The organism is Syntrophothermus sp. (assembly GCF_013314835.1).
GTDB classification, from domain to species: Bacteria; Bacillota; Syntrophomonadia; order Syntrophomonadales; family Syntrophothermaceae; genus Syntrophothermus; species Syntrophothermus lipocalidus.
In genome coordinates this window covers 1-54,182 of sequence record NZ_JABUEX010000017.1, presented here as the reverse complement: position 1 = coordinate 54,182, position 54,182 = coordinate 1, and the positions used below count along the sequence as shown (strand labels likewise).

The window sequence follows — 54,182 nt, the reverse complement described above, 5'->3', positions numbered from 1 at the left end:
TTCCGGCTGAAACAGACTTTGAAAAGACGACGTGAGTCAAACCCTGAATAACTCGTATTATTTTTTTACCCCAGGTGGTCAACTTTTTCACGAGCACAGTGGTCAACTTTTTGATTGACAAGGACAGGTATTTTCTGCGCATTTTTGTTGGCCATTTCTTGTGTATTTTATTTTACCGGTTACAACAGGTCCATTGACAAAGACAATTATCACGTGCACAACGAATACATTCCAGAAACAACGAATACTCCCTTTATGATTCCAGGAAACTGGAGGTAGTGAAAAAATGAATGGGTTATCGGAGGGGGTAACGTTCCCTGTTCTCCAAGATTATCTTGAGCGGCAAAAGGTTCTCTACATTCCTGCCTGCGGTACATAATGGCAGGAATGTTTTTTTATGGGTGAAAAGCCTGTTTTATGCCTGCAGCAGGCTTGCCGGAGGTGGTGAGCATGAGCTCGCGCACCGTTAACAAGGCTCTAATTGCCGGCCTGATTCTGATTTTTATCCTGCTGGCCGGCTTTGTGCTGTTGCAGGTCGCCAAAGTGTCGGTAAATCTAAACCTGATGTCCGTCACGGTGGACAAAGTGGTCGTGGCAGGCCGACTGCACGACTACGTACTCAAGCAGTCGTATGCCATGAACTGCTACATGCTCTACCAAAAACCCGCCTACCTGGAAGAGTTCCGCCATTACGCCAGCCTCAGCCGGCAGGAAATAGAGGAACTGCAGCAGGTTGTCCGGCCGGCGCGAAAACCCCTGGTAGAGGAAATCCTGTCCCGGCAGCAAAAGTACACCGAATTTTGTGAGAAAGAAATCATTCCCCTGGTAGATCGGGGGGACATTGACGAAGCGGTCCGCGCCAGTCTGCAGAGCGGCGCAGTAGTCATGATTGATGAAATGCTTGAACGGATTGATAATTTACAGAGGATGCGGGTGGCGGACGCCTTCGCCATAAACAGCCAGGCCACCACCTATATCAGACAGGCCCTCTGGTGGGGATGCTGCGGCGGACTGCTCGCCCTTTCCACAGGCCTTGTACTCGGCTTCCTGGTAAACCGCAGGCTGGTCCTGGAAAACCTCATCTACCGGCTCATCCTTTTGAACTCCAGAAACGCCGTGATCGTGGTGCGCCGCAACGGCCGCATCTACCTTGTCAACCGGGTGGCCGAAGAGATCTTCGGTTGCAGGCGCGAAGCAGTGGTGGGGCTACCCTTTGAGGCCGTCTTCACCGGCCGGCAACAGCCGGGCGAGGTGGCCTTCAGCTACCCGGTGACTGCAGTTCTGGCGGCCGGTGAGGACGCCTGCAGTGTAGAGAAAAGCTACGTCACAACCGACGGCCGGCACTATAGCCTACTTACCGACTGCCTGCAGTTGCGCGATGAGGGCGGGAAGCCGCACGGCGTCATGCTGATCATCAGGGACATCACCGAGCAAAAGGCGTTAGAAGAAAAACTGCAGAGCCTGGCCGTGCGGGACAGCATGACCATGCTCTACAACCAATCTTACCTGAAACAGGCACTGGAACGCGAAGTAGCGCGGGCACTCGAACAGGGCGGCCGGGTAGCCTTCCTGATGATGGACGCGGACAACTTCAAAGACTACAACGACCTGTTCGGCCACCCCGCGGGTGACGAACTGCTCAAAAAACTGGCCCGCCTGCTGGAAAAACATGTGCGCCAGGTGGATATCGTTGGGCGCTACGGCGGGGACGAGTTTGCCGTAATCCTGCCCGGCGCGGACCAGGCGGTAGCGGTGGAAGTGGGAGAGCGTCTGCGTCGGGCGATCGCGGAATACCCCTTTCCCTATCAAGAGTTGATGCCCGGCGGCAGGATCACTGTCTCCGCCGGGGTGGCCTGTTTTCCAGATGATGCAGCCAGCGCTGCCGAACTGATCAGGCATGCCGACGAAGCGATGTACAACGCCAAGCGCAACATCAAAAACAGGGTGGAAGTCTGGTTTTCAGCTTTCAAGGGACTTGAGTCGGACTGGCCGGGCGAACGGGACTTGTTGTACAACATCGGCGGTCTCCTGGCCATGGTCAACAACAAGGACCGCTATACCTATGGCCACTCCGAAATGGTGGCCCATTACGCCACCGCTTTGGCTCAGGCGGCGGGACTGGCGCAGGAGGAGGTAAAAAAAATCAGATTGGCCGCCTTCCTCCACGATCTTGGCAAAGTGGATATCCCGGAAGAAATCCTGAACAAACCCGGGCCGCTGAGCGACGCGGAGAAGAAGGTGTGCCAGTGCCACCCGGTTACCGGCGCCGACATCGTACGGCAGATCAAATCCTTAAAGAGATAGTGCCCCTGATCCGGCACCACCACGAGCGCTACGACGGGCAAGGCTACCCCGACGGTCTGGCCGGCGATGAAATCCCTTTAGGCGCCCGCATTATTGCCCTTGCCGACAGTTTTGATGCCATGATCACCAACCGCCCCTACCGCCGGGCCAGGACGTACCAGGAAGCCATAGAGATAGTCAAAAAAGAAGCGGGTCGACAGTTCGACCCACATCTGGCCGAGCTTTTTGTTACCAAATGTGTTGACGTTAAATCAATCGGCACAGGGTGGGAGACGGAGTCCGTTCAAGAGGAGCCCGCGCCACCGGCCGGGCAGCAACCTTCATGACCATACCGCCTTTTCAATCCTGGCAGTTCGACTGCCCACAAAAGAGCCGCCTTTCCCGGAGTAAATCTACAGGCTGCGGTTTCTAAAAGGGTCGTGCTTCGAGCCCAGCGTGTTCTCCTGTGGGGAACAAACTCTGCGACAACTCCGGGTAGCGCAGGTACAGGCATAGATTAGCAAGGCAAGGCTCAAGAATAAAAACACAAATGCATCGAAGTCTGTGTCAAGATCTAGTAGGTATCTACATAAAAATTACACCTGGCTGCGTTATCATAATGCTTTCGAGCCGGCATCGCAATTCTTGGATATTTTAATTGGTGGACGCAATAGAGATTTTACTTTGCTGCTTCTGCTTTTACTCTAATTAGTTACCGCTTGCTCGCGTTCAAAATGGTCACACCAACCACTTCGCCTCCCCGGTAGCGCACCACGATGTCGTCCCCAACGAATTCACTGTCGTCGGCAGCAACGGGCTGCTCGGTGAAGTGCACATAGAGAACGTCTCCTACCGGGTCGTAGGATGCCCGCAGGATGGGGAGGCCGGACCTTACGACCGCTTGCGATACCGTCTCGGCCAGCTTAATATAGCTCATTGCTTCGGCCATACAATCGCCCTCTTTTCCAGTTGCCTAACCTTCCGGGTTAGGAACGCTGTTATGATGAAGCCGTCACCAGGACCTGTTTCCCTGTACACCACTACCAGGAACTTCCCGGCCGTTATTTCCCGGATGGCCAACAACTCACCGCGGCTCCCTAACAAAACTTTAAGGGGGCTCCTGACGGTGAGAAGCACTTCCCGGCGCAGTTCTTCGAGTTCCGGATGTTCCTCGACTATATGCTGCCACCGTTCCTCTGACAGTCTAATCCAGATACCGGAAACAGCATGTGTTCCCATCCTCCGCTCAGTCACTATTCTCCAGCTCCCGTTCTATAATTTCAGTCTAGCAGAAATTCGGCAGGTCAGCAATGCAAACGCATTAATATGTTGGTGCAGCGGCAGTTGCACCAACAAGACCACTTCGGAGTGTTTCGATACAGGAACAGCCACGTGTGGCGCGGTTCCGTCAATCAGAGCAACACCCAGGGCGGGAGCCACGACAGCATCCAGTGAGTCATTATCGGAGGAGCAACAGTGAAGCTCAATATCATAACCGCGGTTCCGCAGGTCCTCTCAAATCCGTCGCATGAAAGTGGACTTGCCAGTACCCGGCCCCCCTTGATCACGAAAATCCTGTTGGCATCCGGTTCAATAATGTTATCGTAGAAGGAGTAAAATCCAAGGCAGGTATTTCCTCCCGGAAAAACCATTTTGACTTTTCCCTTTTCCAAGCCGATTCCTCCCCTTATCAAAATCAACAAAGGCCCTTCAAAAACACAAAGGCGCCTGCGGAGACGCCTTTGCCTCTATTTCATCTTTTTTAATCATTGTCTTGATTATTCCGCCCAGGAGGGTCAGCCGTAAGGTATACTTGCAATCAAAAGGCAATTTAAAGCTGGCGCAGGGCCTCCGCCGGGCTCAAGGCCGCAGCGCGGCTTGCCGGGTAAAGGCCGAAAAAGAGCCCCACGCAGGTGGAAAAACCGAAGGCCAGCAGTATCGTCCAGAAGGAGATCAGCGGCGGCCAGTGGGCGAGGAGGGCGACAGCGACGGAGCCGCCGGCTCCAATAAGAACTCCCAGGGCTCCTCCTATTAAGCACAGGGCAACGGCCTCAAACAGGAACTGCTGCATGATGTCCCTCCTGCGGGCGCCGAGGGCCATCAGGAGGCCGATCTCACGGGTGCGCTCGGTTACTGCCACCAGCATGATATTCATCACCCCGACACCGCCCACCAGCAGGGCAATACCCGCAATCGCCCCGATGATCAGGGTCATCACCGACGTCACCTTGCTGACTCTAGAAAGCTGTTCTTCCATGGAATTCCCGACGTAATGCACACCGGAAGCGGGATGCCTTTTATTGAGGATCTTCAAGCTGTCTTCGATAGCCTGGGGCAATGCCTCTTTCGAAACCGCCACCCCGCACAGCTGAAAGATCACCCTGGAGTTGAGGATCTCCTGGGCGAAGGTAATCGGCAGATAAACCGTTTGGTTCATCATGCTCAAGATGGAGGATGGGGGTTTCTGCATGACCCCGATAACCGTGGCCGCAACGTCCTGGATAAAGATCTGCTTTCCGAGGGGGTCCGTGTCCGGGAAAAGCTCCTTCGCAAGATCTGCATCCAGCACCGCCACCCGGGCATGGGCGTCCACATCGATATTCGAGAGGAACCGTCCTTTCTCGACCTTCATGTTAAGGGCATAGATCAGGTCCGGAGTCGTCCCGTAGAGCTGAGACAGGAGCGGTTTTCCCCCGGAATGCGGCCGCCTGACATCGATCATGCTGGCGTAAGACAGAGGAGCCATTTTTTCCACTGCAGGCGAGAGTTCCTTGATCAGGGTTGCGTCCTGCAGCCGGAAGGTGTCGGAGGTAGGAGCCTCACCACGCATAACGTCCACCGTAACTTCAAAATAGCGGCTGCTTCCCAGGGACTCGAGCTGGGAAATGATAACCGCCTGCCCTCCCTGTCCGATGGCCACCACTGCGATCACCGCAGCAATGCCGATGGTTATCCCTATAATGGTCAGGGCCGCCCGCAGCCGGTGGGCAAGCAGGTTTTCGCCGACCACCTGGGCAAGGTCAGTGAACCTCATCTTCTACCGCTTCCTCCCTGATCAACGATCCGTCCCTGAAGTACAGGATGCGACCGGCATATCTGGCGATGTCCGGTTCGTGGGTAACCAGAACAATGGTCCTTCCCGACCTGTGCATTTCCTTAAAAATTCCCATGATCTCGTGGCTGGAACGGGTGTCCAGGTTGCCCGTGGGTTCGTCGGCAAAGATCACCTGGGGATCGTTGGCCAGTGCCCGGGCGATCGCCACCCGCTGCTGTTCCCCGCCGGACAGCTCCGGGGGTTTATGCCTGAGGCGGTGCTGCAGCCCCACCATCTCCAGGAGCTTTGCAGCCCGTTCCCGGCGCTCCCGGCGCGGCAGCCCGGCGTAGATCATGGGCAGTTCCACGTTGCGCAGGATGTTGTAGCGGGGGAGCAGATTGAAGCTCTGAAACACGAAACCGAACTTCCGGTTGCGCAAATCCGCCAGCTCCTCCTCACTGTAGGAAGCGACGTCCCTCCCGTCGAGATAATACTCTCCCCCGGTGGGGCGCTCCAGACATCCCAGCAGGCTCAGGAAGGTAGACTTTCCGGAGCCGGAGGGGCCCATCACAGCCACAAACTCCCCGGTTTGGATCTCCACCGTCACACTGGCCAGGGCCGTCACCGCCGCCGTTCCGCTGCCGTAGATCTTCTTCAGGTCGACGACCCTGATCACTTGGCTCCACCGCCGATTTCCCGCACCGGCTGCCCATCCCTGATCCCTTTAGGGTTCAGGATCAACCGCTGCCCGGGCTCGATGCCGGAACGGATCTCCGTGTAGAGTTCGTTGCTGTATCCGACCGTAACCGCCCGCCTGCGGGCGCGTCCGTCTTCAATGACAAATACCGTCCTGTTGGGGCCTTTACCGACAACAGCCTCATTGGGAACAAGAACGGTGTGGTGCGGCTTGACCCGATAGATGACCGCATCCACCGTCGCCCCCGGTTTGAGTTCCTGCCGGCCTTGAAGGATTTCGATATAAACCTTCACCACATTCTCCGATTCCCTGGCACCGCTCCTCACCACCGCCGGGGAAACCCGGGAGACTTTTCCCTTAAAGGTTTTACCCGGTGCGCCTGCCCAGTTCAGATCCACATCCTGTCCCGGGGCAATGCCGCCGATGTCCTGCTCGCTGACCTCGGCCACCACCTCCAGGGCGTCCGGGTTACCCACGGTCAATACCGGCACCCCCGGTTGCAGATAACTTCCCACATCGGAGCTTATCTGCAGCACTACCCCGTCGATGGGAGCCGGAAGCCGGCCTTTGTCCACCATCTGGCGGGCTTTCTCCAGGGCTATCTGCGCCTGTTGCAGCCGGGCCTGCTGGATTTCAATGCGATCTGCGCTGTCCTCCCGGAGGGCCTGCAGGCGGGCGGCGGCAGCTTCTTCTTCTGCCTGGGCACGGGTGTACGCCGCCTCTACCTCTTCATATTCCGCCTGGGACACTGCCCCCTGTTCCAGCAGGTATTTATAACGCTCCAGCTTCTTGCGGGCCGCCTCGGCCGCCACCCGGCTCGCCTGGAGGGCGCTCTCAGCCTCTGCCAGCCTCTCCGGTTTGGCCTCGTCATACGCCTGCTCCAGCTCCACCCGGGCGATGTTGTAGGCCGCCTCGGCGTCCTTCAGATTTTGTTCGCTATCGGTCAGGTCCAGCTCCCCCAGGGACTGCCCGGCAGTCACCCGGTCCCCCTCCTTCACCCGGAGGCTCACCAGCCGGGCGGCGTAAGGAGTCACCACCTCTGCGGGGTTCACCGTCTCCACCTTCCCCGTGGCCAACACCTTATCCTCGTAAACCCGCCGCACGGCCACACCGGTTTTTACTTCCACCGCAGAAGCTCCGTAACCTCTGTAAACGGCCGCCACCACCACGGCCACCATCAACAGAGCACCGGAACCTATCAGCAGCCATCTGGTCTTCGACAACACCGATTCTCCTTCCCTTAGATTAAAAGCCGATTCCGGCGGGAACCTTCGCCAGGGCGTAGAGGGCCGTCACCACCGTATAGACGAGCCAGGATCCGAAAAGCAACGCGAACACCCCGCCGTAACCCCTGCTCTTCATGGCGGCGGCACCGCCGATCCCCCACAGTAAAAGGCTCCACCAGACAAAGGGGTTGCACCCGGTAAGGAAGAAATAGAGAAAGCTCTTCTGATAGGGGAGAAAGGCGGCCAGGCTGAGGCTTATCTTGGCAAAGTTTTCGACCGGAGCGCCTATAACCACCGCGGTACGTATGAGATTGCCGATGAGAACGGGGAGATAACCGTAAACGGCCACTGCGAAGAGGGCGCCGAATCTCGTTCCCCGGGCTCCGAACAGGTCGTAGATCTTCAGCAGAACCGCCACAACCAGCCAGAGAAACCAGGGCCCCGCCAGGGCGGCCAGCACACTGGCCACCGTGGCGGCGATCACCGCCACATTCTGGCCCGCCGCCAGCTGCTCGGGCGGGAGCTGAACCACCCCACTTTTCAGGGTCCATAAGGTGAATTCCCGGATCTTGGGCAGCAGCACGAGGGTCAGCAGCACATTAATCCCGCAGGCCAACAGGGCCGGTTTGAAAAAAGCAGGCTGCTCCACCATCTGCTGGAATACTCCCCCGGGGTTCGTCAGCACGGCAAAAAACCACTTCATTACCCGCTGCCTTTTATCATCCATCTTTGACCCCCCGCTTTATTAAATGCTTGTTCTATTCGCCGAAAACACATTCATTCCCTCTTGGAAAAAAATAAAAGAATCGGTTATTATCACGGCAAGATGATGTCAGCTATTAAAGGATCTTTGTTCTAAAAACATAGTATACTGCTACTAAGCCACAGAGTAGCCATATCAATAAGTTCAGAGCTGTTTCACCAGCTTGACATAAGGAACCACAATGTCTACATTGGTATTGTAGTAATAGTAGTTCTTTACTCTTACCATGAGGAGTGAATAAGGTGGCAACCACCAGGATAGGCATCCGAGAAGCGAAGATGAATCTCAGCAGGCTTATAAAGGAGGTACAAAAAGGCAAGGACATAATCATCACCGATCGTGGGAAAGAAGTAGCCAGGCTGACTGGGATTCCCAAAGAAAATCTATCTCTGGATGCCCGGATACAAGAGATGGTGAAAAACGGGGTTTTGGAGAGCGAAAAGAGAAACCTCCGATCTCTTCCGCCACCGATTCCATTAGAAGGAGACGTGGCGCAGAGGCTTCTGGAGGAGGACAGAGAATAATGCCGCCGGATTCCGTACTGTACTGGGACAGTTCAGCGGTGCTTTCTGCACTGATAAAGGACAGACACAGCGATCAGGCTTGGGAGTCAGCGCGTAAAAAAGCTTATCACTTGATATCCTCGCTCGTGGTAGCTGAGGTCCACGCCGTTTTGAACCGCATGAACCGCGAGGGTTACCTGGCAGATATCCTCGTGAAGGCTGCATTGGAAGCTTTTTCCCAAGGTCCGTGGCGTTTGGTTCGCCTTGATCCTCTGCCTTCTGACATAGCTTCCTTGGCGCGGAAATGGCCTTTGCGGGGAGCCGACTTATGGCATCTGGCTTTGGCCGTGAGGTTGAAACAGGATCTGCCAGAACTAGGCCTTCTCGCTTTCGACAGACGCCTGAATGCAGCCGCATGGGGTGAAGGGCTTTGGTTATCGGTCGGTGACGGTTCAGTTGGACGGTGAATCGTAGAGCGATGCCAACCATATTTTGCACAGCCTGCTTTTTGCATAATTGTAATTCTCCAGGCAGGATTGTTGCGACCTTAGTCGAACGGTGTACGTATGTTTAAGTGTTCTATAAGCTACAAGACCGGTTCAGTTTATTGCTGGGGGAGTGGAGGGCCAGGATTTGAATGCTTTCTTAGGGAAGATTATTAAATTATCAACGGATGCGCTCAACGCTTTCAAGAAATTCCCGGCTGCGATGCTCAGCGCGCTGGCGTTTGCTGTCGTAACCATAATCAGGATTAATCTTGATTGGCCGTAGCAGGAACCGTACAATTTTCTCTTCAATTGTCTGCATTTGTCGCTAGCTTTGGGCGCGATTTTCAGTCTGGCGGCTATAACGGCGGCGCAGACTCTTTATAGTAAGAGGAAAGCATTTCTGCTCGCCAACTTACTGGGCATCTTGGCAGCAGTAGTGACTTTTCTCGCCTTGTATTACTTTGGTGGGACTGATCCCGTCTCGACCGGACACCGGTACAGGGTGGTTTCTAGTCTTGCTGCCGCCCGGGTCAGTGCGGCTATGCTGGTAAGTTTCTTGCTATTTGTAATGCTGGCCGGGTACCCAAAGGACCAGTCTGATTTTGCCCGGTCCTCATTTATGACTCTGAAGGCTATTTTTATCGCTTTGATCTACGGTGGAACCATCATGGCCGGGCTTTCTGGGGTGGCGGGAGCGGTTCAGGCCTTGCTATACAATGCTATGAGCGAAAAGGTCTACATGTATATAGGAACCCTGAGCGGTTTCCTGGCTTTTGCTATTTTCGTCGGTTACTTCCCTGACTTCCGAAGAGGCGTGGCAGATCCGCGCCGCGAGGAAGCTCAAGAGCAGCCTCGTTTCGTAGAGGTATTGTTCTCCTCCATTATGATCCCCATTATGATTGCCCTGAGTGTGGTTCTTTTAATCTGGACAGTCAAATCATTAGTAACCGGAGTGGCAGTTCCGTTCAGCCGGCTCTCGTCGATCGCGACTAGTTATGCGATCGGAGGTATTTGGCTACACATAATGGTAACCCATCATGAATCCAATCTGGCCCGATTTTACCGGCGGTTCTATCCATACGCGGCGTTGGTGATTTTAGCTTTCGAGGCCCGGGCCCTTTGGATACAACTCAGCGCTTCTGGTCTCAAAACTTCAGAATACTGGTTCATTATTATCTGGATAATGGCGGTAGCGGGAGCAGTGTGGCTGATAGTTAAAAAGGATAAAGCCCACCAACCGATAGTCGTCTTGGCTTGCGTCCTGGCGATTTTCTCGGTTTTTCCCGTCATCGGATATCATGCGCTGCCGGTGGCGTTTCAAGTCAACCGCCTGCAGAATCTGCTGGTGAGCCAGGGTATGCTTAAGGACGGCAAACTGGTGCCCGCGGCTACCGAACCTGAATTATCGGTCCGCGAATCGATAACCGACGCGGTAGTTTTTCTTGCTGCTTCCCAGGACGTAGACTTGCCGCCCTGGTTTGACAGGGATCTAACCTACAATGAGACATTCAAGGCCAAGCTGGGATTCGAGCAGGCATGGCCCAAACCAGAAACGCCGGACATTGGCGGGGATTACATGGCAACTATCCTTCACAGACCACCTGGAGCGGTTGATATCAGTGCTTATCGCTGGGCAGTGAGTTCCCAGGAGAACTACGGAATAGAGCAGAATCCGGTAACGATAAATGGCGACCGCGGTTCTTACCGAATCTACTGGAACATTGATCCTGCCTACGAAATTCCAACCCTGAGGATCACACTCAATGACAAAGAAATCCTGAACGAAGACATGAACTCGTACATTGACAGAATAGCTGAAAAATACCCGCCGGGCCGCGGTGTGCAACCGCAGGTGGGGAATGATGATGACATGATTCTGAAATTGGAGACCCCTGAAGTGAAGGTCATGTTGGTCTTCAATGACATCGAAATATCGGTCGATCCCCGGGACGATATTATTCGTCACAGCTTGAACCTGGACGCCCTATACTTGCAGGAAAAACCATCTTTACAACAATAAAAAGCGATTTAAGCCTTTCCTGGATCGACGGTTCGGCCTAAGAAGTGAACTGCTTTAGAGATGGTCTCTCAAGTACAAAACAAATAGAGCAAGGAAGGTAGCGCCATGAGTCTTCCTACAGTATTCTCGCTCGTTTACCTAGCTGCGTTCTTTACATACTTCTGTTTCGGTGCTTACGTACTGTTCCTGAACAGCAGGGCCCTCACCAACCGGTTGTTCGCTGCGGCGTGCTTAACGCTTTGTGTATGGACCTTTACATATTCCATCGTAATATCGGCGCCGGATTATCACACTGCGCTTTTTTGGAGACGCTTATCAGCTCTGGGTTGGGGCACTTTCCACAGCGTACTCGTCCATCTCTGCCTGAGTATGACCGGACGGTATAGACTACTTTCAAAACCGTGGGTTTATTTCTTGCTCTACGTGCCTGCGATAATAAACGTCTACGTTTTTGGAGCAAGCGAGGAATGGTCTTCCGTCCAGCATGTCCTAGTAAAAACAGGCACGGGCTGGACAAACGTCTTTGCGAACAACTTGTGGGATTTGTACTTCAACGTATACTTCGTAGGCTTTGATGTCGCAGCCATATGGCTCCTCTGGCGTTGGCGCTGCGAAACTGAGGACAAGAGGGAAAAAACCCAATCCCGCATATTGCTTTTTTCTTTCTTGCTTGCTTTTGTCTTGGGCGCTGCTTCCGACGTTTTCCTGAATGCTTATACCCCGCTTAAAGTCCCGCAATTAGCGTCTGTCTTCATAATCATCCCCATAGCTGCCTTTCTTTACTGTATCAAACGCTACGGTTTGATGTTGCCTGTAGAAAGTAGGATAGCAGAAACGGGGCGTATTCTGAGCGAGATCCAGAGGCGGCAGGTTTATTTCTTCATAGGAGTGGCGTCAGGGGCAGGGGGGGTGTTTAATCTCCTGCTCTATTTCGTATGGGGAGTAGACCTCCAAGTGATGTTGTGGATAAGCTTGGTGATGTTTGCCTGTTGCCTGCTAGTGTTGTTTCTCCCCTTCCTGCCGTTGCCCAGCGGCGTTCAAGACACGGTCATGGCGGCGGTGGTAGCTGGTTTCGTCTTTTCCATGACGTATTACACGAAAAACATCAACGCCGCCAACATTGTTTGGTCGTTCCCCCTGCTCCTCATGTTGACGGCTTGTGTCTTTTCGGCCAGACGCATCCTCATAACCATCGTAGCTGCTGCTGTAGTCACGGAGCTCTGGTTATGGTTAGAACTGCCCAGAAAAGAGCTGACCGTTGGGCCTTTCGAGCACATGTCAAGGATTATCGTCTACCTCTTCGGAGCGTTTTTTGCTTTTCTGGTAAACCGTATCTATATGCAGAGGCTGCAGGAAAACGAAGAACAAGTTGGCCTGCAGCAAGTTATTTCTAGTATGTCCGCGGATTTTGCCACGGTAAGCACCGAAAATTTTGATACCAAGGTGGGTAAAGCACTCGACACCATCGGGAAACTTTACCGAGCAGACCTGGCTCATCTCGTTATTTTTTCAGAGGATAACAAGTCGGCGGTCCGGGCCTACGAATGGCGCGCCGACAGCACTGACCCTTCTAGCACTCCGTTTGACCGGCGGGATTCCTATCATTCTTGGCTGACGGAGCAGCTTAAAGAGAAAAAGCGCTTGTTCATGCCGGATATCGAGAGGGTGCCCGAATTACCCCCTGAGAGCAAAAGGCTTCTTCTGGCATGTGGTACCAAGTCGATGCTGGCTGTTTATCTCGAAAGCAGCCACCGTCCGATAGGATATTTGGAAATTCAAGCTCTATCGCAAGATGCCCAATGGCGTGCAGACCATCTGGAAACCCTGCAAATTATTGCTAATATTTTGGCTCATGCCTTTGCCAGGATAAAGTCCGAACAAGAAGTTTATCGTTTGGCGTATTACGATTACCTTACCGGGCTTCCCAACCGGTTTCTTATGTGGGATCTGTTAGAACAAGCGGTATCGACGGCTGCGGCACAAGGCACATCAGTCGGCATAATACTCATCGATTTGCACTCCTTTAAGGAGATAAACGATACCATCGGCCATGAAGCTGGGGACATGCTGCTGAAGAAGATAGCTCAGAGTATAACCGACTGTGTCCGACCGGGTGACGTAGTGTGCCGGTTTGGAGGAGATGAGTTTGTTGTCGTTATGACCGGTGTGACTGCCTACAATGTCCTGTCTGACACTGCTGAACGGATTATAGAAGCCGTGCGAAAACCGGTAATGATCCATAACCAAGAGTTCTTTGTCAATTCGAACGCCGGTATCTCGGTATACCCTTTGGATGGGAAAAACCCGGAAGACCTTGTTAAGAATGCAGATCTGGCTATGAACGCCTCTAAGGAGCGAGGCACGAACCGGTATGCGTTTTACTCCCGCGAGATGAGGGGAGAAATACAGCAGAAGACGATACTTATCAACGGGCTTTATCGGGCTCTGGAAAAGCAAGAACTGCTCCTCTACTACCAGCCTCAAGTAGATATTTTGACTGGCAGGATTACGGGCGTAGAAGCCTTGATTCGGTGGAACCACCCGGATTTAGGGATGGTCCAGCCTTCGGTTTTCATTCCGCTCGCAGAGCAGTCGGGCCTTATCCACTCGATAGGCGAATGGGTACTGAGAACCGCCTGCGAGCAGAACAAGCGCTGGCAGGATATAGGACTGCTTCCGATCAGGGTTGCCGTTAACCTGTCGCCAGAACAATTTAAGAACCCGAAGTTGGTAGCGATAGTCAAGAACGTGTTGGAAGATACACGTTTACCCCCGCAATACCTCGAATTGGAAATCACTGAAAGCGTCGCGGTTAAGGAAGCAGAAACTGTTATTAGGTCCCTGCGCCAACTCAAAGAACTGGGAGTTTCAATTGCTATCGACGATTTTGGGAGTGAATACTCTTCGCTGGGTCGTTTACGCTCGATGCCGGTAGACAGGATCAAGATGGCGATGTGCTTGATACAGGACCTTCCCACTACTCCAAAGGATGAAGCCATTGCCAAGGCTATTTTATATCTTGCCAGGAACATAGGGGTGAGAGTAGTCGCCGAGGGCGTAGAGACAGAGCAACAGCTCGAGTTTTTGACCAGGTGGAGCTGCCGGGAGGTTCAAGGATTTTACTTTTATAGACCTATGCCAGCAGAAAAAGTCGAAGAGATACTGAGGCAGGGGCAGTAGGCGGTTCTTGTGGTTGATTCTGGTTGATCCAAAGGATTAGCAAGCTTGTCGGCTGTCAGACATATTTCGACGCAATCTTTCCACTGGAAGCGGGCGTATTGAATACGAAGCCGCCTTGATGGCTCAGAAAGGCCTTGAACCCTCCGAAATCCGCCGCAGGTCAGAGAAATTGATTCCCAGGGTTGACACCAGTACGAAGGCTTGATTTCAGTGCGAGAAGGGTGAACCGTATAGTATTAACCTAATATATTGTGGCTATTATTGGTGCTAGCGCTACATACAGGTAAGCAGAGAATTACCGGTAAACCATAAGGGGTTTTTGGCAGGGAAATCAAGATATCTAAACGAATTATGCAGGATTTGGGAAACCAAAGGAGAACTTCTTATTGAGCTAAGTCGAACTATTAACGAGGTGCAGACAATGCCGTCAATCAACAATGAAATAGAAAAGAAGCTGTGGAACGCGGCAGACCAATTAAGAGCTAACTCGAAATTAAAGGCTTCAGAATACTCGGTTCCCGTGCTTGGGCTGATATTCCTGCGCTTTGCCGATCACAAGTTCAGTATGGCCGAAAAGGAGCTGGCTAAAAAGGCTAAGGCAGGTTCAAGGCGTGTTATTGGCAAAGCTGACTATCAAGCCAGGGGGGTTATGTACCTTCCAGAACAGGCGAGATATTCTTACCTCCTGAAGCTGCCGGAAGGGGAGAATATCGGGAAGGCTGTGAACGAAGCCATGAAAGCCATCGAAGCCGAGAACGAAGACCTTAAGGATGTCCTTCCCAAAACCTATACCCGGCTGGACAACGATACACTGATAGCTCTACTAAAAACATTCTCCGAAATCCCGATGGACGTCGAAGGGGACGTTTTTGGCAACGTATATGAATACTTTCTCGGCGAGTTCGCACGTTCAGAAGGGCAGCGGGGCGGGGAATTTTACACGCCCACTTCGCTGGTAAAGCTAATTGTCGAGGTCATCGAGCCATACCGAGGACGCATCCTGGACCCGGCCTGCGGGTCAGGCGGCATGTTTGTCCAGTCGGCCCGGTTTGTCCAGAATCACAAGAAAAACCCCAGCAGTGAGATATCCATCTACGGGCAGGAGAAAGTGGCCGAAACAGTCAGACTGTGCAAGATGAACCTCGCGGTCCACGGGCTTTCGGGGGACATTCGTCAGGCCAACACCTATTACGAGAATGTACATAACTGCATAGGCCGGTTCGACTTTGTCATGGCTAATCCCCCCTTCAACGTGGACGGCGTGGACAAAGAGAAGATCAAAGACGACCCGCGTTATCCTTTTGGGCTTCCCACTGTCGATAACGCTAACTACATCTGGATCCAGGAGTTTTACAGCGCTTTAAACGATACTGGACGGGCGGGTTTCGTCATGGCCAACTCTGCCAGCGATGCCAGGGGTTCTGAACTCGAGATAAGAAAAAAGCTCATCCAGGACCGGGTTGTGGATGTGATGATCACCATCGGGTCTAACTTCTTCTATACCGTTACTCTGCCATGCACCCTCTGGTTCTTCGACAAGGGTAAACGGCAGACCGAGCGGGGTAATAAAGTGCTGTTCATCGACGCGAGGAACATCTATCGCCAGGTGGACCGGGCCCACCGCGAGTTTACCCCGGAACAGATCGAGTTTATCGCCAATATCGTACGCTTGTACCGGGGCGAGCCGGTGGAGACCGTAAATGGGTCGGATGAAATGCTCGAGGATAAGTTTCCGGAAGGCAAATATGTGGATGTGCCTGGCCTGTGCAAGGTAGCGACTATAGAGGAAATCGAAGCCCAGGGCTGGAGCCTCAACCCCGGCAGGTATGTTGGTGTGGCTCAGAAGGAAGAGGAAGACTATGATTTCACGGAAAGGCTGCAAGAGCTGAACGAAGAGTTGGAGCAGCTCAACGCCGAGGCAGCGGAGCTGGAGGAAAGGATAAGGGAGAATATGAGGGAACTGACGGGGGCATAGTGATGGCTTTGTTTTCTGATTACGTGACAATAGGAGAAATTGCTGATGTAAAGGGTGGCAAGAGGCTGCCTAAGGGCACTCATATACAAAATGAGCCAACAGCGCACCCTTACATACGAGTAGTTGATTTAACGGATTATGGTGTCGACAGGACTAATGTCAAATATATATCAAATTCTACTTATGAAAGGATAAAACAATATACAATTTCAAGTGAAGACTTGTATATTAGTATTGCTGGTACTATAGGAAGGGTAGGGATAGTACCGAAATGTCTGTCTGGGGCCAATTTAACAGAAAACGCTGCAAAGATAACAAACATTAACAAAGACTTTGATATACAGTTTTTACTTTATTGTTTGCGTAGCCCACAGGGACAAGCTGAAATTGCATCAAAGATTGTTGGCACTTCCCAACCTAAACTAGCTTTATTCAGAATTAAAGAAATCAAAGTACCTAGGATTCCTCTCCAAACTCAACGCAAAATTGCCGCCATCCTCTCTGCCTACGACGACCTGATTGAGAACAATAACCGCCGCATCAGAATTTTGGAAGAAGTGGCGCAATTGCTTTACCGGGAGTGGTTTGTGAAGTTCAGGTTCCCGGGCTACGAAAGGGTAAGGATGGTGGATTCGGAGCTGGGGCCGATACCCGAGGGGTGGGAGGTTAAGAAACTTGGTGATGTACTGGAGCTTGCTTACGGTAAAGCATTAAAGAAGAATGAGCGTAGAAAAGGGACGATACCTGTTTTTGGTTCTTCCGGTGTGATTGGATATCATGATGAATACTTGGTTAAAGGTCCAGGCATTATTGTTGGTCGAAAAGGTAATGTTGGTAGTGTATTTTGGAGTAATGAGAACTTTTATCCGATTGACACAGTCTTCTATGTTATTACAGAATTGAACTTACCGTATTGTTACTATGCTTTAAAGGAACAGAACTTTATAAATAACGATTCAGCAGTCCCAGGACTAAGTCGTAATCAAGCGTACCTAAATAGGATAGTGGTGCCAACCCAGGAAATACTTCAGAAGTATAATGATCACATTAATCCAATATTTAGCCAACTATATCTCTTGGATAAGAAGAACCTCATCCTCCGCCGTACCCGCGACCTGCTTTTGCCTAAACTCATCTCGGGCGAATTGAATGTGGAGGATCTGGATATTGCCGTAGGTGGTGATTAAATGAACCAGTACGGTGAAGATGCTTTGATTGAACAGCCTGCAATCGCCCTGTTCCAAGAGCTCGGCTGGGAGACTGTCAATTGCTTCCACGAAACCCTTGGCACATCGGGGACCCTCGGCCGGGAGACCACTTCCGAGGTGGTGCTGACCCGGTATCTACGTAATGCGCTGGAAACACTGAATCCCGACGCAGGTAGCGAGGCCATCAACCTGGCTATAGAGGAAATCGTCAGAGATCGCAGCAGTTTAAGTCCTGTCCAAGCCAACCGGGAGGTTTACAGACTCCTCAAGGATGGAGTGAAGGTTGCGTACAAGAACGCCGATGATGAAGAGACAGACGACGTAGTGAGAATTATCGACTGGAACGATCCGGGAAACAACCACTTTCTCCTCGCGTCACAGCTTTGGGTAACGGGTGAGATTTACAAGCGGCGCGCCGATCTTGTCGGCTTTGTCAACGGCATACCCTTGGTTTTTATCGAACTCAAATCCGCTTCCAAAAGGCTGGAGGATGCTTATAACAACAACCTAAAGGACTACAAAAATACCATACCCCAGATCTTCTGGTACAACGGTTTCATCATCCTGTCCAACGGTAGCCAGAGCCGCATCGGCAGCATGAGCGCGTCATGGGAGCATTTTGCCGAATGGAAGAAGATTAACAGCGAGGGCGAAAAAGGCGTTGTCTCCCTGGAAACTATGATTCGCGGAACCTGTGCTAAGGACAAGCTTTTGGACATTGTGGAAAACTTCACTCTGTTCAGCGATGCCGGCGGTTCACTGGTCAAATTGATCGCTAAGAACCACCAGTACCTCGGGGTGAACAACGCCATCGAAGCAGTGAAAAGGACGCGGGAAAACAAAGGCCGCCTGGGGGTGTTCTGGCACACCCAGGGTTCGGGTAAGTCTTATTCCATGCTTTTCTTCTGTCAGAAGATCCTGCGCAAAATTCACGGCAACTGGACATTTGTAGTCGTTACTGACCGGACGGAACTGGATGACCAAATATACAAGAACTTTGTAGCCGCAGGCGCGGTTATCGAACAAAGAATACAGGCTGAAAGCCGCGAGCACTTGAAAAGCCTTTTGGCAGAGAATCACCGCATGGTATTCACCCTCATCCAAAAGTTTCAAAGCGAAAGCGATGGCAAATACCCGAAGATAACCGACCGTGACGACATTATTGTTCTGGTTGATGAAGCCCACCGCAGCCAGTATGATACCCTTGCCGCCAACATGCGCTCTGCTATGCCGAACGCTTCCTTCATCGCCTTCACGGGCACTCCTCTTATGGCCGGCGAGGAAAAAACCAGGGAAGTGTTCGGAGATTATATTTCCATTTATAACTTCCGCCAGTCCATTGAGGACAGGGCTACCGTTCCTCTCTATTATGAAAACCGAATTCCTGAATTACAGCTTATCAATGAAAACCTGAACGACGACATTCAGGACATCATCGACAGTGCCGACCTCAGCGAAGATCAGGAAAAAAAGCTGGAACGGGAATTTGCCCGGGAGTATCACCTCATTACGCGTGATGACCGGTTGGAAACTATTGCCGAGGATATCGTCAAGCATTTCATGAACCGGGGCGAGATGGGCAAAGCGATGGTGGTGACCATCGACCGGTATACTGCCGTCAAGATGTATGACAAGGTGCGGAAGTATTGGCAAGGGTACATAGAGGAGCTGAACCGCCAACTTCTGGCCTGTCCTTTGGAAGAGATAACAGAAATAAGAAACAAACTGGACTACATGAAGGAAACCGATATGGCTGTGGTCGTCTCTTCTAGCCAGAACGAGGTTGAAGACTTTCAAAAAAAGGGCCTGGACATCCTGTCCCACCGCAAGCGCATGGTAACCGAGGACCTGGACAAAAAGTTCAAAGACCCCAATGACCTTTTACGGATTGTGTTTGTCTGCGCCATGTGGCTGACAGGCTTCGATGCCCCTGCCGTCAATACCATCTATCTGGATAAGCCCATGAAGAACCACACTTTGATGCAGACTATCGCCAGGGCGAACCGGGTATTTAAGGACAAAACCTGCGGCACCATAGTCGACTACATCGGAGTGTTCCGCAATCTGCAAAAAGCTCTTGCCATATACGCCAGCCCGGCAGCGGGCGGCTCAGTGGATACGCCGGTAAAAGACAAGACAGCCCTGGTCGATGAGCTTAAGAAAGCTGTTGCCGAAACAACCGCCTTTTGCCACGAAAAAGGCATTGACGTAGATAGACTCCTTGCTGCATCGGGGCTTGAGATGGTCGGGCTTTTGGATGATGCTGTGGAGCGCTTGGTGGTGAATGACCAAACCAAGCAGCAGTTTCAATCCTTGGCGGGGAATACGGTTAAACTCTACAAGGCTATATTGCCCGACCCTGAAGCTTCTGAATTTGCCAAGCAGAAGAATCTTTTCGCATGTATTTCCGATAAAATCAGAGCGCTGGCCCCGCCGGTTGACATCTCCGAAATTATGGATGATATTGAGGAAGTCCTTGACCGGTCTATTGCCAGTGAAGGATATGTCATCCAGGAAGACCCAGCTGGCTACAATGCAAAGGTAGACCTGAGCGAGATTGATTTTGAAGCCCTGCGGGAGTTTTTCGAAAAGTCGAGGAAACATACGGAAGTTGAAAAACTGAAAGGTTTAGTCAATGCCAAACTGAACAAGCTCGTGCGTCTTAACAAGAGCAGGATCGATTTTGCCGAGAGGTTCCAGAAGCTCATTGACGAGTACAACAGCGGCGCCCTGAATGTGGAATTGATGTTCGACAGACTGGTGGCCTTCGCCAAGGACCTCACTGAAGAAGAAAAGCGCGGCATGGCCGAGCAGCTCACCGAGGAAGAACTTGCCTTGTTTGATATCCTTATTAAACCTGAACCCCAATTGACTGAAAAGGACAGGTCGCAGGTGAAAAAGGTGGTCAGAGAGCTTTTAGTTACGCTGAAAAAGGAGAAGCTGGTCCTTGATTGGCGAAAACGGCAACAGACACGGGCCGCGGTATTGATTGCGATCCAGGATACACTGGACCGCGAACTCCCCAGAGCATACACCCCCAAAATATTTGAAGAGAAGTGCGTGCAGGTGTACCAGCATATTTACGACAGTTACTATGGGGCAGGGCAGAGCATATATAGTAGGGCCTGTTAAAGGGGTAAATACCAGCAATAGACATGAAAGGGAAAAGACTTGTTTCGTGCGGGGAAAAGGGCTAGAATCTTGTAAGTCATAGGATTGACAGTCAAGGAGGAGGCCAGGTGCTCCAAAATACTGCAGTCCGAGAGATATTCTGCAAGTCAGCCCTAAACAAGACCGGCATCCCGGGCTATCAGTACTGCATTAATCCGTATGTGGGCTGTGCCCATGCCTGCGTCTATTGCTACGCTTCCTTTATGTGCCGATTTACTAACCACCACGAGAGGTGGGGCAAATTCCTGGACGTTAAAGTAAACTGCTCACCATTTTTACATAATTGTAGAGACGCAACTGGATAAAATCATCATAAAAAGAGAAGAAGCGTCAAGGGAGGGGAGTGGAAATGATCAAGATAACCGCTGACAGCACCTGCGATCTTTCCCCGGAGATTTTAGAAAAACTAAACATTACGTTAACGCCTCTTTATATCCTTGTCGGCGATGAAATGTTTCGAGACGGGGTAGACATAAAGCCTGTGGACATATTCAGGTATGTTGACGAGCAAGGTAAAACGTGCAAGACTGCAGCGGTCAACGTGTACGATTACGTGTGTTTTTTTGAGGACATCTCGGCGAAGCATGAAGCAGTCATTCACATCTGCATCGGTTCGGGTTTTTCCTCTTGTTATCAAAACGCGGTTATCGCGGCTCAGGATTTCGACAATGTTTATGTCATCGATTCACGCAATCTTTCCACCGGGAGCGGGCATATCGTATACGAAGCCGCTTTGATGGCCCAGGAAGGCCTCGAACCGTCCGAAATCTGCCGCAGGTTAGAGGAATTGATTCCCAGGGTTGATACCAGTTTCGTAATTGATCGCGTAGATTATTTATACAAGGGAGGGCGCTGTTCTGGACTTGAAGCCATCGGAGCCAGGGTACTTAAGATAAAGCCATGCATTGAAGTCATAGACGGAAAAATGACGGTGGGCAGGAAATACCGGGGCAGTTTTGAATCCTGCCTTGAAAAGTATGTCAAGGACAGGCTGTTCGGCAACCAGGATATCGATTACAGCAGGATATTTATCACGCACTCCTTCTGTCCTAAACCCACAGTTGACAAGGTGAAAGAAGCTGTTCGTCGCTACGCTGATTTTGAAGAGATCCTAGAGACTGACGCCGGGTGCACGGTCTCAAGCCATTGCGGGCCTTATACCCTGGGGATTCTATATATGCGCAAGAGCAAAAAGGAAAAACCAATGGGATAATACTAGGCTCTCTTCAAATTCGAATACAACGTGGTTTGCGTATGACCTAATGCCAGGATATCAGCAGGGATTTTCTCCCTGTTAACAGTGACTGCCCTCATATAGAGGCAGGAGTGTCTGACGGGGCGAGGGGAGACACGGTTATTTCCTCCTCGGATCCTATTGGTTGCCGAATCTGAACCAAGGCTAGGCCCGCTTCTCTTGCATCACTGTAACGAGCAACGATCGCGGCGGCTTCAGTCAGTTCTTCGCGGGAAGCCCTTGTAGCCACCCTCAATAGACCTGTGGGCCCGGGATAGGCCTTAACCTTCAGCAAGTAGTCGCTAGGCTTAGCCAAGGACTGGATTCTGCTGTTCTCCTCCTGATTTCTTCCTACCACCAATAGGGAACTAGCCGACAGGTAGATGTGTCGCCCACAGCGCAAGATATACATGTCGTCTGCCTTAGATTCGGGATAAGCATTCATAAACTTCTGCAGCCGCCGTGAAAAGTTCTCTTGCGTGAGCAAACACCCGCCGGCCGGTGACGGGTAATCGTTTAGACCGTACTTCTCGGCAAGCTCCATCTGGCGCAGCCGCGAACGCCCGCATATATCAAGAAGCCGTTCCCGGTCCACCCATCCTTCGAGTTCAGGAATGGTTGGCGGCAGTAGCTTGGCGGATAAAGGCCTCAGGATGTATCCTTCATAACCCGAGAGCTTCTCCACCTGACGCAAAGCCGCCTTGTTCTGGCTCTTGGGTCTTTGCCCGAGCACTTCCCCAGTTACTATGAATTTGGCCCCTATATCATCCATAAGATGCCCGGTATGTTTCAGCATGAACCCATGGCAATCGGTACAGGGATTCATGTGTTTACCATACCCGTAACGGGGGTTCTTAAGAACTTCCAGGTATTCGTCCGACCTGTCTAGGACCAGCAGTTCAATTCCCAGGTTTCGTGCCGCCTCGGCAACGTGCTCATCACCACCGAAGAAGGGGGTCTTAAAGTGTGCCCCGACAACCTCAATCCCTTGCTCCTTGACGACACAGACAGCTAACTGCGAGTCTAACCCGCCGGAAAACAAGCTCACCGCCTTCATAAACCTTCTTTCATCTCCTCTTGCCGTAGCAAAAACTCTTCGTCGTTCATTATTGCCAAGCCGTACTCTTTTAGCAGTGCGGAAGTGACACCATTTCCTCCCCTTAAATTACCGCTAAATGTTCCGTCATAAACCTGTCCGACCCCACAGGATGGGCTGCGAGATTTCAATACGGCCACAATGGCTCCCGCGTCTCGCGCAATACGAAGGGTTTCTTCTGCTCCTCTAAGAAAACAAGGAGTCACGTCTCTGCCTTCTTTGGTGATTACCCTAGCTAAGCCTTTCAAAACCGAGCTTCCATCCCCTCCAACTATTTCGGCGGGCGAACGGGGCACCGGTAATCCACCCAGTCTCTCAGGGCAAGCGACAACCGCTTTTCCTTCTTTATACAATTTGTAGAACACTGGATGATAGTGACTCGTTCCCTTGTAAGTGCATTTGCATCCGCAAAGACATGCGCTAATCAGTATCAAAAAACGCCACCTCGAAATCGGGATCTCGATGATGCTTTATTGTATAGTTAATACAGGCGAATTACAAGTTTTCCCTTAGGGACACATAGGAGGTATTATTACATTAATTGCGAATAAGTCAGTGGAGCAGGGAAAAAGTAGAGGGGCAAAAAAATAGGCTCTGCATTGAGCCTGTTTAAGAAGTGCAAATTACGGTTTTCACTAATTAAATTTTAGCACGTCAAACTGCTCTTGTAATGGCCCATGACCTATCCGGACGCTTGTGAGGGATAGTTCGCAAAGTAACAATCCTAACAGGCAAGGAAGATTGTATGAAATGACAAAACCCCTGTTACCCCCCTTTTTTTACACCACTTTGTTAGGAAAAGACACTTAACCAACAGTTCATCCTACTAAAGCGGCATATTACGCCTTAATAATGACTATGCTATACTACAAGAAACTACCGAATCCGTTAATACGGTGACCTTTCGAGGACGGTTTGGTTCTAGCGCATTTGCGTGCTATATTCTAGACAGGGGGTAAGTTGCATTGGAGGTGAGGCTAAGTTACTACAACTGAATCCATCCCCAGGCACACCAACTACCGATGGTGAATGGGTTGCAGTGGGGGGGACAAATGATGACCAAGTTTCAGGTCATATTTCTGCTGGTGGCTATGATGTATCTGGTAGCCAAGGTAATCTTGGGCTTCATCATTTACCTAGTCACTTTGCAGATTGAGGCCGCCGCTCGAGAAAGGCAGCGTAAAAGGCGGACGTACCTATCACGGGTGCGGGCGAGAGATAGGGAATTATACAAGGAAGCCTATCAGTGGTATCAGAAAAGGAATGCAGAAACTGCCACGGTTGTACCCCTGCCGGTTCCCGAACCCGAAGTCGAAGAGGCGCATCCCGTCAGTGCTCAGATTCCCAAGAAACGCGATGCTCAAGAGAAAACGCGTCTTGCTGAAAGGGAACGCCTGCGGGAGATTTACGAGTACTAAGTGGGTTCTTAGCTTTGCTTCAGAAAGAAGTGTAAATTATGGTTTTCACTGGACACGAGCAATTAGAGATATCCAAAAAATTAAGACCATTCACCATCGACTCGGTTGGTTGCCCCAACCACGAGACAAAGCAGCCGGTCATGTTCAACCGCATACATGCCCGGCTGTTTCTTTCATCGGGCATCGAGCTCCCCGAGCTCCTTATTTACATATACATATGCCTAGGCGGGGCCTTTGTACATACATAAAACACATAGGCGGTATATCTACATAAACGAAAGAAAGGAAGTGCGTTGTAGAACGTTTGTTCGCTAGGGGCGCAAAAGGGTTTAATGGAACCAGGTTAGTGAATGTTGTCACTAATACTAAGAGTAAGGGGGGACGGAACATGCCGCAAACAAAATTCGGGTTCAAAAACATGCTGGACGGCATAGCTGAACCGGTCTTAGCTTTGAGGAAGAACCTTCAGGTTGTTTATTGCAACCAAGCGTATGCCGATTTGGTCGAATTACCGGTTGGGGAATTGGAAGGAAGTAACCTTTTTGATGCTGTCCCCGGGTTGAGAGATACCCCTTGTCACAACACTTATTTAGAAGTGCTAGCCACTGGAGAAATCAAACAGATAACCACTTCGTACGGTTACCGTTATTTCAGGGAAAGAGTGTACGGAACTTCTTGGGGTTTGGTTTCGATATTTCAGGATGTTACCGAGGACGAACGGATTCACAGATTGCAGACCCGTGAAAGCGGAGATTTTCGAGCCTTGCTCGAAGCAGTTAATGACGCTTTGCTCATTCATGACGCCTATACTGGAGAAATCATATTGGCCAACGACAAGGCATCGGAAATGTTTGTTTACCGACGTGAACAATTGTTGGGAATGAATATCACTGATCTGGTGAGCGGGCAAGTCCCTTACACCAAAGAGGAGTTTGCCCAGCTTATAAAGAGGGCCTTTTATTCACAGGTCAGTCCGTTTGAGTGGGAAGCCAAAGATAAAGGGGGCAGGACGTTCTGGATCAAGGTTAAACCGAGCCGCATCTCTATGGGAAGCGACGAACGAATACTCACTGTTATCCAGGACGTAACCGAGGCACGCCAGCTGAAAGCAGCGTTGAAAGAAAGTGATGAGCGTTACCGGAATCTCTTCGATAACGCCCGAGACATGATTTTTGCTCATGATTTGGAGGGCAATTTTCTCTTCGTTAACCGAGCAGCAGAAAAGATTACAGGGTACTGGCGTGACGAGTTACTCAAGATGAACATCGAACAACTGGTCGTACACGATTACTCCCAGCTTTTGCGTTCCATGATTTATCGTAAAAAGACCAAGCAAAAGGAGAACACCTATGAACTAGAAATTAGCACTAAATACCAGGAACGGGTAGTTCTCGAGATAAGTGCGTGGCCGGTGTATAAAATGGGGAAACCTGTAGCTATTCAAGGAATAGCGCGTGACATCACCCAGCGCAAGCTTACCGAAGCGGCCTTGGCAGAATCAGAATACAGCGCGCGAATCATACTTGATCAGTTCCCCGATGCAGTTCTCGCTATTAACCACGAAGGTAAGGTGGTTATATGGAACAAAGCAATGGAAGAAATGACCGGGGTTAAAGCCGAGGAAATGCTGGGCAAGGGTGATTACGAGTATGGGATCCCGTTCTACGGCATCAAACGACCACTTATGGTGGATGTGGTCCTTAATCCGGAGGAAGTAGCAAAGTATTACAAGATATTTCAATATGAGAATTACAACCTTATTTCTGAGTTTGATGTCCCCAAACTCAAAGGGAAAGCCCAGTACTTGTGGGGAACCGCAGCTCCTCTACGAAATAACAGTGGAAGCATGATCGGCGCGGTAGAAAGTTTAAGAGAAATAACTGCCCAGCGCAAAATCCAAGAACAAAAGGAAGCGACTTTACGAGGAGAAGTGGAGCAGCTAACTTTCATCTTGAACAGTATTGGTTTACCTGTTGGGATGTGTAATACTCAAGGAGTGATAGCCTTAGCCAACCGCGCCTTCGAAGAAAAGCTAGGATACGATCACGGGGAACTCTTAGAAAAGGATGTTTCCTCTTTGCTTGCCGAAAAGCAGGTCTCTGCTCCCAAAGAGGAACTGGCACGACGCCTGGCGACAGGGACAGAAGGTGAGTATGTTTTGGTCTTGAAAAAGAAGGATGGTACTGAGTTACAAATGAAAGTCAAGACAGTACCTGTCGAGCAAAACGGTGCCGTAACCAAAACCCTGATTCTGGCCCAGTTTGCAGGGGAACAGGTAGGTGAAGACCGACTTGACGGAGGTGACGCCCAATGAAACGTTACGCTGAATTATCGAGGCACGATGGCAACCAGACTCTTTTTGATCTCGTAGAAATGTCGATAGCGTCCACTTATTTCGGGGAACCTTTTCACATACATGCAGAAGGCTTGCGGGGTACAGGTAAGACCACTATTATGCGGGCAGCCAGGGATATACTGCCGACCATTACCCGTATCAAAGGATGCTTGTACAATTGTAACCCGTCTGATCCTCACTGTCCTAACCACCGAGGTTTGTCTTCTGAGGAAATCGCAGAACTCGGGGTAGAACAGATTATGATGCCTTTGTTGGAGATATCCCACTCGGCAAAAGTAGGTACAGTAGCCGGGAGTATAGACCTAGCAAAGATTACCGATCCCAACATGCCGGAAGCAGCTCTGCTCCCCGGAATCCTTCCCCAAGCTCATCGGGGAATCATTTTTATTGATGAAATCAATCGTTTGGCAGATACCTCGCCCGAGATAACAGATATACTGTTGGACGTCATGGGGCAAAAGCCAGGAAGGCTTCAGATTGAAGAAGCTGGATTGCCAGTGGTTGAGATACCTTTAGCCGTCACCATATGGGCTGCTTCCAACCCGGACGAAGAACCGGGACCATTGGAAGAAGTAAGACGACAGCTTTCAGACCGCTTCGATATGGTGTTTTACATGGGACGACCTGCCTCGGTAGAGGTAGTAGCAGAGATCCTGTCAAAGTCTACTAAGTCAAGCCGGGCAAACGAAGATGCCGCGGCAGAACAGGTTCACGAGGAGTATCGCAGGCGGATATTGGAGATAGCCGAAGGCTATGCTAAAGCTGAACTTCCTGATTTCTTGCGAAACTTTGTTGCCAGGATTTACGTTAAGCATAACCTTGAAAGTCTGCGGGCTATCGAGGCTATACAACAGGGGGCTTTGCTCTACAGTTTGCTTAAGAAACGTAAACAACCCACTGTGGCCGATGTGGTAGAAATGGTACCTTTAGCCTTAAAGCACAGGGTAGAAGGCGATACCCTGGTCAAAATAATGAACAGTCTCGAAGCCAGGTCTCCTAAGGAGAGCATTTTGAGCCTGCGCGACAAGACTGGATTGGGCAAACAGCGCGTTCCGGAAAAGGAGCAAGAAGAAACAGACGATACCTTCTTAGGGGGAGCCAGGCGCATCAAGGATATGAGCCGCAGCGAATTGATCGCTACTGAAAAGACTTTGAACCCGCAAGATTTCTAAATAACCTTGAAAATCGATTTATATAGTTAAGCTGATGCAGTGCACCGAACTACCAATGCCTCTGGGAAATTTTTGTTGAACCACGGCAAAGAACCACAGAGGCAGAAACCGGTTGGGGAGTGATGACGAGAATGAGGATGGAAGAAAAAAACGAAGCGTTTGACACTGCCAGCTTGGTAGGGAATTATCTCGGTATGTATTTTGAGAAGGAGCAGGGGGTGAGGCTAGGAGAGAGTGCCGTAGTGAGCCTCAAAGCCCACACCCAAGTACCAGGACGGAGGGGCCATGTACGAATTCTTTTGAACCGAGATGCGGGCAAAACGTACCGTGGGTTCGTGGATACTGGGCAAGTGGTACACATCGACGTTTATCACTCGCCGGGAACACTAGACCCTAGGCAGGTATCCAGGCATGTTTTTCGGGCCATCGAAACTCATTTGACTAACCTGGACCCCAGCCTGCAGTTCAATGAAGAAGAAAAGATGAAAAACGTTCTGGAATACGCTCTTAAGATTGAGGTAGTTACAAAGTCCGGACGCGGTTTGGTTTATCAACTGTCTCAAGGGGAACTTCAACCGGTAACCGGAGCCGAGGCCAAACTGAATCACGTTCACATCTTGGCCAGCCTCACACGCGAAAAGTACGGGATTATTCTTCCTATAGTCCAGGCCGTGGAAGAAGCTGTTGAGGAGGCTGGACTTCAACTTGGTAAAGTCAAGAGAATCGTTCATACCAGGGAAAAGAACAAACAAGAAAACCTAGCCGGATATCTAATTCTGCCCTGGAAGAAAAAGGGTGGAGAATACAGCCCGTTATTGTTGCGTGAAAACCAAAACCAGTTGCTTCTGAAGCTGGTTGAAAAGTTCGCCAGCGCGGAGGAGTTACAGGAGTTTCTTGAAAGTTATGGTAGCAACATCTTCAAACGCAAGAGCAGGGAGGAACAAAAACGCAAAGTAGGGGACTTAGACGAATACCTGGAACAGCTTGAGGACCTCGAGATTCTCAAGAAAAGTCTGTTTGGGCCGGTTTTGACCAAGGAAGGCAAGGAACTCATCCAATACTTGTCCCAGCACAAGTGCGACATCGAGGCTGAAATTAGAAGGAGCATTCGCAAGTCTCCCGGAAGGTCCAGGTATTACCACAGGATTGGAAAAGGGGAAAAAACGGCCTCCGCTGTGCAGTTTACGAATCGCAATAAAACCGTCCCCCTCGCCCAAAGTCCCCAAACCGGCGACTTAGCAGTCCCCGAAACTATTATCCAGGCCAAAAAAGGCTGCTTTCTCCGGGGAGAAAAACATTTTACTATACGCAAAGAAGATATGCGCATCTACGACCGCCGGGCTTACGTGCCAATCGATGTCTGCCTCTTGATTGACGCCAGTGCCAGTATGGCCGGAGATAAGCGCCAGGCCGCGTGCTACCTGGCCGAACATCTCCTGCTTACGGGCAGAGAAAAAGTGGCAGTAGTCATATTCCAGCAAACAAAAGCCAAAGTCGTTGTCCCGTTCACCCGCAACCACAAGTTGCTCACCAAAGGGTTGGCCAGCATACGACCGGAAGGGCTTACCCCGCTGGCAGACGGCATCGCCACCAGCCTCAAACTCATTAAATCTTCGCGAGTAAGCAACCCTTTACTGGTCCTTATTACCGACGGAATGCCCAATTTCCCGTTATGGACAGTAGATGCGAGGGAAGACGCTCTGACTGCTGCCAAAAAAATCGCGAATACAAAAATCAAATTTGTCTGCATTGGTTTGGAGTCCAACAAAGTCTTTCTCAACGAGTTGGCTGCCCGTGCCCACGGCACTCTCTATGTAGTAGACGACCTCAACCGTAACACCTTAATTGACATCGTACGTTACGAAAAGAGGGTAACCGCACAAGCATACAAAGAATAGATGTTTCCTACTAACGAGATGAGCCTGCCGGAGCTTAAAATAGGTGGAACCACCGGGCCCAGAAATCCTGGGCCTGTTTCTTTTTTGCAAGCCGATTGACGTTCATTGACCTTCATTTGAGGGGTTTGATGTTTCCTCTCTGTTTATGCTCCGCCATAAGAACCAGCCCGCATGTAAACACTTGTTTAAGACGAGTCTCCGTAGCCATAACCTGTTTACGCGTCTGCTTTCGGCGGTTGGATTGACGGGCATCGGTTGTGTATATTCATGCAATTTATTCATCGCTGTGCTGTGTATAAATATGCATTCTCGGGAAAGACGGTTATAGTTTATAGGTAGCCGAGCAAAGAAAGGGGAGGCGGTGGCACCTCCTCAGTTTAACAAAAGTGTGGTAAAATTCATCAAGGATAAACCTGTTAGTTCTCTTGGTGCAAGGGAAGGAGGTTCAGTGCTTTGGCTAATGTAAAGAGCTCAAGTGTTCTTAGATTTTTGGTCGTCCTGGTTCTCGGAGTTTTTATTGGCGCATTGATAGGGGTAAATATGCCCGATCAACTGGTCGACTGGAAGGGTAATGGTAACCAGTCCAGACAGCTGGCAGCCCAGGAATCGAGCGAAACAACCAAGTATGTGGTCATGGGTCCGAGCGGCATTGCTGACATGGTGGAAAAGGTTAGCCCAGCCGTTGTCAATATTGAGACGACTGTGCGCGTAGACAACGGTTATGTTGACCCGTTTTTTGACGACCCGTTTTTTAGAGAGTTTTTTGGCGATAGGTTCGGTATATCTCCCCGGTCTACTTATGAAACAGGTATTGGTAGCGGTTGTATTATTTCATCTGACGGGTACGTTTTGACCAACCAGCACGTGGTAAACAACGCCGTGAAAATCATGGTCACGGTTGCCGGTTTTGACCAGCCTATTCCGGCGACAATAGTTGGACAGGATTATGAGCTGGACCTTGCGGTTCTCAAACTTCAGAAAAAGGCCACCTATACTGCGCTGAAGATGGGAGATTCAGACCGGATTAGGGTGGGAGACTGGGTTATAGCCATAGGGAACCCTTATGGCTTGGATCACACTGTTACCGCCGGAGTCATCAGTGCCAAAGGGCGTCCGGTTACCATAGGCGATCGTCAATACCGGAACCTGATTCAAACTGATGCCGCTATTAATCCCGGCAACAGCGGCGGGCCTCTTTTGTCAGCGAGTGGAGAGCTTATAGGTATTAATACGGCAGTTAATGCTTCGGCCCAAGGGATCGGCTTTGCTATCCCCATTAATACGGCGAAGCAGGTTCTGGATCAACTGATTAGTAAAGGAAAAGTCGAAAGGGCATACATGGGAATAGGGGTTAGCGAAATAACTGCAGATACTGCCAATAGCCTCGGGCTCAGTACCACCAAAGGAGTTTTGGTGGCCCAAGTCTATTCGGGGACCCCTGCCGAAAAGGCCGGTTTACACACCGGGGACGTTATAACGGCTATTGACGGAAAAACAGTGAATAACTATGACGGGCTGAAAACTATCCTCGATACCAAGAAAGCTGGACAAACAATAACGGTTAAGGTGATTCGCAACGGTAGTACAAAAGAACTACCGTTGACTTTGGCGGCCAAGCCTTAAGAAGAGCGGCCTTTCAGGCAAGCATCAAATACACGAGGGGAACTATATTATTACTTGGGTGGGTAAACCACCCTTTTATCTTTTATAATAAGTGTTGATGGATGCGCGGAAAGAGGTGAAATCGTGAAGGAGTGTAACCAAGAAAAACTGGCACTTACCTGTACGTGCACTTATGAAGTCTGTCACCGCAAAGGCAAGTGTTGCGAATGCGTGGCCTATCATCGGCGTCGTAATGAAGTGCCTGGCTGCTTTTTCCCGCCAAGTGTTGAACGTACTTATGATCGCTCCTATCGCCGTTTCATTCAGGCTTGCCAGGAAAGGTAAGTAGAGGAAAAAGGAGTGAGAGGAATGCATCGGATCGGAGTCATTACAGGGGGTGGAGATTGTCCTGGACTCAATGCCGTGGTCAGGGCCGTAACCAAGTCTGCAATCAACCTTTACGGCTGGGAAGTCATTGGATTTGAAGACGGGTTTAAAGGCTTGGTCGAAAATCGCTACCGCATCTTAGACCTGCAGGCCGTCTCCGGGATCCTTCACCGCGGTGGCACTATCCTCGGAACGACGAACCGGGATAACCCGTTCAATTTCCTCATCGAGGAAAACGGCCAAAAAGAGTTTCGAGATATGTCGGCGGTAGTCCTGGAAAACCTTGACCGGCTCGGCATTGATGCTTTGGTAGTAATCGGCGGGGACGGAAGTCTCAATATAGCGTACCAGCTGCATCAAAAAGGGGTCAAAGTGGTCGGGGTCCCCAAAACCATTGATAACGACCTTTCAGCTACCGATCTCACCTTTGGTTTTCATACGGCCGTAGCCACAGCTATGGATGCACTAGACCGCCTACATACTACTGCGGAATCTCACCACCGGGTAATGGTTCTCGAAGTGATGGGGAGGTACGCGGGATGGATCGCTTTAGCTGCAGGGATAGCCGGGGGAGCCGATGTTATACTCATACCCGAAATACCATTCAAGCTGGAGAAGATCTGTGAAAAAATCGAAGAGCGCACGTTGACTGGCAAGAAATTCAGCATTATAGTGGTTGCTGAAGGAGCCAAGCCTGAAGGCGGGGAAATGGTTGTTCAAAAAATAGTTCCTGAGAGCCACGATCCCGTGAGGCTGGGTGGAATAGGTAATAAGGTAGGTGAGGAGATAGAAAGATTGACCGGGAAGGAAACACGGGTTACGGTTCTCGGTCACCTACAAAGAGGTGGCAGCCCTAACGCCTTTGACCGCATCTTATCCACTAGATATGGAGTAGCGGCAACAAAAGCTCTGAAAGCTGGCAATTATGGAAGCATGGTTAGCCTGCAAGGCTCGGTCGTAACCACCGTGCCTCTCGAAGACGCAATTGGCGAGTTGAAAAAGGTCCCGGTTGATCATGAAATGATTCAGGTTGCCCGGGCCGTGGGGATCAGCTTTGGGGATTAACCCAAGATTAAGGTATAAAGAGTAAAGTACTTATGTTTTAAGGAGGAGTCAGAGTTGAACTACAAGCCGAACAAGACTGTAGGAGTTCTAGTTGGGTTGTTGTTGGGGGTTCTCGGCTTCGGATCCGTCATCTGGGCTATTAACTTTTCCTTAGTGCAACCTGATGAACGCACTTTGAAGTTCCTACTCCTAGTGCCGATATACCTGTTTGCTCTTTTTTTCTTGTACATACTGTGGGGCCTACTTACTCTTACCTATACAGTTGGTGAGAGCGAATTCATTATCAAGTGGGCCACCCGCAGGATCAGGATCCCGTGGTCGGAAATAACCGATATTATTAGGGTAACTGGGACCAAAAACCTGGCCAACCTCAGCGGAATCAGCTGGCCAGGATACATGGTAGGCAACTACACCTTAAAGGGGTTGGGCGTGGTCAAGATGTATGCTACCAGAGTCAAGGGGAACGTGATTGTGCTCGCAACTCCCCGTGGCAACTTCGCCGTCACTCCGGTTGACGAAGCAGGGTTCTTGCTTGAAGTATCTCGCCGTTCAGGGCAAGAGGCCAGAGAAATCAACTGCGACGGCTTGAGCGAAGAAGTACGAGGCAAGTTACTAACCGAAGATATAGTCTATATGAGCCTGTATGTCCTGAATCTGGTCATCCTTTTGGGTGTAATCCTTTACCAGGCTATGTTCTTCCCGGGGTCAGGAGCTTCGCGAACGGTGGTCCTGTTACCCGCTTTAGGAGCGGGGGTGCTGGTTTTCAACATCGGAAACGCAAGCCGGGCATATCAGTTCATTCCTGCGGCAGCTTATCTTATCTGGGGACTTAGCCTCTTAATAATGATGACGTTCCTGGTTCTGTCAGTAGTTACAATATCGTTCTAATAGACTCTAATATGGAAGATAAATACCACTATATGACAGAGTAGTTTACTATAGTTCTATTATGTTAACTTGGTGTCGTTTCTAATATCTATGGCTCTGTTTTCGGAATAGAAAGGGAGGTACGTATGCAGCTCGGGCTCGTCGGCTTGCCCCAATCGGGGAAGACGACTCTTTTTCAACTATTGACCGAAGCGCGAGGTAATGGAGCTTACGGTGCCAGGATTGAGAAAGCGGTGGTGCGGGTACCTGACAGGCGGGTCGACTTCTTGGCGCGATTGTACCAGCCTCGCAAGACGACTTACGCACAGCTGGAAGTCATCGACATCCCCGGCTTGGTTCCGGGCTCGGAAAAAGAAGCTAGTGTTTTCTTGCAGTCTGTAAGAGATACCGATGCACTGGTTCATGTGGTTCGCGCTTTTGCAGATGATAATGTTCCGCATCTTGAGGGCAGTATAGATCCGTTAAGGGATCTCGAGTTCATCGAATACGAGTTATTGCTGGCCGATCTGGATCTGGTAGAAAAAAGAATAGATCGCATCAAGCAAGGCAAGAAAAGAAACGAAGCTGAACTTAACTGGCTGCAACGCGTAAAGAAGATGCTGGAAGAAGAAACTCCTATATCGAACATCACCTTTTCCTCAGAAGAACAAGCCTGGCTTAGGACCTACCAGTTTCTAACGGCAAAGCCGATCCTGGTAGCTCTGAACCTCGATGAAGCAAGTTTTCAGGATGGGATATATCCCCACAAACAGGAGATACTGGACTATGTTGGCCGCCGAGGAATCCCCTTGGTATTGATCTCGGCAAAACTAGAGTCAGAGATTGCCGAGTTGGAAGGCGAGGAACGAGAACTGTTCATGCGCGATATGGGTATAAGTGAGCCGGGAATAGTCCGCTTAGCCCAAGCTGCTTACCGCTTGCTCGGCCTTATCTCGTTTTTCACAGTAGGGGAAGACGAGGTGAAAGCTTGGACCATAGTTCAGGGAACACCCGCTCGCAAGGCAGCAGGAAAGATACACTCCGACATAGAACGGGGCTTTATCAGGGCCGAGGTAGTAAAGTATGAAGATTTGGAGGCCTGTGGAACGATGGCCCGAGTAAGAGAAAAAGGTTTGTTCCGGCTTGAGGGTAAAGATTACCTGGTGCAAGATGGCGATATCATCCACTTCAGGTTCAACGTATGAATCTAGATTCATTAGAAGGATTCGGCAACATAAACTAGAAACATCTACTTGAAGCCAACAGCGTGGTGATGGCAAAACGATTGTTGCTCTTTCTGGCAATAGAGGAGAGGGGGAGTCGAGATGAAACTAAGAGGGGTAGCAGCCATTACCGGAGTGGGAGAGCTAAAGCCTTCTCGAGATGCTGAAGGCAAAACCACTCTCGGTCTCTTAGCTCAATCGGCCAGCCTGGCCTTGCGGGACGCGGGCCTCACCAAGAATGACATCGATGGGCTGATAGTTGGGCCCCCGACTGAAGACCCGGCTTTCATGTGGCCGCAGCAGGTAGCAGAATATTTACAATTATTCCCATCATTTTTGGATCTGATTGAAATGGGAGGGGCTAGCGCCACCGGTGCGATCCGGCGGGCAGCGATGGCTATTGCTACTGGTCAATGCCGGCATGTGCTTTGCCTGACCGGTGGAGTTTGGAATACCGGTATTTTCAATACACTCGAAGCCAGAAGAGCGGTAATGTCCACCATTGAGGCTGAGTTCGACTTGCCATACGGACCGATGGGATTTAATTCCGCCTACGCGCTTGCTGCCCAAAGACACATGTACCAGTACGGGACTAAGCCCGAACAACTGGCCAAAATCGCTGTGGACCAGCGCTTCAACGCTTGTGCGTGTCCGGAAGCGCTTTTTTACGGTCACCCTCTAACTGTAGAAGAAGTCCTGTCTTCTCCGGTTATCGTTTCACCTTTGCATTTATTTGAAATAGTCAGGCCGTGCAGCGGTGCCAGCGCAGTTGTGGTTTCTGCTGCGGAAGTCGCAAAGGATATGCCCCAACCGCCGGTATACATTTTAGGGACAGGGGAGTTCTGCACCCATAATTCTATAGCCCAAGTGCCGGACATTACCGTTACTCCCATCAAGTACTCGGCCGAAACCGCATACAGGGAAGCAGGGGTTAGTCCCAGCGATGTCGATTTCGTGTCGGTTTATGATTGCTACACTATAACCGTACTCCTGACTCTGGAAGATGCAGGGTTCTGCCCGAAAGGGGAAGGGGGACCTTTTGTAGAGACTACAGATCTTACTTACAAAGGAAAGCTGCCTTGTAACACACACGGAGGGCAGCTCTCTTGGGGCCAGCCTTCATATGCTGGCGGGATGTCTCACGTAACGGAGGCGGTAAGACAGATAAGGGGAACAGCTGGCCTAAGACAAGTAAAGCGGAATGAACTGTGCTTTGTCAACGGTAACGGCGGAGCCTTAAGCCAGCAATGCAGCCTCATCTTAGGGAAAAGCGCCCATAGGGTTTAAAATCTTCAGCGCATGACGGCAGGAATCACTTCAAATAGGTTATGACTTCGGGGGTAATGGTCAGCCGTTCCGGGCCGTTTTCGGTCATCAGGAAAGTGTTTTCCGTACCCACGGCTCCCTCAGCAAAAACGAATTTGGGCTCTAGCGCAAACGTCATTCCCGGTATAATCGGTGTTTTGATACCTTTTGCAAAAACGGGGTTTTCGTCTAGTTCTAGTCCTACTCCGTGACCGATGAACCTCACCTGGTCCCCGGGGCGTCCCATGAAGCTGTCCTTGTAGCCCATTTTTTCCGCCAACTCCAAGGCGAGAAGATACGGCTCTTCGCACGGAGTCCCTGGCTTTATCAGCTTCAGTATCTCTTCTTGTATCAGGACGGCATCTTCAAATGCTTTGACCATATAATCCGGCAGCTCCCCTATACAGAAAACCCGGGTCTGGTCTACGGTGTAGCCGTTTACCGTACAGGCGTAATCTATGATTATAGGCTCGTTACGCTTTATCGTCCGCCACCCGGCTCCATGGGGGAAAGCCGGAGTCGGTCCCGGTCCGCCCAAAGGTCCGTCCATATAACTAGGTATACCGCCGCTCTCGCCGGCGCAGGTTACCCCAATGGATGGCCCTTGGTTAAAGGCCCGCATTACGTTATACCCGTGGTGACCATTCCTCCGTAGAACAGCTTCGAATTGACTAGCCAGCTCGAGTTCGGTCATCCCTTCGTGCAATAGCATGGGGATTTCTCGGAACGCGTTGTCTACCGTCCGACAGGCTTCACGTAGATACTCTATCTCATACGCGGATTTGATTGCCCGTATGTCTTTTACCGTTGGGGTAACATCCACAAATTTGGTGTCAGGAAACAGCTTTTGGTAGAAAAAGAAGGTATTGACTGGCAAAACGTCCAATTCCAACCCGATTCGCCCAGACTGCGTGTAACCGAAGCGGCTTAGAACCTCGGGGACATCCCTTGGACTTTTTATCGGTACGATATGGGCTAAAGGAGATTCGCGGCGTCCACGTTCCACGCTCCTTCTGACCATGAAAACGGGTTCACCTTCTGATGGAACCCATAATACCGAGTTCTGTACGGTCCCGGTGAAGTAGAAAACATCGGCATTCAAAACCAACAAGGCTCCGTCCATTTCACTTTTCTTCATCTGGCGTTGAAACTTATTTATCCTGGACTCAATCTCCGTTTTGGGAACAAAATTCATCCTGTACTCCCCCCCATTATGCGATTAAAATAAAAGAAAGATATACACAGTATAGCGCTAATTCTAGCTATGTTTATGAAATTCCTGCTTGCTGTTGGCGATAAGCGGAGTTGTGGAATGTTTGTCGCTCGTAGATCCGGACGCTGCAGTTGAACTTAGATGGACCTCAACCTTACCAGTACTTTAGTTACAAATTGGGGAAGGGCAGGGGAAACAATGGAAGGAAGGTTTATACCGCAGCCAAGCCCGGTATCAAAACCGTACTGGGAAAAGGCATCTCAAGAGGAGTTGTGGATACAGAAGTGCGAAGACTGCTCAGCACACACGTTCTATCCCCGGGTTGCCTGCCCGCACTGCTGGGGAGAAAATCTAAAATGGGTCAAAGCGTCAGGAAAAGGGAAGATTTACACGTACACCGTGGTCCACCGCACCGATCTGGACGCTTTTGCCGATAAGGTTCCTTATATATACGCAATAGTTGAACTGGAAGAAGGCCCAAGAATGTCGGCGAACATAATAAACTGTCCGGTAGACGAAGTACATACCGGAATGCCGGTTCAAGTAGTTTTTGAAGAACTCGGCTCTGACATGAAGCTGCCCCAGTTCGAACCTCGTAGCAGTTAGGAACCGGTTATGGCTGAGGCCCCACGTAATCATACTCAAAATCGATAACATGAGCTTCCTCGTCGTGCAAATCGAGGGTTTCTTTCAGAGCCTGCACGAATCTTTCGGTTTCGGCATAACTCTTGGCGACTGCCGAAAAGCCTAGGGTGCTCGCTTGCCACAGGTTGTGCCCTGCTACCTCGGCAATAGAAATGTTGAACCTCTTGCGTACCCGGTCGCTGATGCTTTTCACGACCTGGCGCTTCTCTTTGAGTGATTGGGAGTAGGGAAGATGAAGCTCAACCTTACCGTAAATGACGACCACGTTGTTAGACCCCTTCTTTGCCAATTTAAATTTATATGAAAAAACTTCCCGTGAGAAAGGATATATGACTCTTCGTATCGAATACCATTATTGACTAAATTGGCTAACTGCATCACAATCTTTCTGGCTAGAGGCTTCGCCCAACGAATGCTAGGGATGATTAGGGATAATAAAGAAAGCTGAGCGTGTTTATGCATGATGACTGGACTCATACATAATAGCTCTCTGTTCGAAATCTTTGCCCGAACAAGCCTGTGTCTCCTCTACCTCTTTTTGATAATACTTTTTTTCCGTAACCGCCACAAGATGTCAGCGCGAGGAAAAGGCTGGTCGGTTCTTACTATCGGGCTTTTTACGGACTGGATCGGAGAGGTTCTCGACCTGGTGTCCGTGGTCAGCGGAAGCAAAAATGCGTTTATCAATACGGCTAAATACGTCTTTTTTGATGCCGGTGCGTTTCTGATAGTTCTGGGAGGCATTTTTTGGGTAAGAAAGCTGGCAAGGACTATCGACAAACTGGCTTTCGAGAATGTAGTAGACCCATTAACCCGGGCTTACAATCGCCGTTTTTTGGCCCAACACTTCGAGCAGTTATTACCAAACAGGCCAGGTAGCAATCCCCTTGGGCAGAATTCCGCCATAGCCATAATAGACGTGGATAATTTCAAAAGTGTAAATGACCGTTACGGTCACGTATACGGAGACTCGGTGTTGAAAAAACTGGTGTTAGCGCTCAAGGCTAACCTGCGCCGTGATGATTATGTCATCAGGTATGGCGGGGACGAGTTTGTCCTGATTTGCTATAATGTGGGGCCCGACGAACGGCAGATAATTTTAGACCGGGTTAATAAAGCCCTATCTTCAGTAGCGCTTCCCCGCGGTGAAAGATTGACCGCCAGCGTAGGGCTTGCTTTTTCGCCCCAGGATGGAACTCGTTTTGAAGATTTGGTCGCGACAGCCGACGAAAGGATGTATTCCCTCAAGAACTACGACAGGAAAAATACTGCACAGCAGGTTTAGCAGGACGCAATTTGCTTTGCGTCAAACCAACCAGGTCGGTCGCTTTCCCACGACGTTGACAATGGGGCTTTCTTTACGATTCTCTTACTTCCGATAATGAACATTATGTTAACTTGCGAATTTCCGCGGGACCGCTGCTTGACAGTTCCCTCTCCGCTACGTTAGGTTTTGGTTAATGTCTGCCGTTTAAGGTTGTCCAAGTTGTTCACGTGGAGGATTATTTGATGGATTATTCCTTAATTGTGGATTCTCTGGTTGTCTTTACTGCAGCTTTGCTAGGTGGTCTCGCTGCTGACCGGGCCAAACAATCGGCGGTCATAGGTTACATAGTCGCAGGCATAATTATTGGTCCCTTTGTCTTGGGCCTTGTATCGGACACCCACGTTATCGAAGCTTTCGCCGAGATCGGGGTCATTCTCTTGATGTTTACCCTGGGAATAGAGTTTTCTTTTGCCCGTTTGGAAAACGTCAGGCCGGTCGCGCTTTGGGGTGGAATATGCCAAATAATGGCGCTGGTCGTTCTTGGAAGTATTGCCGGGTATGTTTTGGGCTTCTCGCTTCCGCAGGCTCTTCTTTTAGGCTGCTCGGTCGCCATCAGCAGTACCATGCTTGTTATGAAGGTTCTGGAATCTCAAGGGGAATTGAATTCTCTCCACGGAAACATCATGTTAGGTATCCTTATCATACAAGACCTGGTAGTTGTTGTAATGGTCACCTTGCTTCCCTGGTTCAGCCGCCTTTCCCTGTCTTCCCTACCCTCGTTAGGGTTTACTCTCTTAAAGTCGATTCTTTTTGTCGTAGCCGTAGTTTACGTAGCTCAGAAGATTTTTCCGCTCGTAATGAAGCGCGCGGCTTTGACCAATGATAGGGACACCTTTCTTTTGGTTGCCCTGACTTTCGGTATAGGCGTTGCCGTTTTAGGTTATTTCTTCGGCTTGTCACTGTCTCTGGGGGCCTTTTTGGCAGGCTTAGTTATTAGCGAATCCGAATTTACCCATGAAATAATAGGCAAAGTGAGTTCCCTGCGTAATGCCTTTGTAATCCTGTTCTTCGTTTCCGTGGGGATGCTGGTGAATCCTATTTGCATGGTGAATAACTGGCCGTCCCTGATTATGCTGCTTCTACTTATCGTTCCACTCAAGTTTTTGGTCTTCTTCGTAATAATAAGGCTTTTCAAATACCACAGCCGGGTAGCGTTTTACGTCGCAACCGGGATGATACAGACCGGAGAGTTCTCCTTTGTCTTGGCTAAGCTCGGCTTGGACTATGAAATAATACCTGACAGCCTGTATAACCTTATTCTGGCATCTTCGATCATAACCATGCTCTTCACGCCGTACCTTATCGAACAGGCGCCTAGGTGGTACAACTGGCTGCGCACGAAGCGCTGTTTTGCTGGGCTGTTTCCCGAGCCGGACATTGGCGATAGCGCCATCGACCCTACCCAACTGCAAGGTCATATTATCCTGTGCGGATACGGAAGGGTTGGGAAGAGTATAGGTAACGCACTGGAAAAACTCCAACTACCCTTGGTCTGCGTCGACTTCAACTATTTAGCAATTCAAGAATTAACCGCTAAGGGCATTCCCTGTCTTTACGGAGATGCGAGCAGCGAATCGGTTTTAGTGCATACACGTCCCGATACGGCTCTCTTAGCTATAGCTGCCCTGCCCGACCTGGCGAGTAACGTTCAGGTGGTTCATAACCTTTTAAAGATCAATCCGTCGCTAACCGTCTTCGCCCGGGCCCACAGCCGTTATGAAGCCGAGGTATTGCGGGAAGCAGGAGCTCTTGAGGTGGTAGAACCGGAAGTCGAAGCTGGTATGGAGACAGCTCGGCTAGTTATTCTTCACCTGGATGTGCCACGAGAAAAGGTCGAGCAATACCTCCATTCCCTTTATTCAAGACGTGTAACGATCACCGTCCAGAAGCGCGTCTACGATTCCATAAGGGAGAGTAGACTTAAGCTGCGAGAATACCTCATCGATGAAAAATCGCCCCTGGCGGGTAAACAGCTCCTAGACTCTTCAATACGCGAGTCAACAGGCTGTACGGTTGTAACGATTAAGAAAGCAAACGGTGAGCTTCTCCTCAATCCTTCTGGTAAGGAAATTATCGATGCCGGCGACCATCTGGTCGTTCTAGGAACCTCCGGCCAGCTAGCACTTTTCAGTAAATTCTTTATCGTATGAGGTGGTCAAATGGGAAACCCTTTGTTCATCAATCTAATCAGGACAGTTTTGGAACACCGTATCCGTTGCCCTTTTTGCCGGAAGTATTTCTGGGTTAAGACAAAAAAGGATCGAGCAACCTGCCCGTCGTGTTTCAAGACGTTTCATCCCATTAACCGCTAAAAGCCCGGCTATAAGCTTGCTTCTGCCGTTAACCTTGAGGGGTATTGCCTTTGATAATACAATGGCTGTTCTTAGCGTTTCCCAGGCACCTTTCGTAAACACGTGTTGTTATTAGTAGCACTATGTTTATAAGAACCTGCCCTGCCCTTTTACAGGTTATGGACGGCCAAATTTTAGGAAAGAAGCAGGAAATGTTTTTGAAGGGAAAGAATAAGGAACAGCACAGAACGGTTTTCGTTCTGGTCTTATTATTTATCGCAACAGTGTTTCGATAGTTGCAGGTTCGGATTCACTCCGGGCAAGTTTGCCAACTCTAATTTTGAGGACAAGGAGGCGGTGGGCATGCAGTTGACTGGGAACGTAAAGGTTCTTGGAAACGGGTATTTTAATTTTTTCATCGTGGGCAGGAAGACCGCAGCATTGGTTGAATGTGGAACCAGGGCTGGAGCCGCGGTTTTTCGCGACCAGTGGACACAGCTTGAGGAGAAACCCGAAATCAAGTACATCGTTGCCCTGCATTCTCATTTCGATCACATCGGAGGCTATCCGGTGCTGAAGCAGATGTTTCCCGAGGCTAAGTTGGTGGCCAGCGCGCCGGCGAAGAACATTTTAGCCAAAGAAAAAGCTAACAAAGTTTCGTTCGCCATAGATGAAGGGACTTCGGAATTGTACGTAAAACATGGCCTCCTCCATGCCATGCCCGACGCGCCCGCTCCCACTACCATACCGGTCGATATGGTGGCAGGCGAAGGTGACCAACTGGAGATAGAGCCGGGAGTTGCTCTGCGCTTTTTCGACGCTCCCGGGCACACTGTGTGCTCGATTGCGGCTTATGTGGAGCCGGATCAGGTAATGCTCATCTCAGACGCCGGGGGGTACCGGGTTAGCAAAGACTTCGTTACCCCGGTGTTTTTCCAGGAATACGACGCTTATATCAAAACCTTGGAAAAGCTTATGGCCTACCCCACCCGCGCGGTCGGCGTTGCCCATGGCGAGATCCCGGTCGGAGACGAGGCAGAACAGTTCTATCGCCAGGCGATCAAGGCAGCACAAGACGGCTTTGCCTTCATCGAAAAAAGGCTGAAAGAAGGAGCTACGGAAGACGAACTGGCAAACGAGCTCTTCGACAAATACATCGTGGGCGGCATGGCCCTCTACCCTGCCGAAACGATGCGACAGATGATGTACGTGCTGATCAAAAATGTGAAAGCCAAACTGTAATGAACAGCTGAATACTACCCGACGCGATAATTAGGGCTGATAAATACTTCGTCTCTGGGTCTGGTAGTGCATAAGAAAGGCCCAGTTCCCCTTGGTTTTGTTTGCTTTATGCACTGGGGAAACCGGGCCTTTTACCCTGCGTTTGGGTTTCAAACTTCAAGTGAGGCCAGTATTTGTTGCAGCATCTCCCCTAATACCGCTTCCTCACTTTTGTCCGCGTACTTAGCTTTCTCTACATCCGGGAACATGCGGTAGACGCCGTCGATGATTACCTCGGTGTGGGGAGGACACCCAGGAAGGTGTATGCCCACATCGGCACGATGTTGCTGGCACATGCCCATAAAGATGTTGGCTTCTTCCGGGTTGATATTAGCCCTGGTATCCGGTCCCAGGAACAGGTTTACTTCCCTATTAAAGGGACGGTCGATTAGCAGGCGGCTGGGGTCCTTCGGATCTGGGCGGCGAAGCTTGCTCAAAACAAAATGGAGGTAAGCCCTGCAGCCCCGGCAGGCTTCACCGTCGTGGACATGGAAACTTTCTCCCCCGGAAATGTCGAGTTCCGGTTCCCTGAACTTCCTGGTAACTTCGTCTAAAGGAGGTCCGATGATATCTATTAGGTCCAGCTCAACCGGGCCTAAACCCTGCAGGTATCCGAGCAAAACCGGCGGCGATGAGAGCGGGTCCAGCCCCATTACCCTTGTGGCGATTGAGTCTACCGCTACCGGATTAGTTCCCGCTATCAGCAAGTCCATCTTCTTCGGCGTTCCAGATATAGGCCCGAAGTCTTCCTGGCCATAAAGGCCGTCGATGATGATGAGGTCAGGCTTGACCAAATGGTGGATATTGACTAGATTCTGCCACAAACCAAAGAAATGAGTCATATATTTTTCGAGCGGTGGCATGGTCCCTTGTAAGTTCTTAACTGCCAAAGATACACCGGCTGCGAAGTGTATCTTCATTACAGGCAGGCTGATAATGACGTCCGCTTCCTCTAAGGTCACCGGTATCTTTCTTGCCAGCATCCGCTTGCCTCCGGGAACCGGTTTTTCTACGGTTTCATCGGCATTCAAATCAACCAGGCTGATCTTATCGGGAGCAGTTTTTACGATTTCAGGGTATCCGTAATGCTCAAACAGCTTGGTCGTAGCACTGCGGTTAATGGAAGCGCCTTCGGCGATAATCACCTTTCCCGCTAGCGGTAAAAGCAATTCCACGAGAGCCCTTACCAGCCTTATGTCGGTGACGATGCCCCCTTTGGGTATGCCGTCTTTTAGCCCGTGTTCGCTTACGATATTGGGTTTCAGGACCACAGTTTGCCCCGGCTTAACGAACCTCTCAATCCCTCCTAGCTTATCGAGCAACCCGACTAAAGCAGCTTTGATTTCGCCAGGTTCCTGGGATCCAGGCACCTTCTCGAGCGCCACCCGTTCCCGCGTCGAATACTCCTTTACAGGTTTATATTCTTTCAGCCGCCTGAAGTACGCTTGGGTCGACAGCTCCATCTTGGTTATAGAGAAGCCTTCTTGTAAAAAATGACGCACCGGGCGGAACCCGTATTCTATCATAGCGCTTTGCTTTGCTTTATCCTCCTGCCATGTTTCTGCTGCTACCAAGCTTTCCTGTTTTACAAGTTCATCGAGTAATTGCCATGCGGTTTCCGGCTGAACCAAATCTGGCTTTACAAGTAACTCTTCTACGGTGCTCTTTCCCGGGTCATAAACAACCCACCCGATGGTCTCGCCGTTTTGTTCGGCCGAATAAACAACAATACTCTCTTTTTCCCTCCACCTTTCTTGCCTGAACTTAACGTAGTCGCGCCCCTTAGGCAAAGGCCGGTAGTAGTTCTGCATTTCTTCGATTAAACCGTCGGTCATTATCCCTTCCCTAAGCACTATCTCTCTTTTCATAATTGAATATCCTCCCTCCCCTGCTGCTCTACTCCGGTGTTTCTGCGCCCGTTTGTCTGTCTTATTAACACTCATTCGACGCTCTGGACTTTTCTCCTGCTATGCCCTGCCCTGGCCCAATTGCTCTGCTTGGGACCGATTACCAGCCTGCTCCAACAGGAGACCGATTTACAAACCCTGTTAGGCCACATCCTGGCAGGAGTGCCTTACCACATTTTAGAGCAACGTTCTCTCGGTTTTGCCTGTAAATGTAGCCCGGATAAAGTGAGGGCCTTGATTGCTGGCCTTACTCCCCAAGACATCAGTGCTGCCCTACAAAGCCGAGGACACCTCGAAATAATCTTCAATCTCTGCAATGAAGTGTACCGTTTTGATGCTGAACAAGTAGCTGCCATCAGAAGCGACTTTTGACCTTAACTCAGTCCTGCCGGCTCAGGTCAAATAATTTTCTGTCTTTGCAGGAAAATAGTCTCTAATGCAGAATTAAGACGTGTATCATTCAACCCGTTCGGGTCGCAAGTTTTTTCCAATGGAGGTTCAGCGGTGTCCCAACAGGAACAGATTAAAACCGAAGATTTCTATTTATATGACAAAAAGGTGGTTTGTCCCTTATGCAAAAGCACGATCCATGTTAAAGCCGTTAGAAACAGCCGTTTACGGTTAGTCAAGCGGGATACCGATTCCATGCCGGTCTACCAGGATATAAACCCTTTATTCTACGACGTTTGGCTCTGCAACCATTGCGGTTATGCGAGGCTGCAAAACCAGTTTCCCAATCCCGTTCTGCCGGCGGAGGCAAATTTGATTCGGCAGAATATCAGTTCTAAGTGGCAACCACGTGATTACCCCCCGACTTACAGCCCGCAGGTAGCAATTGAAAGATACAAGCTTGCCCTTTACGGCGCTATGGTCAGAGAGGCTAAAAGCAGCGAGCTGGGTATGCTCTATTTAAAGCTGGCTTGGATTTACAGGAGCTTGAGTGACCAGGCCAACGAAATCACCTGCATGCAACAGGCTTGCCGCTACCTGGAAAAAGCGTTTCAGGATGAAGAGCCTCCGGTATTAGGGATGGACTCCGCCACCCATATGTACTTGATCGGCGAACTTCACCGGCGACTGGGCAACTTTGACAAGGCTTTACGGTGGTTCGGAGAAGTACTGCTGTCCCCTAAGGCCAGCAAAGCTCTAAAGGATAAAACCAGGGATCAAAAAGACCTGGTAATTGAGGCGACAAAAAGCACGTCCTAGCTTGCTTGTAGCGGTATCCCATCAAAAAGGGTACAACAGTCACCCTTCACCTCTGCCGCTTAGCCTTCCAGATTCCACCCACTGTTATTAGAACCAAGCCAGCCAAGACCAGAGGTAGCATAGCCTTTCGCGATAAGAATCCCGAGTAATAGGCTAAGGCAATAATGAAATATAAGTTGGCCCCCAGCAGCAAAAGAATAACTGGCAAGCGAGGATTCGTCTGTATCACCTCCCGGATCCCGTGTCCCCGGTCCCTGTGGCGGAAGGTTCACTGCTTGTCGATCCTGCAGACGGGACTTGGGCCGATCCTGTCCCCTGCCCTGCAGCTGGTGGGGTGAGCCCATTCTCCCCAGGGGGCGGAGCTAGTTGTTCGGGTGCAGGTTCGACCGGTACCGGCTGTTCCTGTGGGTTCGTTTCCTGCGATGTATCGTTTGGCGTTGCTTGCGGCTCAGGATTACCTCCATTATTGGGGGTTGTATCCGGTGCTTGCTCGACCGGGCTTGCTTCGGGTTCTACCCATTCTGCCGACCTGTGGGCAAGCAGTCCCGCATCCACTAACGCATTCATGTAATCGCGCCAAATGGGTCCGCAACGGGTTCCCCCGTAAGTGGCTGCGCCCTTAATGGCGTCGTTGTTGCTGTTGCCTAGCCATACAGCTGTGGAAAGTTCCGGCGTATACCCGACGAACCACAGGTCCCGGCTCTGGCTGGTAGTTCCCGTTTTCCCGGCAGCCTGCACTCTGGCCCGGGCCGATTTGCCAGTCCCGTAGTTGACCACATCGCGAAGTATTGAAGTCATCTCACGGGCGACGCTTTCTTTTACGACTGTCCTGGTCTTGATCGGGTGATCATAGAGGATATTTCCGTTAGCATCTTCTATTCGCTCAATGGTATAAGGCTCAGCCCATTGCCCGTTCGCAGCAAAAACCGCGTAGGCTGCGGCCATCTCCATAGGCGATATTCCCTTTTCCATTCCACCCAAGGCCAGGGCCAGGTGACGGTCACCGGGAGTTAAAGTGCTAATGCCGAACCGTTCCAGGTATTTAAAGGCCTTTTCTAGCCCCAAGGTGTTAAGGACTTCTACTGATGCTACATTGTATGAATTTACCAAAGCCTGCCGTACACTGGCCTTGTCTGGATTCCCCGTAGAATTACTCGGCCGGTAGCCGTTGAAATCACGAGGGCGGTTGTTGAGAACCGTATTGCTTTTTATCAATCCGCTGTCCATCGCTGCAGCATAGATCAGGGGTTTGATGGCAGAACCGGGCTGTCTTGCAACTACGGCCATATTAATCTGATTACGGCTAAAATCAGCACCTCCTACCATAGCTTTTACCGCGCCGTTGCCTGGCTCAATCGAAACCAAAGCTACATCCCGGGCTGTGATGCCCTCTGCCTCCAGCTTTTTCATGTGGTACGCAACTGTCTGTTCAGCCCGCTCCTGCATCTGAGAGTCGACTGTAGTATAAACCTTGAGCCCGCCTCTGTAAACCGCATCTTCTCCGTATTCCTGTTTTAGACGGTTCAGGATATACACAGTAAAATACGGGTGTACCAGTTCCCTCTTCTTGTATGGCCGAATATCGAGTTCTTCGGAAAGAGCTTTCTCCGCGTCTCCGGTCGTGATGATCCCGCGTTCGGACAGCACATTGAGCACTGTGGCCTGACGTATTTTCAAAGCCCGAGCATCATGGTCGGGAGAGTAATACTCGGGGGCACTGATCATGGCCACCAGATAAGATATCTCAGCCAGGGAAAGGTCAGAAACATCTTTGCCAAAATACTCCTGAGCCGCAGCTCCCATGCCACATACTCCCCGCCCCATGTAAATCTCGTTCAGATACATATTCAGTATAGCGTCCTTCGAATACTTTCTTTCCAGGGCAGTCGCGATTATGATTTCTTGGGACTTGCGCATTATGCTTTTCTTGTTAGTCAAAAACAAAGTACGGGCCAGCTGCTGAGTAATGGTACTGCCTCCCTGGGCTTTTTCACCAAGCCTCAGGTCTACCCACAAAGCCCTGAGCATACCCCGCGGGTCTATGCTACCGTGCTCGTAGAAGCGCCGATCCTCAACTTCCACCACTGCCTGTTTCAGTAGGCGGGGGAAATCGTCTTTATATATCCTCTTGTAACCGAACTGAGCCAGCACCTGACCGTCGGTGGTATAGATGGTGGTCTGAGCCGGAGCCCGATATGACCAGTCTTCCAAACTAACATCGTAAAGCTGGGCCAAAGCCAGCGGTAAGGCAGCCCCAAGGGCGAAGAAAATAGAAAAAATAATCAGTACTGCAAAAACGGTTCTCAATAACCTGTTCACCTCATATCACCTCTGAATATTTTAACACAATCGTCTTTCTTGCCTTATCTGGAATCGCGTGTTTTAAGAAAGTTTTAAAATGCCGGCATTTCCCGCATTGCCTGATTTTGAGTAAGTAGTACAATTTAGATCAGGAGTGAAAGTCCTGGAAGGAAGTGATGCTGTGAGGTTCAAGGAAGCCCGCAAATACATCGAATACTCCTACTACGCTGCCCAGATGACAGGAGCAAGACCGGTTCCCATATGTTTTTTGGGTGCTCCTGGAATCGGCAAGACGGTTTGCGTGAAAGAAGCAGCCCAAAACATCGCTGCCCAGATGGGACGGGTACTCATAGACTTCAACGAGTTTGAGCGTCTGCACGAGACTCGCCGCAACCAGCTTCTGGAAGCAGCAGTAGCAAACGGCGGTCCCTTCTTCATCGTTGATTTGAACATGCTTACCCACGAGCCCATGGATTTTAGCGGCAAACCGGTGGAGTCGTTTGCCCTGCTTTACAACGATGGTGTTATCGAAAAGAGAATAACCGCGTTCTTGCCTACTGCCTGGGTACCTTATCTCCAAGAATATCCAGGCATCCTCTTCATCGATGAAGTAACCAACATCCGCCGCCCGGACCTGATGTCGGTGATGCTTAAAATGGTAGGCGAACATAAAGTAGGTTACGCTTATCTCAATCCTACGGTTATGATAATACTTGCTGGCAACCGACCTGAACAAAGCTTTTTAGCTACAGGGTTGCCGGAGCCCTTAAGGTCAAGGGTAGAGATTATAGACTTTGATCCCCCTCTTCCCCATGAGTGGTTGGCATATGCCCAGAGGCAATACGGCGATTCCCTCGATACGGGGGTCGCTGGTTATTTATCCTACCTGGCCTCAGTTCCGGAAACCAATAATCCTGATGTCATGTCGCCTATGGTAACTCCCCGTTCTTGTGACCTCCTACTGCAGAAGGTGTGTGGTTACACAGCGTTGCTTAAACAGGGGTTTATAGATGAGACGGAGCTTCACCTCTTGGTTGAAGAGTCGGCCAACGGCATTATCGGAGTCAAAGAAGGCGGCATCTTCGCGGAATGGTATCGAAATAACATGGGGTTAGTAGATGCTTTACGTAAAGGTCTAAGAGAAAGGGATCTTAAGAATATGTCGCCCTGTGGGGTATGGGCCATGCTGGCGTTGTTGGGACACAGTGTTCCGCGATCGGCATCCGAGATCGATGAAATCCTCGTTTCTCCTATGGCGAGGGAAGTTTTAGAGAATCTAGGACCCTCGATCAAAGCCGCCGTCGCTGCCGCCAAAGAGCACGCTCCTGGTATTTTGGCGGGAGCCGGTATGTTCACGAGCGGAAGACTCGGGCATGTTCGGGCCAGCTGTGGTAGGTTGCAGTTCTTGAAGAGCATCATGGAGGGATCAGATCCCGGGGCTTGCGCTCATCTCCTGGACCTGTATCAAGAATGGACAGTCGCCGACTTCGAACAGGTCATAAATCAACAAGATAATGTCGAGACCAGGGAAATTAACCCGTTTGCCGTTTGTTCCGAAGCTTCGGACGAAACCAGGACCATTACTCGCGTGGCCGGGATCCTAATGGCTTCTCATCTGAAGGAGTTTATCTCATCCGAAGACAACGGCCGGTGACGCGATGAGAGGCGGTGCAACGCGGTGAACAAGCCGACAATAACCCGGCTTATCAAGGAAAACTTCGAAATGCTGAGAGAAAGGGATCTAGGTGGGCTGTCGAAAAAACTGGCCCAAAGCATCTCTTGGCTCATCGCTACAACCACTGATGGATTCCTGCGCTGGGCTCTTTATCAAGCGCCTGTATGTGTCATGCCTCCTGAGCCAGAGACTACTGTATTTGCTGCCGAAGACGGAAAAGTATATGTTAACCCTCCTTTTTGGAATGCGGTCGTCGATCTCGCCCAGGAACTGCACCGCGATTGGGCCGACGAGCTCCGCTTCGCCCTCCTTCACGAAGTAGCCCACCTGTTATTGCGGCATCCATGGGAGTTTCGCGGCCTCGTGTCTGAAACATTTCTCACTGCTTACGATATCGAGCCCCAGGCTGCCCGCCAGTGGGCCAACGCCTGCATGGATTACATGGTTAACAACTTCTGTTCCGACGTTTTACCGCGGGCAGACCTGATCAAAAGTCTCACCATCAGCAGTTCTCACGATCTCGAACAGTTCATCCGGAGATCCGGAGCCGATTTCCCAAGTCACTTGAAAGAAGACCTGGAAACTAAGCATTACAGCAGGTTCAGCTGGAAGGACCTATTCCTGGCCATAGTAGAGGGCAACAAAGGATTCGTTTTACCTCCAGAGGCGAAGAGGCTGAATTCGAAAACAGACTTCTTGGACAATCAACATCAAACACCTGCTCCGATAACCAGGGCTAAAGGTGTCCACGGTGAGTTGGTACCTGAGGACGCCTTGATAGTTCGCCCGGGTCTTGACCAACTGGAAGATAACCCCGAAGAAAGCTGGAGTCGTGCTATGAAGATTGCTGTCGTCGAAGCCAGGCAAAGTAAAAAAGCAGGAGACCAACCAGGAGGGCACCTGCTGCTTCTGGAACAAGCCTGTTCGGTGACCATCCCTTGGGACACACTTGTTCGTCGCGAACTGGCCAACACCTTGAACTCGACTCGCGTGATCTCTTCCTGGAGCCGACCTTCGCGTAAACTGGACGAGTATCCCGGCGTGCTCCACGAGGGAGACCCAGCAACGATGTGGCTTTTAGCCGACACCAGCGGGTCCATGCGTGACCAACTGGAACTCATCACCGGCACCGCGCTTTCTTATTTCCAATGGTTAGCCTGCCCCGGAGAGATCAAGATAATCCCCTGGGATGCCAGTGCTTATGCTGAAATCACGGTGAAATCTCAGGCGGATTTACGGCAGCTGCGCAAAATCCCGGGCGGTGGTGGCACAGTTATAAATCCCGCACTGGATCAGGTTTTACAGAAACTGGAACAGGGGCAGTTGGTGGTGGTTTGCACCGATAGCTGTATCGATGACTTGGAAATTCCAGGTTTTAAGGAGAAAATGGTTCGAATACACAAAGTTAGCGGCAACAATGTGCTGTGGTTGAATTTCGGTTCTCCATCCGATGCGAAAGTAGTCGAAAACCTCCCCGGAGTAAAGGTAGTACATCGCCGGAACTCGGGTAATGCTTACGGACATTGAGCTAGGAGGGCTGTTCATGGTTGTAAGCCCGCGTCATATGCTTACCGGTGCCGCCGTGGTTGAGTGCTATCCCCGCGGCGCGGTCAAAACCGCGGAATGGAAAAAGGACGGAGAGTATCACCGCACCGACGGCCCCGCTTTTCTAAGATACACCGAAGACGGTTTCCTGGTAGAAGAAAGATGGTACTTGAACGGGTTGTTACACCGCGAAGACGGCCCGGCTCGGATCGTCTGCAATCCTATTGGCACGGAAAGCAGGGAAGAATGGTATTTTAGTGGATTAAGACACCGTGATCAGGGCCCGGCCTATATTGCTCACGAGCAAACAGAAGGACGAATCAAGCGTGAAGAACGTTGGTATATTAAGGGGTGTCTGCACCGGGAACACGAACCTGCAGTTCTTGTTTTTCTGACCAGAGAAGGGGAAACGGTGCTTGTTTGCCGAGAATGGTGGTATAAAGATCAACGACACTGTGAAAATGGCCCGGCCCAAGAAACCTTCTACGATACGGGAACCATTCGTTCCCGAAAATGGTATGTTAACGACCGCCTGCACAGGCCAGACGGTCCCGCTGTGGAAGAGTATTTTACCAGCGGCAAGTTGAGACTAGAAGAATGGTACCTGTACGGCAAGCTACACAGGGACGGCGGTCCTGCCCGCCAAATGTATAACTCCTCTGGTAGCTGCCTAGCCCGTTACTGGCTCTGCCACGGACAGTACCACCGGGATGACGGGCCAGCAGTGGAAATAATACACACTAAAGGTTACAAGCTGATACCGGCCAGAACTTATTACTACCTCGAGGGGAAGCTCATCGCCGCCAACCAATTTCAGCAGAAGGCCAGGCTTTACCGGTTGTCCAAAAGCCTAGCATGGAACTCAGACGAGCCTTTCCGATTGTAACCAGGCTCCACCAAACGCCAACCTGCTTAATTCTCACCATTTAGGTACTTTGATAGAACTTATCATAAGAAATGATAGGACGGGTAAGATCAGTAAAAATCCCATAGCGGGCAATATAGAAGCCAGGAAGCTCAAAGCTCCCACCAGCCCGCCGGCTACGGTAATAGGGACACCCACAAAATAATCCGTTATATTCAGCACATTAAAACGCGCGAGGCGATACGCTCCACATATCACAAACAGCACCGTAACAGCGACGGAAATGAGACTGTACCCGTAAGTGGGGGAAAAAACCTGGACGAACACCAACAGGGCAGGTGCTACCCCAAAAGAAACCAGGTCCGATAAAGAATCCATCTGTTTCCCCATTTCCGAGGCTACCTGCAGGCGGCGCGCCAGCCGGCCATCCATACCATCGAGTACGACCGCCAACAAGATATACACCGCCGATTTGGCATAATCGCCGGTAAACAGGTTAATCAACGCCAGCGTTCCCAGCGAAAGATTCAAGAGGGTCAGCAAGTTAGGTACAAACTTCATGTTGCAAACCTCCCGATAATGCTCTCTCCGCCTCTGACCTTCTCCCCTACCCTGACGCAGAGCTCTACATCGAGAGGCAGATAAACTTCGGTACAAGAACCGAATTTGATAAGGCCAAAAACGTCCCCCGTCCGGTATCTCTCGCCGATCCGGGCATGACATACTATCCTCCTGGCAACATAGCCTGTGATTTGAACTACCAAGAGCTTCCCCCACTCCGTCCGCATTCCCACCAGATTACGCGAATTCAGCCGGGAAGCGTCCCGATGAAAAGCAGGAACAAACTTACCGCTTACCCTTGAGATGTATTCGACCTCTCCATCTACAGGAATTCGGTTAATGTGAACATTGAAAAGACTTAAGAATATACTGACCCTCAGAGCCTTGTCTTTGATATACTCGGGCTCAAATGTTTCGCTTATGTCCAAAATCACCCCGTCAGCGGGAGAAACTACAACCCCGGGCTGATCGGGTATATGCCGGTCAGGGTTGCGAAAAAAAAAGGCGGAAAATAAGGCCAGGCCGAGAGGCAATCCGGACCAGCTAGGCTTCCATAGGTAAAAAGCTACAGCCAAAAGCAAGAAAAACGCCACGTAAGGGATTCCTTCACGGGCGATCCTGATTTTCTTCAAACAGTACCCTCCCGTTCCTCTTTCTCCTCCGTAAATTTTATCATCAAAGCCCGCTATCAAGAAGCATTTTCTCAACATTCTGCACCCGCAACCGCGCTTCTCTTACCTTTTTTTACATTATTAGCCTTACCAACACACAGAGCAAGGCTTGGCGAGGGACGCTTGAAGACAGTCTCAGCCGTTTCTGTATGTTCCCTTTCAGGAAGCTGCCAGATTTTTTACACGGAACCGATATCGACGTAAACGATTAAAGTGCTGATAGCATGAAAAAAGCCCGATTAATCGGGCTACGTTAACAATGGTTGGTGGAGCCGAAGGGACTCGAACCCTCGACCTTCTGAATGCGAACCAGACGCTCTCCCTGCTGAGCTACGGCCCCGTCCATATCCTGAGCATTATTTTACATCCTAGGCAATCACTTTGTCTAGAACTTGTACTAGTTCAACACATGTGAGACACTATGGACTAGCGCAGTGTTGTTGTAAGAACTGGGTGGGGCTTATGTATCCCAGGCTTTGATGCGGTCTGAAGTCATTATAGACCTTGGAGGTCCATCGCT

42 protein-coding genes, 1 tRNA gene and 1 pseudogene are annotated in these 54,182 nt (G+C 50.5%); 28 read left to right on the top strand and 16 right to left on the bottom strand.

Going from position 1 to position 54,182, the window contains the following annotated elements:
* The first annotated feature begins 417 nt into the window (after positions 1 to 417).
* Positions 418 to 2,630, top strand: a pseudogene (locus HPY90_RS07155) (diguanylate cyclase).
* Between the two features lie 365 nt (positions 2,631 to 2,995).
* Here HPY90_RS07155 and HPY90_RS07145 read toward each other — a convergent pair.
* From HPY90_RS07145 to HPY90_RS07115, 7 genes are all read right to left on the bottom strand, one after another.
* Positions 2,996 to 3,232, bottom strand: coding sequence for a DUF2283 domain-containing protein (locus tag HPY90_RS07145; RefSeq protein ID WP_287192918.1), 237 nt, complete (start codon positions 3,230 to 3,232; stop codon positions 2,996 to 2,998).
* Positions 3,217 to 3,537, bottom strand: a complete 321-nt coding sequence (locus HPY90_RS07140; protein ID WP_287192915.1) for a hypothetical protein — start codon at positions 3,535 to 3,537, stop codon at positions 3,217 to 3,219. Before HPY90_RS07140 ends, HPY90_RS07145 begins: the two co-directional genes overlap by 16 nt.
* A 158-nt stretch (positions 3,538 to 3,695) precedes the next feature.
* Positions 3,696 to 3,956 carry a hypothetical protein gene (locus HPY90_RS07135; protein WP_353733643.1) on the bottom strand — a complete coding sequence of 87 codons (261 nt, stop codon included), beginning with the start codon at positions 3,954 to 3,956 and terminating at the stop codon, positions 3,696 to 3,698.
* A gap of 158 nt (positions 3,957 to 4,114) precedes the next feature.
* Entirely contained in the window at positions 4,115 to 5,317 is a 1,203-nt protein-coding gene (locus HPY90_RS07130) for an ABC transporter permease (protein WP_287192913.1), read from the bottom strand.
* Positions 5,304 to 5,993, bottom strand: coding sequence for an ABC transporter ATP-binding protein (locus HPY90_RS07125; RefSeq protein ID WP_287192911.1), 690 nt, complete (start codon positions 5,991 to 5,993; stop codon positions 5,304 to 5,306). Before HPY90_RS07125 ends, HPY90_RS07130 begins: the two co-directional genes overlap by 14 nt.
* Positions 5,990 to 7,237 (bottom strand): efflux RND transporter periplasmic adaptor subunit, encoded by a 1,248-nt coding sequence (locus HPY90_RS07120; protein WP_287192909.1) that lies wholly within the window; start codon positions 7,235 to 7,237, stop codon positions 5,990 to 5,992. Before HPY90_RS07120 ends, HPY90_RS07125 begins: the two co-directional genes overlap by 4 nt.
* Before the next feature lie 22 nt (positions 7,238 to 7,259).
* Positions 7,260 to 7,967, bottom strand: coding sequence for a YIP1 family protein (locus HPY90_RS07115; protein WP_287192907.1), 708 nt, complete (start codon positions 7,965 to 7,967; stop codon positions 7,260 to 7,262).
* A 278-nt stretch (positions 7,968 to 8,245) separates the two neighbouring features.
* Here HPY90_RS07115 and HPY90_RS07110 point away from each other — a divergent pair, with 278 nt between their 5' ends.
* The 8 genes from HPY90_RS07110 (at position 8,246) to HPY90_RS07075 (ending at position 21,761) form a co-directional block, all read left to right on the top strand.
* Positions 8,246 to 8,527 (top strand): type II toxin-antitoxin system Phd/YefM family antitoxin, encoded by a 282-nt coding sequence (locus HPY90_RS07110; RefSeq protein ID WP_287192904.1) that lies wholly within the window; start codon positions 8,246 to 8,248, stop codon positions 8,525 to 8,527.
* The gene (locus HPY90_RS07105; RefSeq protein WP_287192901.1) at positions 8,527 to 8,973 is read left to right on the top strand and encodes a type II toxin-antitoxin system VapC family toxin; all 447 of its coding nucleotides are present in this window, start codon (positions 8,527 to 8,529) and stop codon (positions 8,971 to 8,973) included. Before HPY90_RS07110 ends, HPY90_RS07105 begins: the two co-directional genes overlap by 1 nt.
* A gap of 352 nt (positions 8,974 to 9,325) precedes the next feature.
* Positions 9,326 to 11,014 carry a DUF4153 domain-containing protein gene (locus tag HPY90_RS07100; RefSeq protein ID WP_287192898.1) on the top strand — a complete coding sequence of 563 codons (1,689 nt, stop codon included), beginning with the start codon at positions 9,326 to 9,328 and terminating at the stop codon, positions 11,012 to 11,014.
* A 105-nt stretch (positions 11,015 to 11,119) separates the two neighbouring features.
* Complete coding sequence (locus HPY90_RS07095; protein ID WP_287192895.1) at positions 11,120 to 14,194, top strand: EAL domain-containing protein; 3,075 nt, start codon at positions 11,120 to 11,122, stop codon at positions 14,192 to 14,194.
* A gap of 421 nt (positions 14,195 to 14,615) precedes the next feature.
* Positions 14,616 to 16,169, top strand: coding sequence for a class I SAM-dependent DNA methyltransferase (locus HPY90_RS07090; protein WP_287192892.1), 1,554 nt, complete (start codon positions 14,616 to 14,618; stop codon positions 16,167 to 16,169).
* A 2-nt stretch (positions 16,170 to 16,171) separates the two neighbouring features.
* Positions 16,172 to 17,356 (top strand): restriction endonuclease subunit S, encoded by a 1,185-nt coding sequence (locus HPY90_RS07085; RefSeq protein WP_287192890.1) that lies wholly within the window; start codon positions 16,172 to 16,174, stop codon positions 17,354 to 17,356.
* The gene (locus tag HPY90_RS07080; RefSeq protein ID WP_287192886.1) at positions 17,357 to 20,509 is read left to right on the top strand and encodes a type I restriction endonuclease subunit R; all 3,153 of its coding nucleotides are present in this window, start codon (positions 17,357 to 17,359) and stop codon (positions 20,507 to 20,509) included.
* Between the two features lie 388 nt (positions 20,510 to 20,897).
* Entirely contained in the window at positions 20,898 to 21,761 is an 864-nt protein-coding gene (locus HPY90_RS07075) for a DegV family protein (protein WP_287192883.1), read from the top strand.
* A 97-nt stretch (positions 21,762 to 21,858) separates the two neighbouring features.
* On the opposite strand, the gene HPY90_RS07070 is transcribed toward HPY90_RS07075, so the two are convergent.
* On the bottom strand, positions 21,859 to 22,839 hold the full coding sequence (locus tag HPY90_RS07070) for a tRNA 4-thiouridine(8) synthase ThiI (RefSeq protein WP_287192880.1): 981 nt from the start codon (positions 22,837 to 22,839) through the stop codon (positions 21,859 to 21,861).
* Positions 22,836 to 23,312, bottom strand: a complete 477-nt coding sequence (locus tag HPY90_RS07065; protein WP_287192877.1) for a 2-thiouracil desulfurase family protein — start codon at positions 23,310 to 23,312, stop codon at positions 22,836 to 22,838. Before HPY90_RS07065 ends, HPY90_RS07070 begins: the two co-directional genes overlap by 4 nt.
* Before the next feature lie 618 nt (positions 23,313 to 23,930).
* On the opposite strand from HPY90_RS07065, the gene HPY90_RS07060 reads away from it, so the two are divergent.
* The 10 genes from HPY90_RS07060 (at position 23,931) to HPY90_RS07015 (ending at position 36,153) form a co-directional block, all read left to right on the top strand.
* Complete coding sequence (locus tag HPY90_RS07060; RefSeq protein WP_287192875.1) at positions 23,931 to 24,296, top strand: hypothetical protein; 366 nt, start codon at positions 23,931 to 23,933, stop codon at positions 24,294 to 24,296.
* A gap of 388 nt (positions 24,297 to 24,684) precedes the next feature.
* A complete protein-coding gene (locus HPY90_RS07055; protein WP_287192874.1) occupies positions 24,685 to 26,610 on the top strand; it encodes a PAS domain S-box protein in 1,926 nt (641 codons plus the stop codon).
* Positions 26,607 to 27,824, top strand: coding sequence for a magnesium chelatase ATPase subunit I (locus HPY90_RS07050; RefSeq protein ID WP_273698327.1), 1,218 nt, complete (start codon positions 26,607 to 26,609; stop codon positions 27,822 to 27,824). The genes HPY90_RS07055 and HPY90_RS07050 overlap by 4 nt, the downstream gene beginning before the upstream one ends.
* Before the next feature lie 131 nt (positions 27,825 to 27,955).
* The gene (locus HPY90_RS07045) at positions 27,956 to 29,722 is read left to right on the top strand and encodes a vWA domain-containing protein (protein WP_287192871.1); all 1,767 of its coding nucleotides are present in this window, start codon (positions 27,956 to 27,958) and stop codon (positions 29,720 to 29,722) included.
* Positions 29,723 to 30,175: 453 nt separating this feature from the next.
* The gene (locus HPY90_RS07040; protein WP_287192869.1) at positions 30,176 to 31,345 is read left to right on the top strand and encodes a trypsin-like peptidase domain-containing protein; all 1,170 of its coding nucleotides are present in this window, start codon (positions 30,176 to 30,178) and stop codon (positions 31,343 to 31,345) included.
* Positions 31,346 to 31,468: 123 nt separating this feature from the next.
* Positions 31,469 to 31,669, top strand: a complete 201-nt coding sequence (locus tag HPY90_RS07035; protein ID WP_013175294.1) for a DUF6485 family protein — start codon at positions 31,469 to 31,471, stop codon at positions 31,667 to 31,669.
* 24 nt (positions 31,670 to 31,693) lie between these two features.
* Positions 31,694 to 32,776, top strand: a complete 1,083-nt coding sequence (locus tag HPY90_RS07030; RefSeq protein WP_287192865.1) for a 6-phosphofructokinase — start codon at positions 31,694 to 31,696, stop codon at positions 32,774 to 32,776.
* A gap of 54 nt (positions 32,777 to 32,830) precedes the next feature.
* Complete coding sequence (locus HPY90_RS07025; protein WP_287192863.1) at positions 32,831 to 33,664, top strand: PH domain-containing protein; 834 nt, start codon at positions 32,831 to 32,833, stop codon at positions 33,662 to 33,664.
* 125 nt (positions 33,665 to 33,789) lie between these two features.
* A complete protein-coding gene (gene ychF, locus HPY90_RS07020) occupies positions 33,790 to 34,848 on the top strand; it encodes a redox-regulated ATPase YchF (protein WP_287192859.1) in 1,059 nt (352 codons plus the stop codon).
* Between the two features lie 120 nt (positions 34,849 to 34,968).
* Positions 34,969 to 36,153, top strand: coding sequence for a thiolase C-terminal domain-containing protein (locus HPY90_RS07015; protein ID WP_013175290.1), 1,185 nt, complete (start codon positions 34,969 to 34,971; stop codon positions 36,151 to 36,153).
* Positions 36,154 to 36,178: 25 nt separating this feature from the next.
* On the opposite strand, the gene HPY90_RS07010 is transcribed toward HPY90_RS07015, so the two are convergent.
* Positions 36,179 to 37,366: a M24 family metallopeptidase gene (locus tag HPY90_RS07010; RefSeq protein ID WP_287192854.1), complete on the bottom strand. Its 1,188-nt coding sequence runs from the start codon at positions 37,364 to 37,366 to the stop codon at positions 36,179 to 36,181.
* Positions 37,367 to 37,582: 216 nt separating this feature from the next.
* On the opposite strand from HPY90_RS07010, the gene HPY90_RS07005 reads away from it, so the two are divergent.
* Complete coding sequence (locus HPY90_RS07005) at positions 37,583 to 37,990, top strand: Zn-ribbon domain-containing OB-fold protein (RefSeq protein ID WP_013175288.1); 408 nt, start codon at positions 37,583 to 37,585, stop codon at positions 37,988 to 37,990.
* A 7-nt stretch (positions 37,991 to 37,997) separates the two neighbouring features.
* Here HPY90_RS07005 and HPY90_RS07000 read toward each other — a convergent pair whose 3' ends face one another.
* Positions 37,998 to 38,294, bottom strand: a complete 297-nt coding sequence (locus HPY90_RS07000; RefSeq protein ID WP_013175287.1) for a DUF503 domain-containing protein — start codon at positions 38,292 to 38,294, stop codon at positions 37,998 to 38,000.
* Positions 38,295 to 38,489: 195 nt separating this feature from the next.
* Between HPY90_RS07000 and HPY90_RS06995 the strand changes: the two genes are divergently transcribed.
* From HPY90_RS06995 to HPY90_RS06985, 3 genes are all read left to right on the top strand, one after another.
* Positions 38,490 to 39,314 (top strand): GGDEF domain-containing protein, encoded by an 825-nt coding sequence (locus HPY90_RS06995; RefSeq protein WP_287192849.1) that lies wholly within the window; start codon positions 38,490 to 38,492, stop codon positions 39,312 to 39,314.
* A gap of 224 nt (positions 39,315 to 39,538) precedes the next feature.
* Positions 39,539 to 41,506 carry a monovalent cation:proton antiporter family protein gene (locus HPY90_RS06990; RefSeq protein WP_287192846.1) on the top strand — a complete coding sequence of 656 codons (1,968 nt, stop codon included), beginning with the start codon at positions 39,539 to 39,541 and terminating at the stop codon, positions 41,504 to 41,506.
* Positions 41,507 to 42,010: 504 nt separating this feature from the next.
* Positions 42,011 to 42,889, top strand: coding sequence for an MBL fold metallo-hydrolase (locus HPY90_RS06985; protein ID WP_273698333.1), 879 nt, complete (start codon positions 42,011 to 42,013; stop codon positions 42,887 to 42,889).
* Between the two features lie 149 nt (positions 42,890 to 43,038).
* On the opposite strand, the gene HPY90_RS06980 is transcribed toward HPY90_RS06985, so the two are convergent.
* Entirely contained in the window at positions 43,039 to 44,796 is a 1,758-nt protein-coding gene (locus HPY90_RS06980) for a DUF362 domain-containing protein (RefSeq protein WP_287192841.1), read from the bottom strand.
* A gap of 36 nt (positions 44,797 to 44,832) precedes the next feature.
* Here HPY90_RS06980 and HPY90_RS06975 point away from each other — a divergent pair, with 36 nt between their 5' ends.
* Both HPY90_RS06975 and HPY90_RS06970 read left to right on the top strand, forming a co-directional pair.
* Positions 44,833 to 45,207 carry an Hsp33 family molecular chaperone HslO gene (locus tag HPY90_RS06975; RefSeq protein WP_287192839.1) on the top strand — a complete coding sequence of 125 codons (375 nt, stop codon included), beginning with the start codon at positions 44,833 to 44,835 and terminating at the stop codon, positions 45,205 to 45,207.
* A gap of 132 nt (positions 45,208 to 45,339) precedes the next feature.
* Positions 45,340 to 46,044: a DUF2225 domain-containing protein gene (locus HPY90_RS06970; protein WP_287192837.1), complete on the top strand. Its 705-nt coding sequence runs from the start codon at positions 45,340 to 45,342 to the stop codon at positions 46,042 to 46,044.
* 225 nt (positions 46,045 to 46,269) lie between these two features.
* Here the strand turns inward: HPY90_RS06970 and HPY90_RS06965 are convergent, their stop codons facing one another.
* Positions 46,270 to 48,363 (bottom strand): transglycosylase domain-containing protein, encoded by a 2,094-nt coding sequence (locus tag HPY90_RS06965; RefSeq protein WP_287192834.1) that lies wholly within the window; start codon positions 48,361 to 48,363, stop codon positions 46,270 to 46,272.
* 163 nt (positions 48,364 to 48,526) lie between these two features.
* On the opposite strand from HPY90_RS06965, the gene HPY90_RS06960 reads away from it, so the two are divergent.
* From HPY90_RS06960 to HPY90_RS06950, 3 genes are read left to right on the top strand one after another with little or no spacing between them, the layout of a single operon-like run.
* Complete coding sequence (locus HPY90_RS06960; RefSeq protein WP_273698336.1) at positions 48,527 to 49,999, top strand: AAA family ATPase; 1,473 nt, start codon at positions 48,527 to 48,529, stop codon at positions 49,997 to 49,999.
* A gap of 24 nt (positions 50,000 to 50,023) precedes the next feature.
* Positions 50,024 to 51,547: a DUF2201 family putative metallopeptidase gene (locus tag HPY90_RS06955; protein ID WP_287192830.1), complete on the top strand. Its 1,524-nt coding sequence runs from the start codon at positions 50,024 to 50,026 to the stop codon at positions 51,545 to 51,547.
* Between the two features lie 16 nt (positions 51,548 to 51,563).
* A complete protein-coding gene (locus HPY90_RS06950; RefSeq protein ID WP_013175277.1) occupies positions 51,564 to 52,451 on the top strand; it encodes a hypothetical protein in 888 nt (295 codons plus the stop codon).
* Positions 52,452 to 52,484: 33 nt separating this feature from the next.
* Here the strand turns inward: HPY90_RS06950 and pssA are convergent, their stop codons facing one another.
* The 3 genes from pssA to HPY90_RS06935 all read right to left on the bottom strand — a co-directional run bounded on the left by pssA (position 52,485) and on the right by HPY90_RS06935 (position 54,002).
* Complete coding sequence (gene pssA, locus HPY90_RS06945; RefSeq protein ID WP_273698339.1) at positions 52,485 to 52,991, bottom strand: CDP-diacylglycerol--serine O-phosphatidyltransferase; 507 nt, start codon at positions 52,989 to 52,991, stop codon at positions 52,485 to 52,487.
* Entirely contained in the window at positions 52,988 to 53,623 is a 636-nt protein-coding gene (locus HPY90_RS06940; RefSeq protein ID WP_013175275.1) for a phosphatidylserine decarboxylase family protein, read from the bottom strand. Before HPY90_RS06940 ends, pssA begins: the two co-directional genes overlap by 4 nt.
* A 303-nt stretch (positions 53,624 to 53,926) precedes the next feature.
* A tRNA-Ala gene (locus HPY90_RS06935) sits at positions 53,927 to 54,002 on the bottom strand.
* Positions 54,003 to 54,182 lie beyond the last annotated feature (180 nt).

What these genes read in the sequence shown, in the direction of transcription:
- HPY90_RS06980 (WP_287192841.1), bottom strand. Translation starts at nt 44,796, where the DNA reads ATGAAAAGAGAGATAGTGCTTAGGGAAGGGATAATGACCGACGGTTTA.
- HPY90_RS07030 (WP_287192865.1), top strand. Translation starts at nt 31,694, where the DNA reads ATGCATCGGATCGGAGTCATTACAGGGGGTGGAGATTGTCCTGGACTC.
- HPY90_RS06985 (WP_273698333.1), top strand. Translation starts at nt 42,011, where the DNA reads ATGCAGTTGACTGGGAACGTAAAGGTTCTTGGAAACGGGTATTTTAAT.
- HPY90_RS07005 (WP_013175288.1), top strand. Translation starts at nt 37,583, where the DNA reads ATGGAAGGAAGGTTTATACCGCAGCCAAGCCCGGTATCAAAACCGTAC.
- HPY90_RS07095 (WP_287192895.1), top strand. Translation starts at nt 11,120, where the DNA reads ATGAGTCTTCCTACAGTATTCTCGCTCGTTTACCTAGCTGCGTTCTTT.
- HPY90_RS07105 (WP_287192901.1), top strand. Translation starts at nt 8,527, where the DNA reads ATGCCGCCGGATTCCGTACTGTACTGGGACAGTTCAGCGGTGCTTTCT.
- HPY90_RS07055 (WP_287192874.1), top strand. Translation starts at nt 24,685, where the DNA reads ATGCCGCAAACAAAATTCGGGTTCAAAAACATGCTGGACGGCATAGCT.
- HPY90_RS07085 (WP_287192890.1), top strand. Translation starts at nt 16,172, where the DNA reads ATGGCTTTGTTTTCTGATTACGTGACAATAGGAGAAATTGCTGATGTA.
- HPY90_RS07130 (WP_287192913.1), bottom strand. Translation starts at nt 5,317, where the DNA reads ATGAGGTTCACTGACCTTGCCCAGGTGGTCGGCGAAAACCTGCTTGCC.
- HPY90_RS07060 (WP_287192875.1), top strand. Translation starts at nt 23,931, where the DNA reads ATGATGACCAAGTTTCAGGTCATATTTCTGCTGGTGGCTATGATGTAT.
- HPY90_RS07115 (WP_287192907.1), bottom strand. Translation starts at nt 7,967, where the DNA reads ATGGATGATAAAAGGCAGCGGGTAATGAAGTGGTTTTTTGCCGTGCTG.
- HPY90_RS07145 (WP_287192918.1), bottom strand. Translation starts at nt 3,232, where the DNA reads ATGGCCGAAGCAATGAGCTATATTAAGCTGGCCGAGACGGTATCGCAA.
- HPY90_RS07050 (WP_273698327.1), top strand. Translation starts at nt 26,607, where the DNA reads ATGAAACGTTACGCTGAATTATCGAGGCACGATGGCAACCAGACTCTT.
- HPY90_RS06995 (WP_287192849.1), top strand. Translation starts at nt 38,490, where the DNA reads ATGATGACTGGACTCATACATAATAGCTCTCTGTTCGAAATCTTTGCC.
- HPY90_RS07045 (WP_287192871.1), top strand. Translation starts at nt 27,956, where the DNA reads ATGAGGATGGAAGAAAAAAACGAAGCGTTTGACACTGCCAGCTTGGTA.
- HPY90_RS07015 (WP_013175290.1), top strand. Translation starts at nt 34,969, where the DNA reads ATGAAACTAAGAGGGGTAGCAGCCATTACCGGAGTGGGAGAGCTAAAG.
- pssA (WP_273698339.1), bottom strand. Translation starts at nt 52,991, where the DNA reads ATGAAGTTTGTACCTAACTTGCTGACCCTCTTGAATCTTTCGCTGGGA.
- ychF (WP_287192859.1), top strand. Translation starts at nt 33,790, where the DNA reads ATGCAGCTCGGGCTCGTCGGCTTGCCCCAATCGGGGAAGACGACTCTT.
- HPY90_RS07090 (WP_287192892.1), top strand. Translation starts at nt 14,616, where the DNA reads ATGCCGTCAATCAACAATGAAATAGAAAAGAAGCTGTGGAACGCGGCA.
- HPY90_RS06950 (WP_013175277.1), top strand. Translation starts at nt 51,564, where the DNA reads ATGGTTGTAAGCCCGCGTCATATGCTTACCGGTGCCGCCGTGGTTGAG.
- HPY90_RS06990 (WP_287192846.1), top strand. Translation starts at nt 39,539, where the DNA reads ATGGATTATTCCTTAATTGTGGATTCTCTGGTTGTCTTTACTGCAGCT.
- HPY90_RS07075 (WP_287192883.1), top strand. Translation starts at nt 20,898, where the DNA reads ATGATCAAGATAACCGCTGACAGCACCTGCGATCTTTCCCCGGAGATT.
- HPY90_RS07070 (WP_287192880.1), bottom strand. Translation starts at nt 22,839, where the DNA reads ATGAAGGCGGTGAGCTTGTTTTCCGGCGGGTTAGACTCGCAGTTAGCT.
- HPY90_RS07080 (WP_287192886.1), top strand. Translation starts at nt 17,357, where the DNA reads ATGAACCAGTACGGTGAAGATGCTTTGATTGAACAGCCTGCAATCGCC.
- HPY90_RS07010 (WP_287192854.1), bottom strand. Translation starts at nt 37,366, where the DNA reads ATGAATTTTGTTCCCAAAACGGAGATTGAGTCCAGGATAAATAAGTTT.